Here is a 57,671-nt window from a genome sequence, read left to right as displayed (position 1 = left end):
ACCACGAGCGCACCGTGAACCGGCTGGAGGAGCTGGCCGACACCGCGACCGAGCTGACCGACGTGCGGCCCGGACCGTTGGGCACCCTCGACGTGTACGTCTTCGCCGACGGCACCACGCTCTGCATGACCCCCGGTCACCGGGAGACCGCCGAGCGCCTCGCCGACGCCCTGCGGGCGGGCAGGCAGCCGGTGCTGCTGGGGGGTTCGGGGGTCTCGGGCGCCTACGCGCTGACCTTCTCCTGCGGCGAGGACAACGTGTACATCCTCGCCGACCGCGTCATCGCCTCGTTCTGACCGCCGGGCGCGGGCCCCTCGCACGCATCACGCGAACGCCCGCGCCGCCGCTTCCCCGACGTGCCGCACGGCCTCGTCCAGCTCCTGGGACGGGGCCGTTTCCAGCGCCACGGCCAGGTCCCGCCCGGCGACGGCGAGTTGGTCGCCCACGGCGAACATCCCGGCGTCGGGCAGCTCCCGCGGCTCGGCGTCCGGGTTCTCCAGGCGCTGGGCCCGGGCGGCGAGTTCACGGGCGGCGGCGAGCGCCTCGGCGGCCGCACCGCGCTGGAGGCGGCTCTGCGGCGCCGAGCGCAGCCGGTCGGCGAATCGGTCCACGGCCAGGGTCAGGGGCGTCGTATCGAGCACCCGGCCGACCCTACGCGGCCCTCCCGCCCGGCCGCCAACACTCCAGGGGGCGGCCCCGGGGCACGGAACGCGGAACGGCCCGCAGGCGCGATGCCTGCGGGCCGTTCCGGTGCTACGGGTGTGACGCGTGCGGCGGGTGCCGCGCGGTCGGTCAGTCGTCGCCGCTGAGGATCGCGACCAGGCGCAGCATCTCGATGTAGATCCACACCAGGGTCACGGTGAGGCCGAAGGCCGCCAGCCAGGACTCCTCGCGCGGAGCGCCGTACGCGATGCCGTCCTCGACCTGCTTGAAGTTCAGGGCGAGGATGCACGCGCCGATGACGATGGCCACGATGCCGAAGATGATGCCGAGGGCACCGCTGCGGAAGCCGAGGCCGTCACCGCCGCCGAACACGGCGAACAGGAGGTTGACCATCATCAGCAGTGAGAAGCCGATGGCGGCCGCCATCACGAAGCCGTAGAAACGGCGCGTGACCCGGATCAGTCCGGTGCGGTAGGCGATCAGCACACCGGCGAAGACCGCCATGGTGCCGAGCACGGCCTGCATCGCGGCGCCGGGAGCCCAGTAGACACTGACGATGTTGCTGATGACGCCGAGGAAGACACCCTCGAACGCCGCGTACGTCAGGATCAGCGGCGGCGAGGGCCGACGCTTGAACGAGTTCACCAGCGACAGCACGAAGCCGATGATCGCGGCGACGACGGCGACGCCGATCGCCGTGCCGACGTTCGCCTGGTCGACCGGCAGCAGCCACCAGGCGGCGGTCGCGGCGACGATCACGGTGCCGAGCGTCATCGCCGTGCGCGTGACCACGTCGTCGATGGTCATCACGTCGGGACGGGCGGGCGCCTGCGGGGCGCCCTGGATGTCCGTCTGCGCGTAGGGGTTCGTGGCGTACGGGTTGGCGGCGGTGCCCTGCGCGTACGGGTTGCCCGTCGCGGGGGCCCCGGCCTGCGGCGTCGCGTTGAAGCCCGCGTGGCCGTTGTCGCGGCTGAACCCCCGTCGCGAGAAGACCGGGTTGCTGCTCCTCATCTCACTCCTCCATGGCCACACTGCGTGGCCTTGCCACAAGAGTAATGGGTAGGCAAAAGAATCACCCTAGTGCCAGGGGAGGATCTTTGCGGCGGCCTAAGGTGATGCCCGCCGGGGTACGGGGAGGACTGGCCCGCGAGGCGGAGATCACACATCCGGCGCCGTCACCGCCTGGGCCGTCCGGGTCACGCACAGTGTTGCGCGTAGTGCCCGGAGCCGGACTCGAACCGGCACGCCCCCGAGGGGCAGCGAGGTTTAAGCTCGCCGTGTCTACGTTCCACCATCCGGGCGTGCCGCGCGACTCCGCGTTTGGCTACCGACCCTAACCGGGGACATCCCTCGATCAGCGGAACGGTGGCGCGATGTTGTCTTATTTTATTGACCGCTTGAGGGTCCGTCAGGACATCAGGCCAAGCTGACCACACACCCGTGGCCGATCTTGGGCGGTCCGCGCACCGCACGGGAATGACGGAAAGTCGCCGCACTCGTACGGCCCAACGCGCCAGGTCCGCGCCATGCTTCGCCAGGGCGTCCGCCACCCTCGGGTCCGCCGCCGCCCCGGGCCCGCACCCGGCCTCGCTCCGGAGGGGCCGGCCCGCCCTCGGCGCCGCTCTCCACTCGCGCCCCCGGGCGCTCACGGTGGGTGATCACGACGCCCCGGGACACCACTGCGGTCAGGGTCGATGTCATACCCGAGGAGGACGGATCCACGCCGCTGATGCGACTCAAGACGGCCACGGGAACGGGCATCGGGAGTGACGACCGGAGCCGATCGGGACGTAACGATGGAGTAAGTCCCCGAGGCGTGGCCCGACGGCCCCCTCAGCACGGCCCCAGCATCCGCATCACCCGAACCAGGAGCGTCCCTGTGACCACCACCCCCACCGTTCACCGCGCCACCGCGGTGGCTGCCCGCGCCACGGAGCTGTCGAAGGTCTACGGCGAGGGCGAGACGCAGGTCGTCGCCCTGGACCGGGTGACCGTGGACTTCCCGCAGGGCGAGTTCACCGCGATCATGGGGCCCTCGGGCTCCGGCAAGTCGACGCTGATGCACTGCGTGGCCGGGCTCGACAGCTTCAGCAGCGGCTCGGTGCGCATCGGCGAGACCGAGCTCTCGACGCTGAAGGACAAGCAGCTCACGCAGTTGCGCCGGGACAAGATCGGTTTCATCTTCCAGGCGTTCAACCTGCTGCCGACCCTCACCGCGCTGGAGAACATCACGCTGCCGATGGACATCGCCGGCCGCAAGCCGGACGCCGCGTGGCTCCAGAAGGTGATCGACATGGTCGGTCTCTCGGAGCGGCTGAAGCACCGCCCGACCGAGCTCTCCGGCGGTCAGCAGCAGCGTGTCGCCGTGGCCCGCGCCCTCGCCTCGCAGCCCGAGATCATCTTCGGTGACGAGCCGACCGGAAACCTGGACTCCCGCTCCGGCGCCGAGGTCCTCGGCTTCCTGCGCAACTCGGTGCGCGAGCTCGGCCAGACCGTGGTGATGGTGACGCACGACCCGGTCGCCGCCTCCTACGCGGACCGGGTCGTCTTCCTCGCGGACGGCGCGGTCGTCGACCAGATGATGCACCCGACCGCCGACGGGGTCCTCGACCGGATGAAGGCGTTCGACGCGAAGGGCCGCACGAGCTGACGCCGCCGGCGGTCGCCCCGCACCGCCGCCGCACCGGCCGACGCGGGCGCCCGCCGGACCCCGGCCGCCGCCCCCGCGCGCCCCCGCCCCCCTTCCGGAACCCATCCCAGGACACACAGACATGTTCCGTACCGCCCTGCGCAATGTGCTCGCGCACAAGGCCAGGCTGCTGATGACCGTGCTCGCCGTCATGCTCGGCGTAGCGTTCGTCTCCGGCACCCTGATCTTCACCGACACCCTCGGCAACGCCTTCAGCAAGCAGTCCGCCAAGAGCTACGACAACGTCGCCGTCTCCATCGAGACGTTCGCCGGCGACGACGAGAAGACCGCCGGCATAGACGAGGCCACCCTGGAGAAGATCCGGGGTCTGGACGGCGTGGCCTCCGCCACCGGCCGGGTCAACGGCTTCGCCGGGGTCGCCGACCCGGACGGCAAGCTGATCGGCAACGGCTGGTCCAACACCGGCGCGAACTTCGCCCCCGGCAAGGACGGCGAGGACGCGAGCTACGTCTTCACCGACGGCTCGGGCCCGGCGAAGAACGGCACGATCGCGCTCGACAAGGACACCGCGAACAAGGGCGAGTACAAGGTCGGCGACCCGGTGCGGGTCGCGACCAACGGCCCGGTGAAGGAGTACACCCTCTCGGGGATCTTCACCACCGAGGACGGCGCGGTCAACGCGGGCGGCAGCCTCGTGCTGTTCGACACCCCGACCGCCCAGCAGCTCTACCTGAAGCCCGGCGTCTTCCAGAGCGCCACGGTCTCGGCCGCGGACGGCGTCTCCGACCGGAAGCTGCTGGCCGAGATCGAGCCGCTGCTGCCCAAGGACGCCGACGCGCAGACCGGCAAGGCGCTGGCGGACCAGCAGGCCAAGGACATCGAGTCCGGCCTGACCAGCCTCAACACCATGCTGCTGGCCTTCGCGGGCATCGCGCTGTTCGTCGGCATCTTCCTCATCGCCAACACCTTCACCATGCTGATCGCCCAGCGGACCCGTGAGCTGGCCCTGATGCGGGCCATCGGCGCGACCCGCCGCCAGATCAAGCGCTCGGTGCTGCTCGAAGCGGCCGTGGTCGGCACGCTCGCCTCCGTCATCGGCTTCGCCCTCGGTCTCGGCCTCGCCATCGGTCTGCGCTCCGCGATGGGCCTCCTGGGCGGCAAGATCCCCGCGGGTCCGCTGATCGTCTCGCCGACCGCCGTCCTCTCCGCGTTCGCCGTCGGCGTCCTGATCACCGTGCTGGCCGCCTGGCTGCCCGCCCGCCGCGCCGCGAAGATCGCCCCGGTGGCCGCGATGAGCAGCGTGCACGCCACCGCCTCCACCAAGTCCCTGATCGTACGGAACTCCATCGGCGGCGTGATCGCCCTGCTCGGCGCCGCGGGGATCGTCGGCGGCGCGGCGGCCGGCGGCACGTCCGGCAGGCAGCTGGTGGCGGGCGGCGCGTTCTTCGCCCTGATCGGCGTCATCATCCTGATCCCGCTGCTCTCGCGCCCGGTCATCGCCCTGGTCCGGCCGCTGCTGAAGAAGGTGTTCGGCGTCTCGGGGAAGCTGGCCTCGCAGAACGCGGTCCGCAACCCGCGGCGCACCGGAGCCACCGCTTCCGCGCTCGCCATCGGGCTGACCCTGGTCACCGGCATCTCGGTGCTCGGCGTCACGCTCGGCCAGGCCATCGACAAGATGACCACGGACAACATCAAGGCCGACTACCTGGTCTCGATGGCCAGCGGCGACTCGCTCGACGAGTCCGCGCTCACCGCCCTGTCGAAGGCGGACGGCATCGCCGCGCTCTCCCCGCAGCAGGCCGCCTGGTTCGAGGTCGACGGCGAGTACCACTCGGCCTCCGCCGTCACCCCGGGCGACGTGGAGAAGGTCTTCTCGCTGACGACCGTCTCCGGCTCGCTCGGCTCGCTGAAGGACGGCCAGGTCGCGGTCGGCTCCAAGACCGCCGAGTCGAACGGCTGGAAGACCGGCGACACGCTCCCGGTGAAGTTCGAGGACGACAAGAAGGGCGAGGTCACCGTAGGGGCGCTCTACAAGGAGAACGAGTTCCTCTCGCCCTTCGTGATCCCGAAGGAGCTGGCGGACCGGCACAGCTCCGCCACGCGTCCCGAGATCCGCGAGATCTGGATCAAGGCGGACGGCGGCGCGAGCAAGGCCAACGAGCAGTCCATCGTGGACGCGCTCGGCGACAACCCGGCGATGAGCGTCATGGACCGGCAGGACATCCGTGACATGTTCGGCGGCTTCATCAACACCGCCCTGAACATCATGTACGGGCTGCTCGCCATGGCCCTGCTGATCGCGGTCCTCGGGGTCGTCAACACCCTCGCGATGTCGGTGTTCGAGCGGCAGCAGGAGATCGGCATGCTCCGCGCGATCGGCCTCGACCGGGGCCGCGTCAAGCGGATGATCCGTCTGGAGGCCGTCGTCATCTCGCTGTTCGGCGCGGTGATCGGGGTCGGCCTCGGGGTCTTCCTCGGCTGGGCGATCGGCCGGACGCTGTCCGCCGACATCCCCGGCTACGCCCTGGTCATCCCGTGGGACCGGCTCGGCGTCTTCCTGCTCCTCGCCGCCCTGGTGGGCGTCCTCGCCTCGCTGTGGCCCGCCCGCAGCGCCGCGAAGCTCAACATGCTGACGGCGATCAAGACGGAGTAGTCCGGGCCCGGAGGAGTCCGGGACGTGGGGACGACGAGGGGCCGGTGCACCGCCGTGGAGCGGTGCACCGGCCCCTCGCCCGTGCCGTGCCCGTACGGGTCAGGCGCCCGGGCCCTCCGTCCAGGTGCGGGCGCGCAGCGGCAGCCCGGAGCCGCCGCCGTCCAGGGGGCGCACCGCGAGGATCTGGTTGACGCCGATCCTGTTGTGCTCGAAGGAGAGCGCCGAGGCGGCCATGTACAGCCGCCAGACCCTGGCGCGGCCCGGGGAGGTGGCGCGTACCGCCTGCTCCCAGTGCCGCTCCAGGTTGGCCACCCACCGGCGCAGGGTCAGCGCGTAGTGCTCGCGCAGCGTCTCGACGTCCCGGGCCTCGAAGCCGGCCTCCTCCAGGGTGGCCAGGGTGCGGGCGAGCGGGGCCAGTTCGCCGTCGGGGAAGACGTAGGCGTCGATGAAGGCGTCGATGCGGTAGGCGTCCTCGTCCCGTTCGGGGCGGCGGGCGATCTGGTGGTTCAGGAGGCGTCCGCCGGGCTTCAGGAGGGCGTAGAGGTCCTCGGCGTACTCGCGGTAGCGGACCGAGCCGACGTGCTCGGCCATGCCGATCGAGGAGATCGCGTCGTACGGGCCGTCGCCGACGTCCCGGTAGTCCTGGACGCGGATCTCGATCCGGTCGGTCAGGCCCTCCTCGGCGATGCGCTTACGGGCGTGGGCGGCCTGTTCCCGGGAGAGGGTGACGCCGGTGACCTGGGCCCCGTACTCCCGGGCGGCGTGGATGGCCATGGAGCCCCAGCCGCAGCCGACGTCCAGGAGGCGGTCGCCCTTCTTGAGGCCGAGCTTGCGGCAGACCAGGTCGAGCTTGTCGCGCTGGGCCTCCTCCAGGGTCCCTCCGTCCTGCCAGTAGGCGCAGGAGTAGACCATGGAGGGGCCGAGCACCAGGGCGTAGAAGTCGTTTCCGACGTCGTAGTGGTGGCTGATGGCCTTCTTGTCGCGGCGTCTGGTGTGCAGCGGGCCGGTGCGGCGGCGTACCTCCTCGGCGGGCGGGGCCGGGGGCGGCCAGGGGCCGGCGAGGTCGAGGAGGCCGCGGGCGAAGGCGCGGACCTCGGGGTCGCGGACCGGGTGGACGGAGTCCTTGGCGTCGGCGCCCCGGTCCCAGAGCAGCCCGGCCAGATGGCCGAGGGCTTCGTACAGGTCGCCCTCGATGTCGACCTCCCCCGCCACCCAGGCGCGGGCCAGGCCCAGTTCGCCCGGCTTCCACAGGAGCCGGCGCAGGGCCCGGCGGTGGCGGATCACGAGGACCGGGGCGCCGGGCGGCCCCGATTCGCTGCCGTCCCAGGCCCGGATCCGGACCGGCAGGGGTTCCGAGAGCAACTCCTCGGCGAGAGCGGTCAGCCGCGACGCGGCGTCTGCCATGGCACACCTCCGTGGTGTTTCCCCGACAAGCACGACAAGCACAACGAGCACCCCGCGCAGGGACATGCCCGTAGCCCCGCCGCGACACCCCGGTGGCAGGGCGAGGTACACCTGCGTCAACTGTCCCCGCACTCTCCGTCATCCCGCTACCGGGCAACGGAACGGCAAAATGCATGCACAGGCCATCCACATGGGCGGGGACAGGCCACGGCCCGCCGCCCGGGACCCGGTCCGGCCCCCGCCCGGATACGCCGAAGGGGCCGTCCGCACCACGGATGGCGGACGGCCCCTTCGGGCGTCGTACGGTGCGCTCCCCGCGGAGCGCGTCACCGGGGGGTCAGGAGGCCTTGGCCTTCTCGCCCTCGGGCTTGGCGGCGGCCGGAGCCGGGGCCGGCTTGGCGGCCTCGTAGAACTCCTCGCGCGGCGTCTCCATGGCGCCGAGCGAGACGACCTCGCGCTTGAGGAACATCGCCAGCGTCCAGTCGGCGAAGACCCGGATCTTGCGGTTCCAGGTCGGCATGGCCATGCCGTGGTAGCCGCGGTGCATGTACCAGGCGAGACGGCCCTTGAGCTTGATCTTCACCTTGCCCATGACGATCATCGCGACGCCCTTGTGCAGGCCGAGACCGGCGACCGCACCCTTGTTGGCGTGGCTGTACTCCTTCTGCGGGAAGCCCCGCATGCCGGAGATCACGTTGTCGCCGAGGACCTTCGCCTGCCGCAGCGCGTGCTGGGCGTTGGGCGGGCACCAGGCGTTCGGGTTGCCGGCGCGGCGGCCGATCATGTCCGGCACCTGGGCGTTGTCGCCCGCGGCCCAGATGTAGTCGGTGCCCTGCACCTGGAGCTTCTCGGAGGTGTCCACGTGGCCGCGGGGGCCGAGCGGCAGGCCGAAGCGGGCCAGCGCCGGGTTCGGCTTCACGCCTGCGGTCCACACGATGGTGCTGGAGTCGACCTCCAGGCCGTTCTTCAGCACCACGTGGCCGTCGACGCAGGAGTCCATCGAGGTGGAGAGGTAGATCTCCACGCCGCGGCTCTCCAGGTGCTCCTTGCCGTAGGCGCCCAGCTTCGGACCGACCTCGGGAAGGATCTTGTCGGCGGCGTCGACGAGGATGAAGCGCATGTCCTCGCGCTTCACGTTGGTGTAGTACTTCGCCGCGTCGCGGGCCATGTCCTCGACCTCGCCGATGGTCTCCGCGCCGGCGAATCCGCCGCCCACGAAGACGAACGTCAGCGCCTTGCGGCGGACGTCCTCGTCGGTCGTGGAGTCGGCCTTGTCCAGCTGCTCCAGGACGTGGTTGCGCAGGCCGATGGCCTCCTCGACGCCCTTCATGCCGATGCCCTGCTCGGCGAGGCCGGGGATCGGGAAGGTGCGGGAGACCGCGCCCATCGCGATGACCAGGTAGTCGAAGGGCAGCTCGTAGGCCTCGCCGACGAGCGGCGCGACCGTGGCGACCTTGCGGTCCTGGTCGATGGTCGTGACACGACCGGTGAGAACCTCAGCCTTGGGCAGCACGCGTCGCAGCGGGACGACGACATGCCGAGGCGAGATGCTGCCTGCGGCAGCTTCGGGGAGGAAGGGCTGGTACGTCATGTACGACCGCGGGTCGACGACCGTGACGGTCGCCTCCCCGTATCGCATCTTCTTCAGAATGCGACGAGCTGCGTACAGGCCTACGTACCCACCGCCTACAACGAGGATCCTGGGACGCTCCGTGGTGCTCATGCCATCGAGTATCCACCCCTCCCCAGGGGGGTGCTCGTGAGCCCCTTCACAAGGATTGACCGACCCTCTGCTACACTTCGCCGCCCACGTGACCCAGGTCATGGGCACGAAAGGGAACCACGAGACGGCGGGAAACGTTGTTCACCGCCTGTGAGCTGGACCTTGGCCCTTCGGGGCGGGTGAACCACCCCTCCCCTTCATACGGCCGCAACGCCCCCGGAACGCGCGCACGGCACTCGCGGACACCCTCCGAGGCGGCCGGTTCCGACCCGATGGACCCCTACGGCGACCAACAGGGCCCAATTCCTTGTGAAGAAGTTCACGAACTTTCCCGCGGCGCGTCCCCCAAGGGGCCCCCGGACGGCCCAGAAGGGCCTGACCGGGGCTCAACGGTGCAGGTGACGATGCGATGGAGCGGGCGGCCGGAGAGCCGCCCGCCCCGCTACGCGGCGCTCCAGGCGATCCCGTCGAGGATGTCGTGTTCACTGACGACGACCTCGTGGGCTCCCGTCCGCTCCATCACGGCGAGCAGGACGATCGCCCCCGCGCCGATCACGTCGACCCGGCCCGGGTGCATCACCGGGATCGCGGCGCGCTCCTCGTGGGTGGAGCGGAGCAGGTGCTCGGTGATCGCGCGGACCTGGCCGCGGGTGACCCGCGCGTGGTGGATGGCCCCGGAGTCGTACTCCGGCAGCTCCAGCGCGATTCCGGCGATCGTCGTGACGGTGCCCGCCAGCCCGACGAGGGTGCCGGCCCCCTGGAGCTGCACGGTCTGTTCGGCGAGGTCGAGTGCGGCGTCGACGTCCGCGCGGATCGCCGCGGCCTGCTCGTGGCCGGGCGGGTCCATGACGGCCCCGTCCACGACCAGATGACGCTCCGTCATCCGTACGCAGCCGATGTCCACGGACCGGGCCGCCTCCACCCGGTCGGAGCCGAGGACGAACTCCGTGGAGCCGCCGCCGATGTCCACCACCAGATAGGGCTTGGCCAGGTGGTCGGCGCCCGCGAGCTCCCTGGTGGCCCCGTCGAAGGAGAGCTGCGCCTCCTGGTCTCCGGTGATCACCTCGGGCTCGACGCCGAGGATCTCCCGGACCCCGGCCACGAAGTCGGCGCTGTTCTCCGCGTCGCGGGAGGCGGAGGTGGCGACGAAACGGATCCGTTCGGCGCCGAACTCCCCGATGACCGCCGCGTACTCGCGGCAGGCGGCGAACGTCCGCTCCAGCGCCTCGGGGGCGAGCCGGCCGGTGCGGTCCACGCCCTGGCCGAGGCGGACGATCGTCATGCGCCGGTCCAGCTCGGTGAAGGAGCCGGTGGCGGGGTCCACGTCGGCGACGAGGAGGCGGATGGAGTTGGTGCCGCAGTCGACGGCGGCGACCCGGGTCACGCGTCCCGCCCCTCGGCGGGGCCGTCCAGCGGGCGGAAGGCGAAGTGGCCCCCGTCGCCCTCGTCGACCGTCCAGCCCTCGTCCTCGCCCGTCGGCGCGCACGGGGTGACGCAGGGGCCCTTGGCCCACCACTCGGGCAGCATCGCGATGGCCTCGTCGCCCAGCGGGTTGACCCCGGGCCCGGCGGCCAGCGAGTGGCCGACCAGCACGTGCAGGCACTTCACCCGGTCCGGCATGCCGCCCGCGCTCGGGAAGCCCTCCAGGACCTCGATGGCGTCGCGGCGGGAGAGGTAGTCCTCGTGCGCGGCCCGGTAGGCGCCGGCCAGCCCGGGGTCGGTCTCCAGACGGGCCGTCATCTCCTTCATGACCCCGTTGGCCTCCAGCGTGCCGATCGCCGAGGCCGCCCGGGGGCAGGTCAGGTAGTACGTCGTCGGGAACGGCGTGCCGTCCTCCAGACGGGGCTGGGTCTCCACCACGTCCGGGTTGCCGCACGGGCAGCGGTGCGCGATGGCGCGCAGACCGCGCGGCGGGCGGCCGAGCTGCTGCTCGAACGCGGCGATGTCCGCGTCGGTGGGCTTGGTGGACTCGGTCTGCGGAGGGGGCGTTTCCATGCCTGCCTTGGTTCTGCTCGGAAGCTCGTAGAGGTGGATGTCTCGGAGCGGTGGATGTCTCGGAGCGGTGGATGTGCCGGTCGGTCAGTCGCGGTCGGCCCGGTCGGCGCTGTCCACGCCGTCCCAGAGGTTCGAGTGCCACGGCCGGTCGCTCGCGCCCGACTCGCCGCGGCGGTCCCGGGCCGCGTCGGGGTCGGCCACGGTGTAGCCCGTCTCCCCGGGGAGGACGTAGTGCAGGTGCTGGCGGGCCAGCCGCATGATGTACGCGTCGTCCTGGAGCCGCGCCTTCTCGTCCCGCAGCTCCTCGGTGCGCCGCTCCGCCTCCTGCGAGAGGCGTTCCTGCTCGGCGATGTCGTCGCGCTGGGAGACGTACTGCCGCATCGGGTAGGCGAGCGCCACCACCAGGGAGCAGACCACCAGCGCCAGGAACGCGGCCCGGCCGGTGAGCCGGGAGCGGCGGGCCTGCCGGCGGTTCTGGGACCGGTACACGCGAGCCGCGGTCTGCTCGCCGAGCAGGCGCAGCCTGGTCGCGGTGGAGAACCGGTCCTTGCCCGCCATGTCTCCCGCCTCCCCATCACACACGTCCGTCCCCGCACACGGTACGGGACCGGGTGCGGGGACGGGCGGAGGCTACCGTCCTGAGGCTACGGGTCAGCCCTTGAAGCGCGGGAAGGCGGAGCGGCCCGCGTACACCGCGGCGTCGTCGAGGATCTCCTCGATGCGCAGCAGCTGGTTGTACTTGGCGACGCGGTCCGAGCGGGCCGGGGCGCCGGTCTTGATCTGACCGCAGTTCACGGCGACGGCCAGGTCGGCGATGGTGACGTCCTCGGTCTCGCCGGAGCGGTGCGACATCATGCACTTGAAGCCGTTGCGCTGGGCCAGTTCGACGGCGTCCAGGGTCTCGGTCAGCGAACCGATCTGGTTGACCTTCACGAGCAGGGCGTTGGCGGAGCCCTCCTCGATGCCGCGGGCCAGGCGCTCGGGGTTGGTGACGAAGAGGTCGTCGCCGACGATCTGCACCTTGGCGCCGATGCGGTCGGTGATGACCTTCCAGCCGGCCCAGTCGTCCTCGTACAGCGGGTCCTCGATGGAGACCAGCGGGTATGCGGAGACGAGCTCCTCGTAGTACTCGGTCATCTCGGCGGCCGAGCGGGACTTGCCCTCGAACTCGTAGACGCCGTCCTTGTAGAACTCCGACGCGGCGACGTCGAGCGCGAGCGCGATGTCGCGGCCCGGGACGTAGCCGGCCTCCTTGATGGCCTCGACGATGAGGTCCAGGGCGGCGCGGTTGGACTCCAGGTTCGGGGCGAAGCCGCCCTCGTCGCCGAGTCCGGTGGACAGGCCCTTGGTCTTGAGGACCTTCTTCAGCGTGTGGTAGATCTCCGCGCCCCAGCGCAGGGCCTCGGAGAAGGACTCCGCGCCGATCGGCGCGATCATGAACTCCTGGATGTCCACGTTGGAGTCGGCGTGCGAGCCGCCGTTCAGGATGTTCATCATCGGAACGGGCAGCAGGTGCGCGTTCGGGCCGCCGAGGTAGCGGAAGAGCGGCAGGTCGGACGCCTCGGAGGCGGCGTGCGCGACGGCGAGCGAGACGCCGAGGATGGCGTTGGCGCCGAGCGAGGCCTTGTTCTCGGTGGCGTCCAGGTCGAACATCGCCTGGTCGATGAGGCGCTGCTCGGTGGCGTCGTACCCGACGAGCTCCGGGCCGATCTGCTCGATGACGGCGAGGACGGCCTTCTCGACGCCCTTGCCCTGGTAGCGGTTGGGGTCACCGTCGCGAAGCTCGATGGCCTCGAACGCACCGGTGGAGGCACCGGACGGAACAGCAGCACGGCCCGTGCTGCCGTCGTCGAGGCCGACCTCGACCTCGACCGTGGGGTTGCCCCGGGAGTCGAGGATTTCCCTGGCTACGACGACGTCGATGGACGGCACGAGGCATCTCCTTCTGGGATCTGACACTGGTTGTGCAGGGTCACTGTGGCCTTGCGACACGAGCCTATCGGGCCCGGCCGCGTCGGCCAGCCGACCGCCCGCCTCCTGGGACGAAAAAGGACCCAAGGACCTGCATAACGGGACAGAACTCTAGAAATCTACTGAGTGGTAACAACAAGAGGTGAACGCATGGGGGCGGCCGGCGGGCGCCGCTCACGAAGAACCCGGCCCGGCGCGCTGGGGGGATGAGCGCGCCGGGCCGGGAAGCCGTGCGAGGAGAAGTGCCGCCGGACGCTTCTCCCCGGGGGAGGAGAGACGGCGGTTACTTCAGGTGGAGCTGCTGACCCGGGAAGATCAGGTCCGCGTCCTTGACGATGTCGTCGTTGAGCTTGAAGATCTTGCTCCAGCCGCCCTTGACGCCCTCCGCCTCGGCGATGGTGCTCAGGGTGTCGCCGGCCTTGACCTTGTACTCGCCGTCGCCCTTCTGGACCTTCTGGCCGGTCGGGGTGGTGACGGTCTTCTCGCTCTCGGCCTTGGGGGCCTCGCGCTGCTCGGAGCGGGTGGTGGGCTGCTCGGCCTGACGCTCGGGCTGCGCCTGCTCGGGCTTGCTCTCGCCGGAGCCGGAGCCGGTGTTCACACCCGGGTCCACACCGTCGTTGGTGAGGCCGCCCGCGCCGGCGCAGGCCCAGGCGCCCGGGCCCTGCAGGTCGAGGAGCTTCTCGGCGGTGGCGATCTGCTGGTCCTTGGAGGCCAGGTCGGCCCGGGAGGCGTACTGCGTACCGCCGGCGGCGGCCCAGCTGGACTGCGAGAACTGCAGTCCGCCGTAGTAGCCGTTGCCGGTGTTGATGGACCAGTTGCCGCCGGACTCGCACTGGGCGACGGCGTCCCAGGTCTCGACGGAGGCGGCGGAAGCGCTGGTCGCGCCCATCAGCGGGACGGCGACGGCGGCACCGGTGACACCCGCGAGGGTGGCGATACGGACGGCCTTGGACGGGCGGCGGTGCTTGCCCTTGCTGTTCAGCAGCATGGAACGAATCTCCTCACCGACGCCTACGAGGTGAGCTGTCGGGTTCGGGCTGATGAGTTGCCCGGTCGCGCGGTACTGCTCGCGACTTGACCCCTAGCCGGTCCCGTGCGCCCCCGTCGGTTCGACGAGGCGTCCGGACCCGGCGGCTTACCTGGGTCCCCCGCTCCTGCCTACGGCGCTTACGCGTCTGTTCCCTTCGACCGACGGCAGGATTCGGCGTGACGGTCGACGGGGCCCGCGGTGCGAGCGGCTCCGACCGTAAACACAGGCAACCCCGACATTCAAAGATGGACATAGGGGGCAATAAACCCGAACTCGCCGCAGCCCGCGGGCCGTTTCCGCAGGTGAGGGGCGATACGCCCGGACCGGCCGGACGAGACGCGCCAGTTGAGGCAAAGAGACCCATGTCTCACTTACGCAAAAGTGGACATAGGTCTCTTAACTGCCTCGATTTTCGGGGTGTTTTCCCGCATTCGATCAGTTGGCGGCGGGCGCCCCCGCGGGCGTCTCGGCGCCTTCCCGCGCGGCCGGGTCCGCACTCCCGCCCGCGTCGCGGTCCAGGCCGAGGTCCAGGTTCTGGCCGGGCAGGATCAGGTCCGGGTCGGAGCCCAGGAGATCCTTGTTCGTCTCGTACAGACCGGTCCAGCCGCCGGGGACCTCCTGGGCGTCGGCGATCGCCCAGAGGTTGTCGCCGGGCCGCACGGTGTACCCGCCGTCGGCCGCCGCACCGCCGTCCCGCGCGCCGCTGTCGCCGCGCGAGGCATGCCGGCCGGACTCGCGGGGGCCGTCCTCCTGGCCCGCGTCGGCCTCCTCGGGCGCGGGGGCGCCACGGTGCTTGCCCCCCTTGCCGCTCTCGCCCGCCGAGGCGTCGGGGGCCGCGGAGGGGTCCGCGGCGTCGGGGGCGCCGGAGGCGGGCGGGGCGGAGGGCTTCACCGAGGAGTCGGGATCCCGGCTCCCCTTCTCCGCGCCACCCGTACCACCCTTGTCCACCTCATCACCCTTCGCACCCTTGCCGGATTCGCCGGATTCTCCGGTTGCGTCCGTTTCGCCGGTCGGGGCGGGCTCCGGGTCGGCCGAGGGGTCCGCCGACGGGTCGGCGGACGGCGAGGCGCCCGGGTCGACGCCGGGCAGACCGCCGTCCACCGCGAGGCCGGAGATCACCGCACAGCTGGGCCACGCCTTCGGACCCTGGTCGTCCAGGACCTTCTCGGCGACGGAGATCTGCTGCGAGCGGCTGGCGAGGTCGGCGCGGGGCGCGAACGCGGTGCCGCCGTACGCCGACCAGGTCTCCTGCGAGAACTGGAGCCCGCCGTAGTAGCCGTTGCCGAGGTCGGCGCTCCACATGCCGCCGCTCTCGCACTCGGCGACCCGGTCCCAGGTCGTGGCCTCGGCGGCCTGTGCGCCGCCGGCGCCGAGCAGCGGGATGGCGATGGCCGATCCCGTCACGCCCGCGGCGACGACGATGGCGGGTGCCTGACGAGGGCGGCGGTGTCTGCCGTTCGCGGAGCCCATGGGTATGCCTTCCGTGCGACTGACAAGCGAGTGACCTGAGCGCCGCGCAGCGGATTCCGTGCCTGCTGCGGCGCACAAGTGACGCGTGGGCCACGTGCGGCCGACGCGTCGAACCGTGAACCTAGCGGGACTCGAACGCGTGTCACAAGTCGATGCAGCGCAGATCACGTGAAAGTCACAGAGTTGACGCTGTGTCACTTTTCCTGGTTCTGCTGCCCGGTTCGAACGCGACCGGAAGGGTGCGCAGTCCTCGCATGATGAGCCCGCCCCGCCAGCGCAGATCGCCCGGTTCTCCCGCGAGTCGCAGGTCAGGAAGGCGTCTCAACAGCGTGGTCAGCGCGGTCTGCCCCTCCAGCCGGGCCAGCGGCGCCCCCAGGCAGTAGTGGATGCCGTGCCCGTATCCGAGGTGCTGGTTGTCACGCCGCGCAAGGTCCAGGGTGTCCGGATCGGTGAACCGCGCCGGGTCGCGGTCGGCCGCCGCCAGCACCACGAGAACGGGGTCCCCGGCGGCGATCTCCTCACCGCCCAGGGTCAGCGCCTCGGTGGCGTACCGCCAGGTCGCCATCTCGACCGGCCCGTCGAACCGGAGCAGCTCCTCCAGACCGGTCGCCAGCAGGGCGCTCTCCCCCGCCGCCAGCGAGGCCTCCAGCCGGGCGCGCTGCCCGGGGTGGCGCAGGAGCGCGTAGGTCCCGTTGCCGATGAGGTTGACCGTCGTCTCGAACCCGGCGAACAGCAGGATGAACGCCATGGCGGCCGCCTCGTTCTCCGTGAGGTGCTCGCCGTGGTCGCTGGCCCGGATCAGCCCGGAGATCAGGTCGTCGCCCGGGTTCTCCCGCTTGCGGTGGATGAGTTCGGCGAGGTAGCCGCGCATCTTCTTCACCGACCGGGCGACCCCGCCGCGGGGCCCGCCGCCGTGCCGGATCATCATGCCCGCCCAGTCCCGGAAGTCGTCCTGGTCCTCCTCGGGGACGCCGAGCAGGTCGCAGATGGCGTAGATGGGGAGGGGGAAGGCGAAGTCGTGGATGAGGTCGGCGCTCCCTTTCTCCACGAAGTCGTCGATGAGCCGGTCCGTCAGCTCCTGCACGCGGGGCGCGAACTCCGCGACCCGGCGCGGGGTGAACGCCTTGGACACGAGCCGGCGCAGCCGGGTGTGGTCCGGCGGGTCGATGTTGAGCAGATGTGTCATCAGCTCCGCCTTGCGCTCCCCCGGGATCCCCGTCTTCCCCTTGGCGTGCGGCGACTCGGCGTGGTTGGCGGGGTTCTTGGAGAGCCGCGCGTCGGCGAGGGCCTCCCTGGCGTCCCCGTACCGGGTCACGAGCCAGGCCTCCACCCCGCTGGGCAGCGCGGTGCGGTGCACCGGGCGGTGCTCGCGGAGCCAGGCGTAGGCCGGGTAGGGGTCGGTGGCGAACTCCCAGGTGAAGAGTTCGGGGGCGCCATGGGGCCCGGCCGGGGAGTGGGGGCAGGCGGAGGGCTCGGACGGGCGGGGGGCGGGGCTGTCGTTCACTCCCCGACGGTACCGGGCGGGGGTCCGGCGGCTCCGCGCAGTGCGGGGAGCGCCCGCTGGGCGGGGCGGTACCCCTTCTCGGCCGCCCGGGACATCCAGTGCCGCGCCCGGTCGGCCAGCACCACGCCCAGCAGGTACTGCGCCTTGACCAGGCCGGCCTCCGCGGCCGTCTCCAGATACCCGGTCGCCTCGGCGGGACTGCGCGCGATCAGCAGCTCCCCCAGCATCGCCGCCGATTCGATGTGGCCCGCGTCCGCCGCCCTGCGGAGCCAGAACTCCGCGGCTCCCGGCTCTCCGGTCAGTCCGTTGACCGAGGCGAGGACGTAAGCCGCCTCCGGTTCGTTCTCGGCCCGGTCCGCCAGGTGCGCGTGGGCGTTGGCGCGCATCGTCGCGCGCACGTCCTTCGACGTCGTCTCCGTGATGGCGATCGACCACAGGGAGAGCGGGACCGGCGGGTGGTCCGACCGGTCGACCGCGTCGGCGGGCAGGGCGCCGAAGACGTCCCACGTGTCCTCCCCCTCGCCCGGCGCCAGAAGCCCGCTCACCCCGTGCCGGGGCGCGGCGGCCCAGGCGAGCCCCTCGTCGAACGTCTCCGTCCGGGCCGCCGCCGCGAGCTCCGCCGAGTACAGGCACTCGACCCCGCGGAGCAGGGTGCCGGTGATGCCGCCGACGGGCACTCCGCACAGGGTCAGATCGACCGCGGCGCGCACCAGGAGGTGGCCGCGCGGGTGGCGGCCCAGCCGGCCGGCCCGCCGCCACTCCTCGACCAGGCCCGGGCCCACGGCCAGGTACTCGGGCACGGTGTGCACGCCGCGGCGGAGGGCGGCGCTCCGCAGGCGGGCGTCCCCGTCCGGGGCGTCGAGGCACCGCGTCTCGCGGTCGCTCCACACCCGGTTCAGCTCGACGGGCTCGATCCCGTCGAGCACCCGGGCGCGGTCCGACGTGCCGAAGCGGCGGGCGTCGTAGGCCTCGTCGTCCATCGTGGCGAGGACGGGCACGCGCAGCCGGACGAGGTCGGCGAGGACGGCCGGGGTCAGTCCGTGTTCGCCGAGATGGCCCTCCAAGCGGTCCAGCCACAGGACGGGGCTCTCCCCCCTCCGGCCGCGCACGAGCGCCGGGAGCCCCCGCAGGTCCGTGCCGTGCTCCGGGGCGAAGATCTGTCTCGTACCCGGCAGGTTGGTGGTCAGGGCGGCCCACAGGGTCCTGGTCTTGCCCGAGAGCGGCGCACCCGTGACCACCACCAGGCCGCCCGATGCGGCCGCCTCACGGACCCGTTCGCCCAGCTCGTGGTCGCAGTGGCGTGCAGCGTAGGGCGGCAGCAACGATTCGCCGGGCAGCCGCCGGGGCCTCCACACGCCGAGGTCGATCGGGTCGGCCGCGTCCAGCCGGAGCCACTCGGAGACCGGCGGCGCGGCGGAGTGCGGGGGGTGCGTGTAGTAGGTGTGCACGCCACCGGCGACCGTGCCCGCCTGGACGACGGGGCCGTGCAGGACGCCCCCGGAGACGGCGTTGTGCGCGGTGTGTGACGCGGCCTCCGCCGCGGGGGCGGCGACCGCCGTGGGGGTGTGCTCCCGCGCGGCCTGGAAGGCGTTCTGCCGCGCGACCGGGGAGGGTCGCTTCCGGGTGGTTGCGGAGGTGGGCGGCCGTGTGAAGTCGGCGGCCTCCTCCTTCAGCCGCGCGAACCCGGCGGGGTTGACCCGTCTCACGTCGCCGAGGACGGCCAGCAGCAGACCGCGGGCGCCGTCCGCGCCTCCCGGGATCCCGCCGTGGTACATGGCGTGCATCCGGTCCAGGCGTGCCGCCTGGAAGCGGACGGGGCGCGGGTGCAGGCACGCCTTGACCGCCTCGAACGGATGCGGCTCGGCGCTCATGATCAGCGGAGTCAACCGATCCGCCAGCGCTTCCAGTTCGCTGTCCACGCCCGTCCCCCGTCGCTCGTCGGGCCCCTGTCGTCACCGTACTAACCCGTCCCGCGCTCCGCCGCCAGGATCGCGTCGCGGTAGGCGCGGGCGGCGGCGCGCAGGGCGGCCTCCGGGTCGGTGCCGTTCGCCTCGGCGGAGACGGCGAGGGCGAGCAGCTCGTAGCCGATGGGGTCGCCGGCCGGGTCTCCCGCCGGGAGGGGGACGTCGAGGCCCGCCGTACGGACGCGGCTCGCGAGTTTCGCGGCGAGGGCCAGGCCGGGCTGGCCGAGGGGGACGCCTTCGGTGACCGAGGTGCGGCGCTTCTCGATCGCCTTGGTGCGCAGCCAGTGCGCGTGGACGTCCTCGGGGGTCTCTGCGGTCTCGTCGCCGAAGACGTGCGGATGGCGGTGGATCAGCTTCTCGACGAGGCCGCCCGCGACGTCGTCGACGGCAAAGGGTTCGTCGGGGTCCTCCTCGGCGATGCGGGCGTGGAAGACGACCTGGAGCAGGACGTCGCCGAGCTCCTCGCGCAGTTCGTCCCGGTCGCCGTCCTCGATCGCCTCGACCAGTTCGTACGCCTCCTCGATGGCGTACTTGGCGAGGCCCCGGTGCGTCTTTCGCGAGGTCCAGGGGCACTCGCGGCGGATCCGGTCCATGACCTGGACCAGGTCCAGCAGGCGGGCGCCGGGCAGGTCGTAGGAGCCGGGGAGCAGTTCCAGGTCCGGCATGGCGACCCGGCCCGAGCCGCCGAGCCGGGCCAGGCCGTCGGTCAGGCGGCTGTCGCCCTCGCCGCCGACCAGGACGACGACGGTCCTGCCGCCCGCGCAGTCGGCGACCAGTTCGTCGGCGGAGGGCGTGGCGTGTTCGACGGGTACGCCCGCCTCGTGGAGGTAGGGGAGCTGCGGGTGGTCCGGGCCGGCGACGAGGACCCGGTCGGCGGCGTGCAGTGTCCGCCAGGCCGGCCAGGACAGCAGGCCGGGCGCGACCCGGTGGCTGGCGGTGAGCAGGACGATGCGGCCGGGGTCGGCGGGGGTCTCGACGGGGGTGTCGGGGGCTTCGGCGTTCACCCTGTGAACCTACCTCCGGGCCCGGGCCCCCGGCCCGCCGCTGCGAGCGCCCGTCCGACGGGGCGCCCGTCGGCTCGGGCGCCCCGTCGGACGGGCGGGCGTCGGCTCAGGCGCCGGCCGGGGAGTCCTTGGGCGTGAACTCGGTGACCTGGGTGATCCAGGGCGCGCTGTAGGTGCCGAGCTGCATCTTCTGGTCGTCCCAGGTGCCGAAGCGCGGGTTGACGTCGATGTCGAGGGCCTTCGACGCCTTGGTGAGGGCCTCGCCGACGACCTGCTGGCCGGCCGGTGTGCCGAGGTCCGCGCCGAGCGCCTCGGCCAGCTTCGGGAGCTGGACCTCCTGGCGCATGTCGGCGTCGATCTGGTCGGGGGCGACCCAGCGCTGCTGGAGCATCATCGCCTCGAACCGCTCCTCGCCGCCCTGCTGGGCGCCGCTGGCCTTCCGCATCTCCTGGATCTCCTTGCGGGTGACCGTGACCCCCGCGTCCGCGGCGGCGCGGTCGAGGATCCGGCCGAAGATCAGCCCGTGCAGTTTGGCGCGGTTGAGCTGGCCCGACTTGTTCACCAGCTGGGCGGCCTCCGGAGAGTTCTCCTGGGCGCTGCGGACGTCCGCGGCCCGGTCCTGGACCGTCGACACCTCGATCCGCTCGCCGCCCACGACGGCCGCGGCGCCGGGGTGGGACTGGTTGCCGCAGGCCGAAAGGAGCGGTGCGGCGACGAGTGTCGCGGCGAGGACGGCGAGCGCGGTGCGACGACGGCGGTGCAAAGGAGCCTCCCGGGGAGAGTTTGTGCATCAGTGCACAAAGCCTTGCGGTGATCGATGTTAGGCAGTGGAGGTGGCCGGTGCCACTGATTCGACCAACGATTCGGGAGGAGTTGGGGATGTGGGCGGGTATGCGGCCCGGCGCGGGGGCGTGCCGGGGCCGTACGGGCACGTACCGGGGTCGTGCCGGGTGCCGTGCCCGGTGCTGTCAGCCGCCGCGGACGTCCCGTTGGTGGCTGAGGAGGCGGCGCAGGTCGATCGGGAGCGGGTGGTGCGGCCCGTAGGTGCGCTCGGCGTCGTACAGCAGGGCCTGGAGCTGGGCCCGGCCCGCGGTGTGGTCGCCGACCGCCAGGAGCAGTTGTCCGATGCGGTGCCGGATGTCGAGGGCGCGGCCGGGGTCGGAGGAGATCGGCCCGTAGGCGTTCTCGTAGTACGGGAGGATCGCGCGGTACTCGACCAGCGCGGCCCCCGCTTCGCCCAGCTGTTCGAGGCACTGGGCGGCGTCGTAGCGGAACTGGAGGGCCTGGGCGTCGGCCGGGCCCGCTTCGGCGGCCCGGTCCTCGGCGAGCCGGCGCAGTTCGGGCAGGGCGCGGCGGTACTGCCCGTCGTCCATCAGCGTCGCGGCGTACTGCTTGCGCAGGATGCGGACGACCGGTGAGTGCTCGCCGTGCTCGGCGGCGGCGGCCGGGAGGGTGGCGCCGAGGACGTCCACGGCCTGGGTGATCCGGCCCTCGCCGAGCAGCTTCTTCACCTCGTCCACGGCCCGTGCGACGTCCGGACGGGCGGGCGGCGGGGTACCCGCCGGCAGGTGGGCGGGGCGCGCGGGTATCGGGGCGCTCGCCGGGGGCGGGGTGAAGGACGGCGGGGCGCCGAGGGAGGGGGGCGGCGCGGCGAAGGCGGCGGGCGCGGGCACGGGGGCCGGGGTGGCGGCCCGGTCCGGCCAGGGGGCGTGCGGGCGCAGGAACGGACGCGTCGGGTCGAGCGGTTCGGCGGGGGTCCCGTGCTTCGGCAGCAGCGGGGCGAGGTCCTCGTACACCTCCTGGGCGGAGGCGGGCCTGCCCTGGGGGTCCTTGGCGAGGAGCCGCAGCACGAGGGCCTCCAGCGCGACGGGGACCTCGGGGCGGGTCTCGCGGACCGGGCGCGGTGGCTCGTAGAGGTGGCGGTGCAGGACGCCGAGCGCGGTGGAACCGGCGAACGGCACGTCTCCGCTGAGGAGTTCGTGCAGGAGCACCCCGAGGGCGTACAGGTCGGTGTACGGGCCGACCGCGCCGCCCATCGCCTGCTCGGGTGCCATGTAGGCCGGGGAGCCGATGGGCGAACCGGTGTGGGTGAGGCGGGTGGTGTCCGTGTCGAGGACGGAGGCGACGCCGAGGTCGAGGACGGTGACGGTGCCGTCGGGCCGGATCATCACGTTGCGGGGCTTGAGGTCGCGGTGGACGATCGGCACCGCGTGCACGGCGCAGAGGACCGCGCAGAGCTGGGCGGCGACCGCGACGGCCCACGGCCAGGGGTAGGGGCTCCGCTCGGCGAGATGGTCGGCGAGGTCGGCGCCCTCGACGTACTGCATGACGAGGTAGAGGTCGTCGTCGTCGCTGCCCGCGTCGTGGACGGTGACCAGGCCCGGGTGGTCGACCTGCGCGGTGACCCGGCACTCGCGGACGAAGCGGCGGCGCAGTTCGTCGGCGGCGTCGCTGCCGGTGGGCCCGGCGACCCGGTCGGGGCGGAGCAGCTTCACGGCGACGCGGCGGTCGAGGCGCCGGTCGTAGGCCGTCCACACCTGGCCCATGCCGCCCTGGCCGAGGATGGTCGCCAGTTCGTACCGGTCGGCGATGATCCGCCCGCTCACCGGCCCTCGCCCTCCCGGTTCCCGTTGTTCTCCTTGCGGAGGTAGTCGCTCAGCTCGTCCAGCTCGGCCCGGACCTGGTCGAGGCGCCGGGGCGCGGGAGCGGGCGTGGGCGGCGGGGTCGGCGCGGTGTACGGGTTGGGCTGCGGGCCCTGGTGCCGGCTCTGCTGCGGGCCCGGGCCCGGGTGCTGGTGGTGTACCGGGGGCTGCTGGTACGGGAGCGGCGCGGGGTGCCCGGGAGCGGGGTACGGGGCCGGGGAGCCGAGGGAGCTGTAGTGGCGGATCTCCGTGTACAGGTAATAGGTGATCACCCCGGCCAGCAGGCCGATGATCCAGACCATCATGAGCAGCGCCGCCGCGTCCGACATGTCGTCGGGGTCGTCGGGGGTGCCCATGATGAAGGCGAACAGTGCGGCGTTGAGGACGATCACGACCGCGAGCAGCACCCAGTCGCGCGGCTTGCGGGTGACGAACGCCAGCCGCAGCATCGCCACCCATCCCAGCAGGCCGCAGCTCAGCACGGTCACCGTCACGAGGATCACGCGCACCGTCGTGAGCGTGCCCGAGGACGGCCGGGATGTCGTCTGCTGCTGCGGCGTCGGGCCGTAGCCGTGCATGTGCTGCTCCTGGGACGCGTATGTCGGACGTGTGGGGTGAGCGTATACACCTCCACCGACCGGCCGGCCCCGGGTTGTGCCCGACCGCCGTGGTTCACCTCACGTGGGCGCGACCGTGCCGTCCGCCAGTCCGTCGTACATCCCCTGGATCAGCAGCCCGCCGATCCGTTCCGCCGAGCGCAGCGCTTCCTCGAAGGCGGCCAGTTCGCGGAACCGCTCCCCGAACCGCCGCTGTTCGGCCAGCGGCATCCGGGGCAGGTGCAGGCGCCTGGCGTCCAGCCGGGCTGCGGTGGAGGCGTAGCTGCTGGCCTGCCGGTTGTTGGAGGTGCCGCGCAGGAACCCGGCGAGGAACCACGGATCGAGGGCGGCCGGATCGGGCCGCAGGAGCTGGAGGTTGCGGCCGAGCGCGGCGCCCGCGTCCCGCTCCCCGACGACCCGGACGACGGTCCCGCCGCCGAGCACGGGCACCACGACGTCGCCGGGTTGGAGCAGGACCGGTTCGTCCTGGGCGGTGCCGGGCGCCTCGGGACCGGTGGGCGTGGCCGCGGTCGGGCCCGCCCCGGTGAGGACGTCGTGCTCGGTGAGAACGGGTGCGGGGCCGCCCGGGGCCGCGGTGCCGGCGTGCAGCGAGAGCGCCCCGCCGCGGGCGAGTTCGCCGACGGTGGTCCGGGGACGGTGCGCGGGGGCGGCGGGGGCGACGGGGGGCGGGGTGAGGCGGGCGGTCAGCCGGAGGGTCTCGGCGAGCCGCTCCCGCACCTCGCCGAGTCCGGCGGCGCCTCCGCCGGGCGCGGGGCGGTGGAGGTAGCGGGCCGGGGCCAGGTCCACGTCGTCGTCGAGGAGTTCGACCACGGGGACGACGCGGCTGACGCCGGGGAGGTCGGTCCGGTCGCGCCAGGCGTCGAGCACGGCGGCGCGCACGACGGGCCAGTCGATCCGGTCGCGTCCCCCGCCGGCCGCTTTGCCGCCCGGCTCCGCGGCGGGCGCCGCGAGTGCGGCGGTGTCGGCCAGCAGGAGGTCCGGTCCGGGGCGGACCCCGGGCGTCGGCCTGCGCAGGACCCAGAGGTGGAGCGGGATGCCGTACGGGGGTGCGGCGCCGGCCGGGAGGGCGATGACGGCCCGGAGGGCGCCCCGGCGCAGGAGGTCGGCCCGGATCCGGCGGCCGGAGCGGCGGGACGCGGCGGCCGGAGGCATCAGGAGGACGGCGGTGCCGCCGTCGCGCAGTCGGGCCAGGGCGTGCTGGACCCAGGCCAGTTCGGACTCGACGCGGGCGGGGAAGCCGTACTCCCAGCGCGGGTCGTAGGCCAGTTCGTCGTGGCCCCAGTTGCGGTCGTTGAAGGGCGGGTGGCAGAGCACGGTGTCGGTCGCCAGCCGGGGGAAGGCGTCGGCCCGCAGGGTGTCCCCGGTCCGCACGGCCGGGGACGCGGGGGCGTCGCGGGTCGCGTCGGCGCACAGGGCGAGGCGCAGCGCGGTGAGGGCGGCGAGCCCGGCGTCGGCCTCCTGCGCGTAGAGCGCCGCCGGGCCGGTGACGGCACGGAGCAGGGAGCCGGTCCCGGCGGCCGGGTCGAGGACGCTGCGGAGCGGCCGGGCGGAGGCCGGGCGGCCCTCGTCCGCCGGCGGTTCGGCGAGGTCCGCCATCAGCTCGGCGAGGTGCGGCGGGGTCAGCGTGTACTGGCGGGGGTTGGCGTCCAGGTGCCGGCCGAGCAGGAACTCGAAGGCCTGTCCGGCCCCGATCCCGGCGGCGAGTTCCGCGGCGGCTCGCAGCAGCGGCACGGAGGGCAGCAGATCCCGCGCCGTGGGCGTGTGAACGGCTCGCGCCCTGTGAACCCCCGAGGCCTCGGGCGGGTTGGCGTGGTGAAGTGCCCCGGAGGCGTCGGGCGCGGACCCGGGCGCGGGCGCGGATGCGGACGGGGGTGCGGATGCCGACGGGGGCGCGGATGCCGACGGGGGCGCGGATGCGGACGGGATCGCGGACGGCACCGTCGATCCGGGTACGGGGGCGTCGGGCCCGACCGCGGCGTGCCCGGAGGCGTCGGGCGCGGAAGGAGCGTCGGGCCCGGAGGCGTCGGCGGTTCGCGGCGTGCCGACGGTTCCGGGGGGTGCGGCCGGGCCGGGGGCGGAGGGAGCGTCGGGACCGAGCCGGGCGGTGAGCACGTGGTCCACGGCGTACGGCAGCGCCTGCGCCATCCGTTCGTCGGACGTGCCGGTCAACTCCAGCCAGGCGGTGGGCCGGTCACGGACGAGCAGCAGGGCACAGCCGGTGTGGACCAGGGCCTGGGCGGCCCCTGCGGGGTGGCCGGCCACCTCCTGCCAGACCCGCTCGCGCAGCGGCACCTCGGCGAGCTTCCCCTGGTCCCGCAGCCAGCGCTCCACGTCGGACAGCGCGAAGGAGGGGCTGGTCGCGCTGCCGCCGACGGGCCGGGGGAAGTCGGCGTGCCGACGGCGCCAGTTGCTGACGGCGGCACGGCCCACTCCCGCCAGCCGCGCGATCCCGGCCGCGGTGACCTCCGTCGCGTTCTCCGGCACTGGCTCTCCCTCGGTCGGTGCGCGCTGCCTGACCGCGAGCATAGCCAATCACCCACACCACACCGGAAAGCCCTGTCGTCAAACCCGTCACGGATCTTTCGTGTTGACTCGGTTCACAAGCTCTGCTCTGATAGGTCCGCCCCGCCAGCCAGGGCCGTTTGCCTCTCTGCCGACCGGCGCCGCGCGCCTTTCCTTCCGGAGCCCGACCCATGCGTCTCATCACCCGTATATCCGTCAACACCCTCTGCGCGATGACCCTGCTCGGTCTCGCCGCCTGCGGAACGGACTCCCCGAAGGAGACCGGGCCGTTCGCCGGGGTCTCCGGTCCGGAGGTCGTGAACAAGGCCATCAAGCGGACGAACGGGGTGGAGTCCCTGCGGATCGGACTCGACATGACCACCTCCGACGGCCCGGTCAAGGCCGACTTCGCCACGAGCCTGGGAGGTGACTGCACCGGAACGATGACCATGGGCGGCACGGGCACGATGGAGGTCCGCAAGACCGGCGACACGGTGTACACGAAGCTCGACGAGGCCTTGCTGCGCGAGCAGTCCGAGGGCGAGCCGAAGGCGGACGTGGACGCGGCGGTCAAGCTGATCGCGGGCCGCTGGATGGAGTCGAAGGCCTCCGAACCGGAAACCAAGGACACCATCGAGTTCTGCGACCTCAAGGGACTGCTGGCGGAGTTCGAGGAGGGCGACAGCGCCGCCCGCAAGAAGGGCCCGACGACGGTCGCGGGCAAGCCCGCCCTGCGCCTCACGGAGAAGGAGGGCAAGGAGACGTTCACCATCGACGTCGCCGCCGAGGGCGACCCCTACATCCTGCGCGTGGCGTCCCGGGGCGGCGAGGAGCCGATGACGATGAACCTGTCCGAGTTCGACGAGCCCGTCGTGGTGGAGAAGCCCGCCGCGAAGGACATCGTCGACCTGGAGCAGTAGGACTCAGCGCGCCCGCGCGCTCCCGTCGCCGGGACTCCGCCCCCCGAAGTCCACCTCGGCCGCCGGCAGCACGCGCACCCGGCGGCCCGGGTAACGGAGGTTGCGGTAGATCTCGTTGTGGTGCGCGACGGACGCCTCCGGCGCGGCGTACGGGCCGGGGCCTGGCCGGACGGACGTGGTGTGGCCGTCCGCGACGAGCACCACGTCGTACCCCCGGCTCAGCGCCTGCCGGGCCGTGGACTCGACGCAGATCTCGGTGGCGAACCCGGTGACGACGAGCTCGGTGACTCCCCGGGCGCTCAGGGCCGCGTCGAGTTCCGTGTCGAGGAAGCTGTCCGGGGCCGCCTTGGGCACCACCGTCTCACCGGGGGCGGGGGCCAGTTCGGGCACGATCCGCCAGCCCTCGGTCCCGGGCTCCAGCTCGTCGTCCCGCTGCTGCGCGAAGACCACCGGCGCACCGGCGGCCCTGGCCCGCTCCTGGAGACCGGCGATGGCCGCCACGGTCGCGGACGCCCGGTAGGCCATCGCGACCAGGGTGTTCTGCATGTCGATGACGAGGAGGGCGGGGCCCGGGGCGGGGGGCGCCGCGTTCGGGGTCGCGCGCATCACAGCCGGTGCCGCACCCAGACGTTGGGCTCGACGTAGACCGCGTAGCCGTGATCGAGCGCGCAGTGCACCGGGACGAGCGCGCCCGGCACCTCCACCGGACCGTCCGTGTCGAACGGCAGCCCGGTCCACTCGCGCCACTGCGCGAGGGATCCGCTCACCGTCATCGACACCGTGGCGACCGAGTCCACCGTGCCGCCCGCCCGGACGTGGACCCGCAGCCAGGGGTCCTCGGGCAGCCCGTCCTCGGGGCGGGTCAGCCGGGCGTACTCCTCCATCGGCAGGCCGGACCGCAGGTGCTTGCCGTTCGGACGCACCGGGGCGACGACTTCCCGGAGGCCGAGCCGTCGCGCGTTGTCGCGCATCGCGGCGAGCATCCGGCCCGATATGCCCTTGCCCTGGTGGCCGGTGGCCACCGTGATCTCGATCGCTCCGACCGTGTCGGGCGTCCGTCCGCGCCGCAGGTCCGCGAACGCCCACAGCAGCATCCGGTCCCAGCCGCCGACGGGCAGTTCACCGCGCCCGGGGGCGTCCAGCACGAAGGGCACGCTGTAGGCGCGGGCGACCACGGCGCCCTCGGGGTCGGTGGCGACCAGCACGTACGAGGGGAACTCGACGGCGATCCGGGCGAAGTTGGCCCAGCCGACGATGTCCTCCAGGACGAACTCCGGCCAGGTGTCGGGCATCCGGTCCAGGGCGTCGGCCAGCTCCGGGCGCTCGGCGAGAGTGGTGATGTTCAGCTCCATGCGCGCGACCCTAGACAGTCGAACCACCTCTGACCAGCGAATATCGCCCTGATCCACCGCACGGCCCGAGGCCGCTCGCCCGGGGCGCCGCCCCCGGCTACCGTCACCCCGCATGACGACGACGCCTCCGCCCGCCCCCATCGGACCCGTACTGATCCGGCCCGCCCGCGCGGCGGACCTCGAACCCCTGGAGCGGCACCTGCCCTCGCCCGGCCGGACCCGGCGGCACGCGGCCCGGTTCGACCGGCAGGAGCGGGGCCTGAGCACCTTCCTCACCGCCTGGGCCGACGGTGTACCGGTCGGGACGGCGCAGATCCTCTGGCAGGGCTGCGCGGCCCCGGAGGTCCAGGCCCGTTTCCCCGGCTGCCCCGAGTTGAACGGGCTCGGGATCTGGCCACCGGAGCTGCGTTCCCGGGGCATCGGTACGGCGCTGATCCGGGCGGCGGAGGAGCGGGTCCATGCCGCCGGTCACGCCCTGATCGGTCTGGGGGTGGACGACGACAACCACCGGGCGACCGCGCTCTACCTGCGGATCGGCTATCGGGAGACCGGCTGCCGCTACCTCGACCGGTACGCGTTCCTCGACGCCGACGGGGTCCGGCAGGAGGTCGCGGATCCGGCCCGCTTCCTGGTCAGGGAGCTCGGCCCGGGCACGGGAGGGGCGACGTGATCCCGCCGGAACCATGAGGGGCCCATGACGCGTCCCCGCCCGTGACGTCGCACCTGATCATCCGGGTCTCCCGGGTCTTCGGCTCCGGCGACGACAGGAGAAGCGGCGGCATCCCGACCAACGCGGCTGCGGCGGCCAGGTCTCTGATCGGGCGCCTCCGGGGTCCCGCTCAGCCGCCGCACTGGGTGAGCATGGCGCTCTTGTCGGCCGTCGTGACCGGCAGTTCGTACTTCAGCGAGACCTGGGCGAACCGCACCGCGTACGAGCAGCGGATCGGCTTGTACGGCGGCAGCCAGGAGGCGGGCCCGGAGTCCCGCTTGGCGTTGTTGGCCGGGCCGTCCACCGGGATGAGGTTGAGCGGGTCGTTGGCGATCCGCTCGCGCTTGGCCTCGTTCCAGCGGGCGGCGCCCATCTGCCAGTTGTAGGAGAGCGGCATGACGTGGTCGATCTGGACCTCGGTGGCCCGCTGCTTGCGCCAGTCGATGCTCTCGCCGGTGTAGGGGTCCTGGAGTGTCATCGCCATGACGACGCAGTCGGACCCCGCCTTGCGCTCGATGTCCTTGCCGTCCCGGGCGAGCAGGTCGTTGCGGGTGTCGCAGCCGTTGCGGGCGAGCGGGATGCCGTCGATCCCGTCCTTCCAGGCGTAGCCGAACTTCTTCCGCTCGTAGCCGGTCTTCGGGCCGCGCCCCTTGGTGGCCACCTTCTCGATGATCTTCCGGGCGGCGGCCCGGTCCGCGTCGGAGGTGAGGGGGGCCAGGCCCGGCTTCGTACCGTCGGGGTTGTCCAGCGGACTGGCGCCGAAGCCCTCGGCGGACCGCCCGCCGCCGTTGGTCCCGCCGCTCGCGCCGGTTCCGCCGTCGCCCGCGAGGTCGTCGGGGCCGCAGCCGCCCACCAGGGCGATCGCGACGAGAGCGCCGATGGCGGGCAGAGCCGCGCGGTGTGTACGGGGAGCTATCACGTGAAGCCGTCCTGACGGGGAGAGAGCCGGGCGCCGAGAATCCTATGGGCGTCTTCCCCGCCGGAGGGGTTTCCATGACCGTGCTTCAGCCCACCGCGCTCCCCCGCCCGGTCACACCTTGCCGATGCCGAGGGTGTTCTCGGCGGGCAGCAGCCCCGAGCCGATGACCTCCAGCCAGGGCTGCCCCAGCAGTTCCACCAGTCGCTCGCGCCCGGGCTCCCCCAGCGCCCGCCACGGCGCGGCGGCCGCCTCGTCGGTCCGCAGCTCCACCCGCGCGCGCAGCTCGCGCCCCGCGTCCGTGGCCGTGCCGTCGGCGGTCAGGAGCCCGCGCTCGCGAAGCCGCCGCCGGGCCGCGTCCCACGCCCGCGCGCCCCACTCCCGGCTCGCGAACACCTCGGTGGGCGCCGCGCCGACCGCCGCGAAGGAGACGAGCGACTCGACCGGGTCGAGGCCGGCCCCCGCGAGGGCGGCGATGTGCCCGTCGCCCCGGTGCTCGCGCAGGACGGTAGCCGCCTGCCAGAGCACCAGGTGCGGGGCGTCGGGCCAGGGCAGCGCGGAGTTGGCGGCCCCGAGGCCGCCGGGAGCCCCCGGGCCCGCCGCCTGCGCCGCGCGGCGGGCCAGTGCGGCGGCCTCCGCGAACTCCGGCCGCTCCACCCGGTCCCCGAACAGGGCCCGGTAGGACCGGTCGACCGCCCGCAGCCGGGCCGCGAGCACGGCCTCGGGGCCGGCGGTCGCCCAGACGCCCGGAACGTAGCGCTCCACCATCGCCGGGGCGAAGCTGTGGAAGGTCCGCACCGCATCCCGGACGCCCGCCGCCCCCAGCGGAGCCGCCCGCCAGGCGAAGTAGCCCGGCCAGCGCTCCTGGGTGTCGTACCCCAGCGCGGCGGCCTCCTCGAAGGCCTCGGGGGCGTAGTACAGAACGGCGTGCAGGGGCTCCAGGAGGTGCCACATCTGCCGCACACCGGCCGGTTCTCCGGTCATGATCTCCGCCTTCCGGAACACGCTCCGCGAATCTTGCCAGTGACTAGATCGGATTCCCAGCATGCGCGCGCCGCCTGAACTTGTCAATGACTAGATGCCGGGTAGGGTGCTGTCATGACCAGCGAGCGCGAGCGCGCCTACCACCACGGCGACCTGCGGCGCGTGATCCTGGACGCCGCCCTCGACGTCATCGCGACGAACGGCCCCGGCGCCCTGAGCCTGCGCGACCTGGCCCGCCGGGCCGGCGTCTCGCACGCCGCGCCGGCGCACCACTTCAAGGACCGCACGGGCCTGCTGACCGCCGTGGCCGCCGAGGGGTACGCCCTGTTCGCCGACGCCCTGGCCGGGGCGCCGGACCTCCGGGAGCGGGGCGTGGCCTACGTACGGTTCGCGGCGACGCACCCCGCGCACTTCCGGGTCATGTTCCAGCCGGACCTGCACCGCACCGACGACCCGGACCTCCTGGCCGCCCGCGCCCGGGCGACCGAGGCCCTGCGCGAGGGCGTCGCGGACCTCCCCCCGGCCGGCCGGGGCGAGGACGACCGCCTCGCGGGCGTGGCCGCCTGGTCCCTGGCCCACGGCTTCGCGACGCTGCTGCTCAGCGGCGCCCTGACGGACGCGATGGAGGGCCGGGACCCGGAGGAGGCGTTCCGGTCGCTGGCCGGCCTGATCTTCACGGCGGAGGGACGGGGAGGCGGCTGACCCTGCCGCAACGAGCCGGGCCTACGACCCCAGGATCGTCGTCAGGAACTCCCCCGTCCACGCCAGCAGTTCGCGGCCGATGACCGGCTTGCCGCCGATCTTGCCGGTCGTCGGGCGCGGGACCAGGATCTGGTGGGCGGCCGGCTTGATGACCGTCTTGGGGTGCAGGCGCTTCAGGCGCAGCTCCTGGGACTCGCGCAGCTCCACCGGCGCGAAGCGGATGTTGGAGCCCTGGAGGACGATCTCGCCGACTCCGCAGGCGCGGGCCAGCATGCGCAGGCCCGCGACCAGGAGGAGGTTCTCGACCGGTTCGGGCAGCGGGCCGTAGCGGTCGGTGAGCTCCTCGCGGACCGCGCGGATGTCGTCCTCCGAGGAGGCCGAGGCGATCGCGCGGTACGCCTGGAGGCGCAGCCGCTCGCCGGGGGCGTAGTCGTGCGGGACGTGCGCGTCGACCGGGAGCTCGATCTTGACCTCCAGCGGGGGCTCCTCCTCGACGCCGCCCTCCATCTGGGCCCGGTAGTCGGCCACGGCCTCGCCGACCATGCGGACGTACAGGTCGAAGCCGACGCCCGCGATGTGGCCGGACTGCTCGCCGCCGAGCAGGTTGCCCGCGCCGCGGATCTCCAGGTCCTTCATCGCCACGTACATGCCCGCGCCCATCTCCGTGTGCTGGGCGATGGTGGCCAGGCGTTCGTGGGCCGTCTCGGTCAGGGGCTTCTCGGGCGGGTAGAGGAAGTAGGCGTACCCCCGGTCGCGGCCCCGGCCCACCCGGCCGCGCAGCTGGTGGAGTTGGGAGAGGCCGAAGTTGTCCCCGCGCTCCACGATCAGGGTGTTCGCGTTGGAGATGTCGATGCCGGACTCGACGATCGTCGTGGAGACCAGGACGTCGAACTTCTTCTCCCAGAAGTCCACCACCACCTGCTCCAGGGCGGCCTCCGACATCTGGCCGTGGGCCGTGGCGATCCTGGCCTCCGGGACGATCTCGCGGAGGCGGGCGGCGGCCCGGTCGATGGACTCGACCCGGTTGTGGATGTAGAAGACCTGGCCCTCGCGCAGGAGTTCGCGGCGGACCGCCGCGCCGATCTGCTTCTCCTCGTACGGGCCGACGAAGGTGAGGACCGGGTGGCGCTCCTCCGGCGGGGTGGTGATCGTGGACATCTCGCGGATGCCGGTGACCGCCATTTCGAGCGTACGGGGGATGGGGGTCGCGGACATCGTGAGCACGTCCACGTTGGCGCGGAGCTTCTTCAGCTGCTCCTTGTGCTCGACGCCGAACCGCTGCTCCTCGTCCACGATGACCAGGCCGAGGTCCTTGAACTTCGTCTCGGAGGAGAAGAGGCGGTGGGTGCCGATGACCAGGTCGACGGCACCGTCCCTGAGGCCTTCGAGGGTCGCTCTGGATTCCGTCTCCGACTGGAAGCGGCTCAGCGCCCTCACGTTGACCGGGAACTGGGAGTAGCGCTCGGTGAAGGTGCCGTAGTGCTGCTGGACCAGCAGGGTCGTCGGGACCAGGACCGCCACCTGCTTGCCGTCCTGGACCGCCTTGAACGCGGCCCGGACCGCGATCTCCGTCTTGCCGTAGCCGACGTCGCCGCAGATCAGCCGGTCCATCGGGACCGTCTTCTCCATGTCCTCCTTGACCTCGGCGATCGTGGACAGCTGGTCGGGCGTCTCCGCGTACGGGAAGGCGTCCTCCAGCTCCCGCTGCCAGGGGGTGTCCGCGCCGAAGGCGTGGCCGGGGGCCGCCATCCGGGCGGAGTAGAGCTTGATCAGGTCGGCGGCGATCTCCTTGACCGCCTTCTTCGCCCGCTGCTTCGTCTTCGTCCAGTCCGCGCCGCCGAGCCGGTGCAGCGTCGGGGCCTCGCCGCCGACGTACTTGGTGACCTGCTCCAGCTGGTCGGTCGGGATGTAGAGGCGGTCGCCCGGCTGGCCGCGCTTGGCGGGGGCGTACTCGACGAGGAGGTATTCGCGGGTCGCGCCCTGGACCGTGCGCTGCACCATCTCCACGTACCGGCCCACACCGTGCTGCTCGTGGACGATGTAGTCGCCGACCTCCAGCGTCAGCGGGTCGATCGTCTTCCTGCGGCGGGCCGGCATCCGGCCCAGGTCCTTGGTGGCGGTGCGCTGGCCGGTCAGGTCCGTCTCGGTGAGCACGGCGAGCTTCAGCGCCGGGTCGACGAAGCCCTGCTCGATGGCCCCGCAGGAGACGTGCACCAGGGAGGGGGTGACCTCGGTGAGGTCCGGGGTGAGCCGGGCCGCGATGCCCTCGCCGCTCAGCACCTCGACCGTACGGTTGGCGAGGCCCTGGCCCTCCGTCACGTACACCGTGCGCCAGCCGTCGGCCAGCCAGCCCTTGGTGTCGGCGAGCGCCCGCGCGGTGTCGCCCCGGTACGCCTCGGGGGCGTGCATGGAGAGCTGGAGGGTGTCCTCGTCGTGGTCGGCGGCGTCGGCCGCGAACGGCGAGATCGACCACCACATCATGTCCAGCTCGCGGGCCCGGTCCCGGACGTCCGCGATGCCCCACAGCGAGGCCGCGCCCACGTCGATGGGGGCCTCGCCGCCGCCCGCGCTCGCCGCCCACGACGCCTGGAGGAACTCCTGGCTCGTGGCGACCAGGTCGGCCGCCCGCGTCCGCACCCGCTCCGGGTCGCAGACGATCGCCATCGCGTCCTCGGGCAGCACGTCGAGCAGCAGCTCCATCTCGTCGACCAGGACCGGGGCCAGGGACTCCATGCCCTCGACCGCGATGCCCTCGGCGATCTTGCCGAGCAGCTCGCCCAGCTCCGGGTGGGCCTCGGCGAGGGCCGCCGCCCGCTCCCGCACCTCGTCGGTCAGCAGCAGCTCGCGGCAGGGCGGCGCCCAGAGCCCGTGCGCGGCGACCTCCAGGGACCGCTGGTCGGCGATCTTGAAGTAGCGGATCTCCTCGACCTCGTCGCCCCAGAACTCCACCCGCAGGGGGTGCTCCTCGGTCGGCGGGAAGACGTCGAGGATCCCGCCGCGCACGGCGAACTCGCCGCGCTTCTCGACCAGTTCGACCCGGGAGTACGCGGCGGCCGCCAGTGCGTCCACCACCTCCCCCAGATCCGCGCTCTGCCCGCCGGCCAGGGCCACCGGCTCCAGCTCGCCGAGCCCCTTGACCTGTGGCTGGAGCACGGAGCGGATCGGCGCGACGACGACGGAGACCGGGCCGGTCTCCGGGTCGTCCGCGCGCGGGTGGGCGAGCCGCCGCAGCACCGCGAGGCGGCGGCCCACGGTGTCCGAGCGGGGCGAGAGCCGTTCGTGCGGCAGGGTCTCCCAGGACGGGTACTCCGCGATCGTGTCCGGCGGCAGCAGCGTGCGCAGCGCGGCGGCCAGGTCCTCGGCCTCCCGGCCCGTCGCGGTGACGGCCAGCACGGTGCGGCCGGTCTGCCGGGCCAGCGCCGCCACGGCGAACGGCCGCGCACCGGGCGGGCCCACCAGGTCGACGTGGGCCCGGTGCCCGTCCCCGGCGGCCTTCACCGCCTCGGCGAGCGCCGGGTCCGTAACGACGACATCCAGCAGACCGTGCAGGCTCATGAAGTTTCCGTCCGGGATCAGATCGGTTGGTGCTGAGGGTTCACCGGCAGCCGGCTGCTACCGGGGCAACGCGAAGGGCCCGACACGTCGGGGGGCCCTGATCCGCCGGGCGCCCCCGGGGGCCGGGGTGGCTTCCAGGGTACGACCCGGGGGTGACAGCCGCGTCCGCGACGGGCGAGGGGCCGGGGCCGACGGCCGGAACCCCACCGTCCGGGAACCGGGCCCGGGCCCGGACGGGGCCCGGACGGGGTGCCGCCCCGGCGCGCCCGTCCCCGCCCCGGCGCCCGGGCCCCGCCCGTACGCCCGGCCTCCGGGCCCGGGACGTCGCCCGTATGCCCGTGCCCGGCGCCCGCTTCGCGCCCGCCCCGCCGCCCGTCGTGCCGACACCGCCGCTCGTCGACGGTCGCGCACCGTTCATCTCCGTCTCGCACACAGTTGTGCCGGGGATCCTCACAGGAGTGATCCCAGCGTCTAGTCTTTGCCCGACCATTGCACGGACACGCGGACGAGTACGTCGGCGGTCGCGTCACACCTGCGGTACGGGGCACAGTCAACGGCACGGGCGGAGCGAGCGGCGGCCGGGGCGGGCGGCGTGGGGCGATCCCCCTCGGCGTACGCCCCCCACGGCATCAGGCATTCGGGGGCGTACGTGGGCGAGAACGAGATGTCTGTCTTCGGGGTCCCGGAGGCCGAGGAAGAGATCTACCGGCACTTCCTGCGCAACCCCGGCACCCGCGCCGACGACCTCGATCTCCTGCTGCACTCCCGGCCCCGGGACGCGCACGGCCGGATCGCCCGGCTCCAGGAGCTCGGACTGCTGCGGGCCGAGGACGCCGAGGGGCGGATCTTCCCGGCGGACCCGGAGGTGGCCCTGACCCGGCTGGTGGACGTCCGGCTGCACGCGCTCCACCAGGAGCTGCAGCGCGTCACCCGGTCGCGGCACGTCATTGATGGTCTACGCGCGGAGCAGGGGGCCCGTACGCCGCCTCCGCAGGGCATCGAACAGCTGGAGGGACTCGCCCAGATCCGCAACCGGATCGACGACCTCGCGTTCTTCGCCCGGGACGAGATCCTGTCCGTGGAGCCGTACACCCGGTTGTCGGCGGAGAACATCGCCCGCTCCCGTCCGCTGGACCTGCGCTGCCTGCGGCGCGGGGTGCGGATCCGCAACGTCGTCTCCAGCGTGGCGCTCCAGGACCCGCCGACCGCCGCCTATCTGCGGGAGCTGGCCGAGAACGGGGCGGCGATCCGGGTGACGGCGGACACCACCGAGCGGCTCCTCGTCTACGACCGCCGGGCGGCGCTCGTCCCGCTGGACCCGCGCGACACCTCCCGGGGCGCGCTCCTCGCCCACCGCACCGGCCTGGTCTCCAACATCATCTCCTTGTTCGAGAGGATCTGGGACCAGGCCGAGGAACTGTCCCGGGCGGACGACGGCACGGAGATCGGCGGGGACACCGCCGTCGCCCGGCCCTCCGGCATCGAGCGGCGGGTGCTGGTGTCGATGTGCACGGTGGGCAAGGACGAGGCGGGCGCACGGGAGCTGGGGGTGTCGGTGCGGACCTACCGGCGGCACGTGGCCGACCTGATGCAGACGCTCGGCGCGGCCAGCCGGGCGCAGGCCGCGCTGCTGGCCCGGGAACGCGGCTGGATCTGACCCCCGGGGCGTATCGGCGTGTGCCGGCACAGCCGCTTCCGAGCGGGCCGAGCGGGGCCCGGCGGAGGCGCACCGGGTGTGCACGGCGCGTGCGCGGCGGAAGGGGGGCGGACGGCGGTGCGCGGCGCGCGTTCAGCGGGTGGTGCGGGCCTCCTCGGTCCAGCCGCGCAGGGCCGTGTCCGCCAGGACGCGGGACACCGCCCGCCGCACCGCGGGCGGGTCCGTCGCCCCGGCCAGCTCGACCCGCAGGACCACCCGGTCCTGGTCCACCTCGGCGTGGCAGGCCCAGTGCGCGGGCAGCAGCCCCAGCAGCCGTACGACGGTGGTCCACCCGGTCGGGGCCGCCCGGTCGCGGCGTACGACGACGACGTCGGCCGTCCCGGTCCGGCCGGCCGTCATGAGGTCGCCTCCCGGTCCCCGGCGGGCCCCGGGTCCAGCACCCGCCGGGCCGCCGCCGCCAGGGCTCTGATGCCGACGGGCAGGGCGGCCCTGACGTCGGGGGCGAAACCGGGGGCGTGGTTGGGCGGTACGGGCGCGCCCCCGGCGCGGGCGGTCCGCCAGGGGCCCGCCCCGGCGGTGCCGAGCATCCAGTACGCGGCCGGGACCCCGCCCGACGCGTAGTGCGGGAAGTCCTCGGTGGCCGCCGATCCGCCGAGGTCCAGCACCCGGCCGGGCCCGAGGAGCGCCTCGTGCGCCCGGCGCACCCGGGCGGTCAGCGCCGGGTCGGGGCGCAGGACGGGCGAGCGGGCGGTGACGGTGAACTCGGGCGCGCGCGGGGCCCCGGACGCGGCGGCCTCGGCCCGCACGACGCGTTCGGCGGCGGCGGCCAGCCGGTCGAGCGCCGGTTCGGTGAACGCCCGGATGGTGAGGGAGAGTTCGGCGTGGTCCGGGGTGATGTTGCCGCGCTCGCCCGCCCGCACGGAGCCCACGGTGAGCACGGCCTGTTCGGCGGGCGCGGTCGCCTCGGCCACCACGGTGCGCAGCCGCAGCACGGTGGCGGCGGCCATCAGGACCGGGTCGAGGTTGAGGTGCGGGGTGGCCGCGTGGCCGCCCCGGCCGTGCAGGACCGCCTCGACGGCGACGCTGCCCGCCATCAGGGGCGGCCCGCCGGCCGGCGCGTGGGCGAGGGTCCCGGCGGGCAGCGGGGCGGCGTGCTGGGCGAGGACCGCGTCGGGGACGCCGAAGCGCTCGTACAGGCGGCCGTCCTCCAGCAGGGACCGGGCCCCGCTCAGCGTCTCCTCCTCCGGCTGGCCGACGACCAGGACCGTGCCCCGCCACGTGGTGCGGGAGGCGGCGAGGAGCTCCACCGCCCCGGCGACCGCCGCGATGTGCAGATCGTGGCCGCAGGCGTGCATGACGCCGGGCACGGTGCTGGCGTACGGGAGTCCGGTGGCCTCGGTGACGGGCAGCGCGTCCAGCTCGGTGCGCAGCAGCACGGTGGGGCCCGGGCCGTTGTCCAGCACGCCGACGAGTCCGTGGCCGCCGCCCACGGAACGGGTGACCGCGCAGCCGTGCCCGGCGAGCCGGGCGGCGAGGCGGGCGGCGGTGCGGTGCTCGTGGCCGGAGAGCTCGGGGTGGGCGTGCAGGTCGAGGTAGAGCTCGACGGCGGAGCGGAGCAGGGGGCGTGGCAGGGGGGCGTCCGCCGCCGTTCCGCCGCGCCGTGGCTCCGGTGTCCCGTTGTCGTCGTCCGCGTTCTTCGTCGTTCCGGCCGCTGTGACCACCGCGCACCTCATCTCTGCTCGACGAGCCTGCTCCGTACGGCTGTCAGGTGCCCTGCCGACGCCCTGCCACCGGGTGCCAGCGATGTGACAGCGAAATCGCGGCCGATCTGACAGCGGCCACCCCTGCAATGGGTCCAGCACCCGGGCACCGGACGGAGCAGCCGGCCGGACCCCCACGAGACCAGGGAGATCACCATGGCCCCCAAAACCGAACTCGCCACCCTCGCCGACGAGATCCTGGAGCTGGAGTCGGAGACCTTCGAGATCTCGGACTACTCCGACGCCTCGGAGGTCGTCCTCGCCGGTTCCACGTCGTGCTCCTCGACGTCGACCTGTTCCAGCACCACCAGCACCACCTCCTGCAGCGCCTGATCCCGCTGCCCGGCGCTCCGTGCGCCCGCGGCCCCCTCCGTCGGTCGGAGGGGGCCGTCGCGCGTGCGGCGCGGGCCCGGTCACGGGAACGGATGCGGAACGGCCTTGATCTCCGCCTCCGGCAGGTCGTCGGCCCGACGCCCCGCCGCCCGCAGCGCGGTCCGCAGGCGGGGCATGGTCAGCGCCCGCTGTCTGCTCCAGCCGAAGTCCAGCGGCAGCAGCCCGGGGACGATGGCGGACACGGTGTGCAGGCCCATCCGGTGCTGTTCCGGCGTCGTCTGGTCGACGGCGATGACGTCGTGCCCCGCGGCCGTCAGCCGGTCCCGCAGCAGCCGCAGATCGTCCAGCAGGTCGCCGGTGCGGGGGCGCAGCGGCTGCCAGTCGGCGAAGGTCTCCTCCAGCGGGAGGACGCCGACCGGCTCCAGGTAGGTGGCGGCGTGCCGGGCCATGGACGGCAGCCCGTAGAGCTGGGCGTGGTCCTTGAGGTGCAGGACCTTGCCGAAGTCCCTCTCCATCGCCTCCAGTTCGGGCAGCCTCTCGGTGACCTGGTAGGGCAGGTGCGGGATGTAGGTGAGGACTTCGGACAGGGCCGCCTCCACCGTGTCCGCCGGGTCGAAGCCGGCCGCGGCGCTGAACGACAGGGTGCCGGGGCCGCCGTCCCGGCGGACCGCGAGGGCGGTGACGACGGGGACCGCCAGGTCCATCCGCGTGTCGAAGGCGTGCACGTCGTAGCCGTGCAGGGCGGCCCGGTCGAGCATCGAGCGGACGGCGGGGGTGGTCGCGGTGGTGAGGTCGATCGCGGTGAGGGGCGCACGGCCGTACCAGGCGAGGAGGAAGGCGTCCCGTTCGACGAGTTCGAGGAGTGCGAAGAGGATCGCCTCCTCCGGACTGCCGCCCGTGGCACAGCCGTTGGAGCACTCGAAGACGAAGTTGTCGGCGTCGACGCCCGCGCTGTAGTGGGCGAGCCGGGACGGGACCAGGATCGGGGCGTCGTCGCGCAGGGAGTGGCCCCAGACCCAGGGGATCGCCCGGTCCGGGTCGAAGGGGCTGACCAGGGGGTCGGCGGCGTAGGTCGCCGGGGTGTAGAAGCCGCAGTCGGCGGGGTTCAGCGCCTGGCCGGCGAGGTTGGCGTAGGAGTCGACGACCGGGGTGGTGCCGCGTCGGCGGTGGGTGCCCGCGTACCGTTCCAGCCCTTCCAGGTGGGCGAGGGTGCGGCTGGTGGAGTACCGGTTGGCCTGTCCGCTCCAGGTGACGTCGTTCAGGCCCGCGTAGCCCCGGACGAAGTGGGTCCCGGCGACGGGGGCGGTGGTGGTGGAGGCGGGGTTGATCCAGGTGTCGGAGCCGAGCGCGCCGCAGACGGGGTTGGCGAGGGCGGCCGTCGGCAGCGGGTAGGAGTCCAGGGTGCGGAGCCGGTAGCCGTCGGGGTCCGGTTTGGGGGTGGGCGTCAGCCGCATCCGGGCGGCCTCCGCCGTGTCCGGGACCTCGTGGACGCAGGCGGGGCAGAGCGGTTCGGGCAGCAGCGGGAAGGTGGCCGTCGCGAGGGTGACCAGGTCGACCCGGGTGACCTGGGGCAGCGCCCGGTCGGCGGGGGTGGCGTCGGTGTGCGCGGGGGCGATGCCCGGGCTCGCGGGCGCGGACTCCGTGGGCGGGGGCGCGGCCCCGGTGTGTCCGGGCGCGGCGTTCCGGTCGGCGGGGGCCGCTTCCGGGCGGGTGCGGCGGTCGGTCAGGACCGCGCGGTACGCGGCCCAGACGGCGTCCACCGCGTAGTCGGTGAGCACCGGCCAGTGCACCGCCCCGTGCGGCTCGTACCCCAGCTCCAGGGCCTCGCGCTCGGACCGGCTGCGCAGCCGCTGCCAGCGCATCGCGAGGCACTGGCCGCAGGCGGCGGCGTCGGGCCCGCCGCCCCAGGGGCCGATGAGGACGGCCCGCGAGGTCAGCTGCACGTTGGCGGCCGGCCGGGTGCCGGCGTACGGGTCCGGGCGGCCGAAGCCGAGCACGTCGGCGGCCCCGAGCGGCACGGCGTGGGGCGCGGGCAGCCCCTCGGGGGAACGGGCGTGCCGGGTGGCCAGCGCGGACTGGAGCCGGTCGCGCCCCGCCTCCAGGGGGGTCGGGGCGGTGGCCTCCGCCGCCGGGCCGGGCGTCTTCGTCGCCGGGTCGGGGGCCGTCGTCGTCATGACTTGTCGCTCCAGCGGAAGGTCTTCAGCGCGACCGCGCCGAGGATGAGGGCGAATCCGGCGAGGACCGCGCAGGCCACGCCGATGTCGGTCAGGGAGCCGTCGCCGGTCAGCGCGCCGGAGATCCCGTCGTTGAGGTAGCGCAGCGGCAGGACCCGGGAGAGGTTCTGCATCCAGCCGGGCATGGCGTCCAGCGGGAAGAACGAGCCGGACAGGAACGCCATGGGGATCATCAGGCAGTTGGCGACGGCGGCGACCGCCTCGGGGGTCTTCGCGTAGCTGCCGACGATGACGCCGAGCGCGAGGAAGGCCGTGATGCCGAGGACCAGCACCGGCAGGGCGAGCGGCCAGCGGCCGTCCAGCTGGAGCCCGAAGGACGGGAGCAGCGCCACCGCCACGAAGAGGACCGCTTGTACGGCTCCGATGCCGAGGGCCAGGACGTAGCGGGAGGCGAGGACGGTGGAGACGGGCGTGGGCGTCATCCGGATCAGCCGGAGGATGTCGTCGCGCCGCCACTGCATGAGGACGAACCCGACGCCGAAGACGGCGGCGTTGCCGACGCCCCAGGAGAGCACGCCGGGAGCGATGTAGTTGATGTAGGGCTTGCCGCTCTCCTCGACCGTCTGGCCGTGGAAGATCAGCCCGAAGACCACCAGGAAGATCAGGGGGAAGGCGAAGGTGAAGAAGAGGGTGGTGCGGTCGCGGGTGTAGGCCCGGTATCCGGCCTGGCTCAGCGCGGTGTAGGCGCTCATGCGGGGTCTCCGTATCGCTGGTTCTGCTGCACGTTCGGGGCGGGGGCGGCCGGCCGGGGCTACGGTCGCGGGGCGTCGGCCGCCCCGGCGCCGGTCAGGTCCAGGTACACGTCCTCCAGGCTCGCCGTCCTGGTCTGTACGCCCTGGAGCCCCGCGATGGCGTCGACGGCGGCCAGGACCCGGCCCGCCGCGAGGGTCTCCAGGACGAGCGAGCCGCCTTCCTCGGTCACCCGGTCCACGCCCTCCATGGCGCGGGCCTGTTCGGGTGTGAGGCGGTCGGCGGGGACCAGCAGCCGGGTGGTCGGGCCGGCGGCGGCGATCAGCCGGCCGGGGCTGTCCAGGGCGGCGACCCGGCCCGCGACCATGATGGCGACCCGGTCGCAGAGCGCCTCGGCCTCGTCCAGGTGGTGGGTGGTGTAGACGATGGTGCGGCCCCGGCCCTTGAGGTCGCGCAGGACCTGCCACAGGGAGCGGCGGGCCTGCGGGTCGAGGGAGGCGGTCGGCTCGTCCAGGAAGATCAGTTCGGGGTCGTGGACCAGGGCGGAGGCGATGGCGAGCCGCTGCCGCTGGCCGCCGGAGAGGTCGTCGACCCGGGTGCCGCCCTGTTCGGTGAGGCCGACGGAGGCCAGCGCCCGTTCGGCGGCGGCCGAGTCGCACCGGTAGAGGGCGGCCATGGTGGCCAGGTGCTCGCGGGCGGTGAGCCGGACGAAGAACGAGGAGGCCTGGGTCTGCACGCCGAGCCGGGGCAGCAGGGCGGTGTTGCGCGGCCAGGGGCTCTCCCCCAGGACGGCCACCGTGCCGGAGTCGGCCCGCCGCTGGCCCTCCATGATCTCGACGAGCGTCGTCTTGCCCGCCCCGTTGGGCCCGAGCAGCCCGAAGAACTCCCCGCGTTCGACGGTCAGCGAGACCCCGTCGACGGCCCGGGTGGCGCCGTACGCCTTGTGGACGTCGCTCAGGGCGACGGCGGGCCCGGCGGACGGTCCCGCCGGGGGGTCGTGGGGGGTGCGGGGGGCGGTGGACGTCATGGAACTCTCCTTGGGGTGGAACACATCAGGCCGTCAGCAGATGATGGGTGGCCGCGACGGCCGCCGCCACGGTCCCGGCGAGAACGAGCACCGTGACCGCCGCGTAGGCGGGATAGGCGATCCGGGCCCGGCGCGGGTAGGCGGCGGCCTCCGGGGAGCGGCGCAGGGCGAGCCGGAGGTAGGCGCCGGCCGAGGCGGCGAGTCCGGTGGCCCCGGCGAGCTGGCCCGCGATCCGGTAGCCGTCCAGGGGCGGCAGCGGCACGAGCATCGCGAACGCCTGGACGCTGCCGAGGAGCAGCAGCGCGGCGAACGCGTCGTGCGTCGCGTCGTCGAGCGGGGCGAACAGCCAGAGCGCGCAGAACGGGAGCAGGAACACCAGGTTCATCACCGCTCCGGCGAGGGCGGTGGCGATGCGGTGCCGCCGGGTGCCGAAGTAGAGGTAGTCGTCGACCGTGCAGTACATGATCACGGCGGGCAGTCGCCACCGCAGCCCGATCTCGGCGACCCGGCCGCCGTAGTGCCGGGCCGTCACGCCGTGCGCCAGTTCGTGGAGCGCGGTGCTCACCCAGAGCAGGACCGCCGTGCCGGTCAGCAGGACAGGGTTGGCGAGCAACCCCTTGGCCGCGAGGAGGAGTTCGCCGGAGCGGGCGGCCACGACCGCCTCCATGGCGAGGACCAGCGCCAGCAGGGGCACCAGCAGCGGGGGTGCGAGCAGGAAGCCGAAGGCCCGGTGGAGGCGGGCGGTGGTGGCGTCGGCGTCGGCGACGAGGGGGAGGGAGCCGCGCAGCAGGGTGCGCGGCTCCGGTACGGGGGCGGGCGCCGCGGGGGCGGGAGCGCCCGGGGCGGGTCCGGTGGCGGGGCTCCGTGCGGGAGCGCCCGCCAGCAGCCCCTTCGCCCCCAGCAGGGACAGGAGTTGCCGCCAGTGGGCGTCCCCCAGCCGCCGGCCGTAGGCACCGGCGTACTCCTCGCCGATCTCCCCGAGGCTCCGCTCCCCGTCCATGCGCACGATGAGGAAGTGCTCCTTGGGCCCGACCTTGAAGGAGTTGCCGGTCTCGGCGTCCTTGATCAGGTGGACGGTGGCGGCTCCGTCCAGCAGCGGGTCGCTGAGCAGGACCCGGGGCCGCAGCGCGGGCCGGTAGGAGGTGAGCGCACCGGGGGCCGCGCTCACGCGGACTCCTTGAGGACCCGGCCCAGGACGTGGCTGAGATAGGCCTCGTCGCGGATGGTGACGTGCAGCCGGTTGTTCGTCATGTGCATGTACGGGGAGAGCAGCAGCGGCAGTGCCACGGCGGGGTCGGTGACCCGTTCGTCCCGCTCGCCGTCCCAGGACCGGAAGACCAGGTCTCCGTCCACGGCCAGCCCCCGGGCCCGGTCGCGCAGTTCGGCGCAGTGCTCGGCCCAGCCGGCCAGGGACCCGGGGAGCGAGCGGGCGCTCCCGGGCGGGGCGGTGGCGGCCCGGACCCGGGCGAACCGGTCCCGCAGCCCGTCCGCCGTCCGGGCGTAGTTGGTGTCGTACTCGTCGGTGCCGATGAATCCGGTGCCGGGGAACGCCCGGTGCCAGAAAGCGTAGTAGTCGTCGAGGTATCCGGTCAGCTCCGCCCGGTCCGGCAGGAAGGTGGAGGCCATCACCATCATGAACTGGGCGGCCGTGCCCAGCAGGACGGTGCGCAGGTGGAGGTTCTTGGTGGCGAGCGCGTCGATCACCAGATCGCTGGAGTGCCGGAAGTGCCACTCGGCCAGCTCGATCCCGGCGGGACCGCCGTACTTCCCGAACTCCGGTTCGTAGGGCTCGCGGTGGCGGGAGTTGTTGGGGCGCAGGTTCATCCGGCCCTGTTCGTCGGTGTAGTGGCCGCGCTCGCCGCCGGGGAACTCGATCTCGAAGAGGGCGTTGTAGAAGTCGTTGAGGAACCCGGAGTCGACCTCGTACAGGGCGGGCCGCTCGGCGAGGAACGCGTCCACGGCCTCCTCGGTGCGGCGGGCCACCTCCGGCTCGGCGGCGGGTGAGGACGGCTTGAGGCGCAGCCGTACGTGGGGGCCCTCCAGCCAGTAGTTGATGAAGAAGTACCCGGCGAGCAGCCCGTCGGCCTCCAGCTCCGCGACCAGCGGGCGGACGCAGTTCAGGAGGAAGGGGCGGGGGTTGGCGGCGTAGAAGACGTGGGTGGCCTGCCACGTGCCGGCGGCGGTCGCGGCCGGTGCGGGTGAGGGGGTCATCAGGTGGTCCTCCTGCGGACGGGTACGGCCGTCTCCACGGCCAGTTCGGCGACATGGCGGCCGTGACCGCTGACGGTGGGCAGCGTGTCCTCGTCGGGCAGCATCTCCCGGAACACCACGCGGGCGTCGGCGGACTTGACCAGCGCCTCGAAGGCGGACAGGGACAGCGGGCTGTCGAAGTCGAGGTACTGCGGTTTGGCCCCGGTCGCGCCCCGGGCCCCGGTGTCCGACACGGTCGCGAAGACCCGGTCGGGCAGACCGTGGGTGCGCCGGAAGGCGTGCCAGTCCAGGAACCAGCCGTCCTCCGGGGCGCCCGGCCGGTGCAGCGGCAGGACGGCCGCCGGGGCGCTCCAGCTGCGCCGGCTCAGGACGAGGGAGCCGTGCCGCACCCGGGGCCGCCCGGTGACCCCGCCGCGCGGCTCGCCCTCGGGGACGCCCGCCCACACGTTGAGGGGGGCCATCGAGGTCGGGGAGAGGAGGAGCAGGGTGCGGGGCAGTTCGGGCAGGGCGAGGGGGACGAGGTAGCCGAGGTAGACGGGGATCACCTCGCGGTCCAGGCGGACCGAGCGCAGGGCCAGCCGGTCGGCCTCCGGGTCGTGCACGAGGTACAGGTCGTCCAGTGCGATCCGGAACTCCTCGTCCAGGGTGCCGCGTTCGCCGGGGCAGACGATCTCGTACGGGGTGAGCCTGGCGTGCAGGTTGAGGTTGCTGGTGACGGGACCGCCGGTGACCTCGGCCAGGACGGCGCCCTCGGGCACCAGGGCGTCGGTGTCGGCGAGGAGCCGTTCGCCGAGGCCGTCGAAAAGCTGGGTGAACCGGGTGAACGAAAACGACACCCCGCCGTAGGAGCGGTTGAGGACGACGAGCGGGTCGCCGGGCCGGTCGGCGATCTGCACGTGATGGCTCATCGGCGTGAATTCGCCATCCACGGCGGGGAGTTCTTCGGCGACCGCGTCGAGGAACGCGTCGTCGAGACGTATCTCGGCCGCCCCGGGTCCCGCCGCTTCGGCCGCCTCCCACAGCGCGGTCATCCGGGCGGTGAAGGTGCGCCGGGCGGTGTCGAGGGCGCGCAGCCGCTCCAGGCCCAGCCAGTTGACCTCGGGGACGTAGGCGCCGTCGGCGTCGTACGGGGTGCGGGAGGCGGTGAACGTCATGTACTGGTCGAAGAAGTCCTCGTGGAAGTCGTGGACCAGCTTCAGCAGGTCGTCGCAGCGCCCGCCGCGGCCGTACCGGGCGAGGAAGAAGCCCTGGAAGGTGATCCGCTGCGGAAGGGTGAGGTCGAAGGCGGGCAGGACCCGCTCCACGGCCGCCAGCGGGCCGGCGGCCAGCTCCTCCCAGGCCTCGGGGTCCAGCGCGACGCCGGTGCCGGTCGCCCGGCGGGGCGCCGCCGCCGCGTCCTCGTACAGCACGGTCTGCGGCACCTTCGCGCGCCCGGCCCCCAGCTCCTCCTCCTGGACGGCCCGCAGCCCGGCCCGCACGGCCTCCAGCAGGGCGCGCCGCTCGTCCGGGGCCGCTTCGGCGAAGCGGGCGGCCCGGGCCGCGGGTTCGTCCAGCCGGTCCGCGAGCCGGTCGGCCCAGGGCCGGTCCAGGCCGCGCAGCGCGTCCTGGAAGGCGCGGAGCGGGTCGGTGTCGTGGACCTCGGTCCGCAGGCACGGCACCTGGACCATGCCGACGTCCAGGAGCGCCCCGAGGTACTGCTCGCACTCCTCGCGCGCCGCGCCCCGGTCCTGCTCCAGCCAGGCCGCCAGCTCGCCGTAGCGGATCGTGCCGCGCTCCTCGAACAGGCCGAGCAGCCGTTCCAGGGTGCCGCTGCGGCGCAGGAAGAACAGCCGGTCCTTCACCGCGTCGAAGGTGACGGCGGTGTCGTCGTCCCCGGCGGTGACCCAGCGCCGCACGTAGCGGACCCGGTCGTCGTCGCGTCCCCAGCCGGAGGCGAGGGCGAGGGGCAGATCGGCCCGGCGGACCGGGTCGGCGATCACCGCGTCGGCGAGCCGGCCGAGCGCCACGACGTTGAGCCGGACCTGCGTCCGCCACTCCTCGCCGACCCGGACCCGCAGGCCGTCCGAGCCGCCGAACACGCCGGGGGCGACGGCGGTGAAGGTGGAGAAGGGGCTGGTCTTGCAGGCGGTGCGGTAGACGTAGGAGAGCAGCGAACGTTCGATCTTGCGCTGTTTGCGGTCGGGCCGGGCCCCGGCCCGGGACGCCTGGCGCCGGTAGGCGTCGAGCTGTGCGTCCAGGGTCGGCGAGGCGAGCAACAGCCCCTTGCGCAGGCGCTCGTGGCCGGCGATCCGGGCCAGTTCGGCGCGGCTGCGGCCGGTCTCGGCGGCGAGCGGCCCGGCCCCCGCCTCGCGCTTCGCGGCGAGGGCGCGGCGGCCGGTCAGCCAGTCGGCGAGGGCCCGGGCGGCGGCCGGGTCGAGGGCGCCCACCCGGGCGAGGGCGTCCTTCGCGGCCACCGGGTCCGGCAGCCGGTTGTTGAAGACGTCCCGGCGCAGCTTCAGCAGGGCGCGGCGCAGCGGTTCGTCGTCGCTGCCGCCGATCAGCCCGTGCAGCTGGTCCCCGGCCTTGCCGGCCAGCAGCGCCAGTTGCTCGGTGGTGTCGAGGACGTCGTCGGCCCAGCGGCGGCTGTCGGGGCAGCGCAGGGCCCGGACGTCGTCGACGGGGAGCCCGGCGACGCGCAGCATGAACGCGGGGCGGGGGGAGCCGGTGCCGCTGCGAGCGGCGTCGACTGCGTCGGCGGTCCCGGTGGTCCCCGTGGTTTCGGCGGTACCGGCGGGCCCGGTGGTTTCGGTCATCGTCGGCTCCCGTTTCAGGCGATCTCGTAGCGGAAGTCGGCGGGGGCGGGGCGTTCGTTGCCGATCATCATGATCAGCAGGGGCGCCTCGCCCGTCCCTTCGAGACCCAGCTCCTCGATGTAGGAGATGTTGTCGAAGCCGAGGGCGACGCCGCAGCCCAGGTCCATGGCCGCGGCGGCGGTGTAGACGGACTGGGCGACGGCCCCGATGGTGGCGTTGACCAGCCGGTATCCCCGGTCCCCGACCGCGTCGAGGACGGCGGTGGTGCGGACGGTCGGCACCAGGACCGCTCCGGCCTGCTCCAGGTTGTAGTTGGAGAGGAAGTAGTTCCGCTGGAGGAACTCCCCCGGCCGCCCCTCCTTCACCCGCCGCAGACCGCGCCGCTCGGGGTCGTAGGCGTACGAGCCGGGCTCGACGCCCTCGACGTGGTTCACGAACGCGTAGAGCCGGGTCAGCCGGACGTCCCCGGTGTCGCCGCCGATCCGCGATCCGGCCGAGGCGGCGGCCAGGCAGGCGGCCAACTGGTCGGCGGTGACCGGTCGCTGGGCGTCGAACCGGCCGAAGCTGCTGCGGCGCGCGCGCAGGGCGGTGCGTACGTCCGCGTCCAGCGCCCGCGCGGGCGGCAGCGCGACCTCCGCGAGCGCCCGGTCGACGGGGTGCGCGGCGGCCGGGGCCAGCGCCCCCGGGCCGGGCCGGGCCGCGGCATCGGCCGATGTGGCCGCCTGCATGCGGACCAGCGCGTCGAAGGTGAGGACGGTCCGGGAGCGCTCGACGTCCCCGCGGCGCACGGCGACGGGCCCCTCAGCGGCGGGCCGCCCCGAAGGCGGCTGCGGACCGGCCCACTTGAGCGGGACCACCGCGAAGATCCCCTCCGCCTCGGGGTCCACCCCGAGGAGTTCCGCGAGGCGTTCCTCGTCGAACCAGAGGGCCGGCTCGACGGCCAGCCCCCGGGCGGCGGCCCACATCCGCCAGGTCTGGACGCAGGCCCCGAGGTCCATGGAGACGGCGTGGAAGGAGAAGCTGTTGTACTTGAAGGAGTTCTGCCAGTACTTGATGGAGAGCACCAGGTACTGATCGGTCTCCGGCCCCGGGGCGTCCTCCCCCAGCGCCGCGCGGACCCGGTCGGAGACATCGCCGGTGAGCAGCCGCTGCATGGAGTGGTGCCGGGTGGAGTAGTAGTGCACCCCGGGCGGCACGGGGCCGCTCGGCCCGGACACCCAGTGGATGCCGACCGGGTACAGCCCGCCGCCGGAGGCGGAGCCGCGCGACCAGTTGGCCAGCGGGTAGAAGGGCAGGGCGTCCAGGTCGGTGTTGGCCTGGACGCCGAGGCGGCGGCCGGTGAGACCGTACGAGTCGCGGAGCATGCCGGAGAGCGCGACGAGGTCGAACTCCCCCTCGGCCGGGCCCCCTTCGGGGAACAGGCCCCGGTCGAGCGTCGCCCCGGCCGGGTAGGACGCGTCCGGCAGCGGGAAGCCGTCCGCGCCCGGGTGGTACTTGGCCTTGCGGGGGCCGTCCTGCCAGTTCGGTACGTAGTCCGCGGGGTCCATCGGGACCCGGCCGCGATGCATGATCGCGTCGGCGTATTCATGGGCGTATCCCATGGCGAGCTCCTTGGTCGCGGCAGGAGGGTGGAGGGGAGAGGCGGTCATGGGAACGGGTGCGGGGCCGGGTTGAGGTCGGCGTCGGTGAGGTCCGCCGTCCGCAGGCCCGCCTCGCGCAGGGCGGTGCGCAACCGGGGCATCCGCAGGGCGCGCTGGCGGGTCCAGCCGAAGTCGATCGGGAGCAGTCCGGGCACGATCACGCTCACCGTCCGCAGCCCCAGGTCACGCTGTTCCGGCATGGTCTGGTCGACGACGACCACGTCGAACCCGGCGGCGGCGACGGTGTCCACGCACCGCAGCAGGTCCTCGCGCAGATCGTCGGAGACCGGGAGCACCGGCCGCGCGTCGGGCCCGTCCCCGTACAGGTCGTCGAAGGAGCGCAGCGGCGGTCGGGGGCTGCCCGGCGCGCCGAGCAGGAACTCCGCGTGGTCGCCCATCTCCGGGATCCCGTACGCCAGCGGGTGGTCGTGCAGCGCCTCGACCTTCGCGAAGTCGGTCGCCATGGCCCGCAGCCGCTCCTCGTCCCGCTCGGTGCGGCCCTGGAGGTTGACGGCGTCGGTGGCGATCTCGCAGAGCGCCCCGGCGAGGGCCGCCTCCGGGTCGAGTCCGGCGCCCGCCCCGAAGCACATCCGGCCCCGTCCGCCGTCGGGGCGGACGGCGACGCCGGTGACGACGGGGATCGGGAAGGAGATCCGGGTGTCGAAGAACCGCGCCTCGTACCCGTACATCTCCAGCCGGTCCACCATCTCCCGGGTGGCGCGGCGGCGGCTGGTGCGCGGGTCGATCTCGGGCAGCGCGGCCCGCCCGTACCAGGAGAGCAGGAACGCGTCCCGTTCGACGATCTCCATCAGCCCGAAGTAGGCGGCCTCCTCCAGCGCTCCCCCGGAGGCGCAGCCGTTGGAGCTCTCCTGCACGAACCGGTTCTCCAGGCCCGGCGCGTGGTAGTAGGTGAGCACTTCGGGGACCAGGACGGTGCGGGAGTCGCGGAGCGACCAGCCGCGCACCCAGGGGATCTCCCGGTCGGGGGTGAAGGGCCGGACGCGGGGGTTGGCCCGGTGGAAGGCGTCGGAGTACAGGCCGCTGACGCGGGGGTCCACGACGGCCCGGCCCTCGGCGCGCAGCGCGTGCAGACTGGCGTGCACCTGGGCGCGTTTGGCGCGGGACCGCATGCCCGCGTACCGCTCCAGTCCCTCCAGCACCCCGATGCGGACGCTCTCGGCGAACGTGTCGGCGTGCCCGCCCCAGAACGTCTCGCGCAGATACGGTCCCGAGCGCATGGAGAAGCAGCCGATGGTGGCGGAGGTGGACGTGGAGGAGACGTCCTGGACGACGGAGGGGCCGAGGGAGCCGCACACGGGGTTGGCGTACGGCTCGACGGGCAGCTCGTACTCCTCGATGTCCCGCACCCGGAAGCCACCGGGCCGCAGCTTGGGCGCGGGCCGCAGGGTGAGGGCAGCCGCCTCGTCGCTGTCCGGCTCGGGCTGCCCGCAGGCGGGGCACTCCGGGTCGGGGACGAGCGGGTAGTGGCGTACGGCCAGGGTGTCGAGGTCGACGAGGTGGACGGCCGGGAACGCGCCGGTGACCGGTCCGCCGCCGTCCAGCCGGGCGGCGACGACTCCGGCGAGGGCCTCGGCCGCGAAGGGCGTGAGGTAGGGGGACGGGCCCGCCGCCCGGGTCCCGGAACCGAGCTCCAGCGCCTCGCGCAGGGCGACGGACCGCACGCCCTGCCACCGGCGCTCCAGGCAGCGGGCGCAGGGGCGTCGGGGGGCGCCGTCGGGGACCGGGAGGGGACCGACGACGGCGTGCCGCCCGTAGTAGCGCACGGGGACGGCCCGGCCCCCGGGTCCCTCCACCGGCCCGTCCGCGGGCCACCCCACCGCTCCGTCCACCGCCCCGTCCGGCGGCCACTCCACCGCTCCGTCCGGCGGCCCTTCCGTCGCGAACGCGTCGCGGACGCCCAGGGGCCGGACGTCCAGCGGGGTGGTGGCCGCCGCACGGCCGTGACGGGCGAGGGCCTCCCCCAGCAGCCGTGCGAGCAGCCGGGTGGACTCCCCGAGCACCGGCGCGCCCGGCGCGGTACCGGCAGCCACCGGGGCGTACGACGTGCCCGCGGCGTCCGGCGTGGGGGCCGTGTCCGGCGCGGGGGCCGCCGTGTCCGGCGCGGTCTCAACGGGCATCGGTGCCGACCTCGCCGTCCACCGTGAGCAGCACCCGGGCCGTGGCGATGGAGCCGGAGCGCAGGTCCGCCGGGGTCGTCGGCACGTACAGGGCGTCGCGGCCGGCGGACCTCAGGGCCTCCAGCACCGCGTCGAACGTGGTCTCCGCCGCGTCCGCCGCGACGGACCCGCCGCCCACCGCGATCGCCCCGGGGGCCAGGTCGACCACCAGCGGGTCCCCGGTGTCGACCGCCTCCCCCGGGTCCTCGGCCGCGAGCTGCGCCTGACCGAGCAGGTCGCGCAGGGCGGACGCCGCCGCCGCCCGCCCGGACAGCCCGGCCCCGACCGCCCAACGGGGCGCGGCGGAGGGCCCGTTCGCCTCCCGGGCGAGCACCACGTGCGCGGTGGTGCGGTCCGCCTCGCCCAGGTCGAGGAGGTCCACGGCGATGTCCAGGTTGGCGGCGGACTTCAGCAGGAACACCAGCTCCGGATCGTCGCCGCCCACCGCCAGCGGGCCGACCCGGGTGGCGCCCCGCACCGCGCGGAGCAGGGCGTCGTGGGCGAGGGCGGACAGCAGCCCCCGGCCCGCCGCCTCCGCCGCGCTGCCGCCCGCTCCGGAGCCGGCGGTGGTCGCCAGGTGCGCCCGGTCGTGGTTGTGCGGCCCGAACGGGCGCAGTGCGGCGGCCGGGACACGGACCGGGTCCTTGCCGATCAGCGAGGTGGCGACCGCCCAGGCTGCGGGGACGGTCCCGGTGCCACCGCCGGTCGTCAGGGCGTCGGGCCCGAGCGTCCGCGCACCGCCGTCCGGCCCGCCGCTCTCCACCCCCGTCAGGGGGACCACGTGCTCGACGTACGCCTCGGCCGCCGCGTACAGCGCCCGCGTCCGCGCCCCGGCCAGGTGGTGCACGTCGAACGCGGCGATGCGGCGGCTCCTCCCGCCGCCGAGCGCCACCTCGACCCGGCTGAGCTTCAACGGGGTCTGGGTCAGCTCCTCGTCGTCGTACCGGCGGAAGATCCCCGTGTACGGGCGGACCAGCGCGGTGCTGATCCGGTTCAGCTCCTCGACCAGCTCCTCCGCGTCGCGGGCGGTCTCCACGGTCGCGGTGACGGGCAGCGCGAGCGGGCCGGGCAGCGCGGCGGGTTCGGCGGCGGACTCTCCCGCGGGTTCGCCGGCGGCGAGCAGGGTGCAGCGGGCGCACCGGGGGTGGGGCTGGACCGGTTCGGCCATCACGTCCAGCGATTCCAGGTCCTGGACGAGGAGCCGGCCGGCCGTCTCGGCGGGCAGCGCGCCGGTGGCCAGGCGGAAGACCTCGTAGCCGACGAGGTTGCCGACCATCGCGGCGACCGGACCGGACAGGGCCGCCCCGGCGGCGGGTACGGCCCCGGCCGCCTCGCTCCACAGCTCGGCGGCCGTGCCGGGGTCGACGTTGCCGCCCAGCCGCAGCAGGGCGCAGGACCAGCAGCCGGTGGAGCGGGCCGTGGCGAGCGGGCCGACGACCAGGCGGCGGCCGAACGGCCAGGCGGGGATCAGGGTCACGCCCTCGGGCACCCCGGCGGCCAGCAGCCGGTGGGTGCGCGCCCCGGCGTCCGCGCCGGTGACCACGACGACGTCGTAGCCGTCCAGGTCGGCCCAGCCCGCGTCCGTCCCGGCGGTGATCGTCCCGATGCGCGTCCCGTGGGCGGCGGCCTCGGCGGCGACGTCCGGCGCGGCGGCGCCGTCCTGCGGGGGCTCGTCGTCCCGCGGGGCGGCCGTGCCCTCCGCCGCCGTGACGGTGCCGATGTCCGCGCAGCCGTTGCGCACCAGGCTCAGCGCGCACCAGCGGGCCGTCTCGTCGTCGCCGAGGACGGCGACGCGGGTGGCCCGGTAGCGGGCGAAGCGGGCGGGGGCGTCGTCGGCGTAGTGGTCGACGTAGGCGATCTGCGCCGCGAACCGCTCCGCGGTCTCCTCGTCGAGGGTGTCTCCGGCGGGATCGGCCTCGGGGATGTCGCGGGCGAAGCCGCGCGCGTACAGCGTCTTGACCAGTTCGGCGGCCATCGCCCGCTGCGCGGGCCCGAATCCGGCGCAGAGTTCGGCCAGCCGGTGGCGCCCGGTGAGGTGCGGGACGACGAGGGAGGCGAAGCGGTAGGCGGTGCGGCCGGTGAGGTGGAAACCGCCGTCGGCGTTGTGGAACAGCACTCCGCCGGGGGTCTCGGTGAACAGCACGTCGCGCCGGACGCGCGGCCGGGTCCCGGCGAGCGCGTCGAACGCGGGGGACGCGGGGGACGACCCGGGTGCGGTCGTCGAGGGGGGCGTGGCGGGTGCGGTGGGTGCGGCGCTCTCGGCCATGGGGTCACACCTTCTCTGTGCGGCAGTCGCGGATCCGGGCGGTTCTTCGTACGTGGGCGCGGAGCAGGTCGTGCATGCGGTACGGGCCCGGCGGGCCGTCCTCCAGCAGTCCGGCGTCCGCGAGGCGCTCCCGCACGGCTTCGGGAACGCCGCCTTCGTCCTCGGGACCCCGGTCCCGGTCGGCGAGCAGTTCCGGCGGGCCCTGGGCGAGGCGCTCGAAGGCCTCCGACAGCCGGGGGTCGAGCCGGCCGAGCGCCCGGTCGAAGAGACCGGTGACCGAGAGCTCCGGGGAGTCGGTCAGGGTGAGCCGGGCGAGCGGGTCGTCGCCCAGCCAGTCGGCGGCGTCGGTGAGCCGCAGCCCCGGCCGGGTCAGCAGCCGGGCGGTGAGGATCCGCAGGGCGGCGGGGAAGTGGCCGCACAGGGCGGCCAGTCGGCGGGCGGCGCGCGGTTCGGCCTCGACCCGCTCGGCTCCCAGGGCGGCCAGCAGCAGGGCGTACGACTCGGCCTCGGTGAACTCGGTCAGGCGCTGCACCCAGCCGCCGTGCGTCGCGATGAGCCCGCCGAGCCCCATCCGGCTGGTGACCACGACGGCGAGGTCCGGCCCGGCGGCGAAGCCCCCCGCGCTCGCGGCCGGCGGCCCCGCGATCCCCACGCCCGGCGTGAGCAGGGGGCGCACCTGATCGGCGTCGACCACGTCGTCCAGGATCAGCAGGGCGCGGCCCTCGCCCGGCTCCCCCAGTGCGGCGGCCACTTCGGCGGCGACCTCGTCGACCGTGCGGGGTTCGCCGTCCGCCCGGGTCATCCGGACGAGCAACCGCCCGGCGGGGAAGGCGTCCCGGACGAGCCGGGCGACGTGCTGGGCGAGGGCGGACTTGCCGATGCCGGGGGCTCCGGAGACCAGGACGGTGAGGGGCCGGTGGTCCTCGGGGCCGGGGGCCGGGGGCGCGGTGAGGCGGGCGGCCATGGCGGCGGCCTCGGCGGCACGCCCGGTGAAGTGCGGCACGGCGGGGACGGGCCCGGTGCCGGGGGCGGCGGCCGGGGCGAAGGCCGCCGCGGCGGCCGGCGGCGCGGCCGGGGTGACGGCGGCCGGGGCCGTGGGCGCGGTCACCCCGGCCGGGGCCGCGGGCGGCGGGGCGGCCGGGAGGACGGTCTCGCCCCGGATCACGCGAGGGGACGCCGGCGCGGCGGCGCCCAGGTCCTCGCCGCGCAGGATGGACAGTTCGAGGCGGCGCAGGGAGGGCGAGGGGTCCACGCCCAGCTCCTCCAGCAGGAAGCCCTTGACCCTGCGGTACTCGGCGAGGGCCTGGGACTGGCGTCCGCTGCGGTAGAGGGCCTCGATGAGCTGCTCGTGGAAGCGCTCGTGTCCCGGATATACGCGCGTAGCGGTCCACAGGTCGACGAGCGCCTCACCGCAGCGGCCGAGTCCCAGCAGCAGGTCGCAGACCCGCTCGACCGCGCGCAGCCGTTCCTCCGCGAGCCGGGGCACCTCGTCGCGGTGCAGGACGACGGACCGTACGTTGGCGAGCAGCGAGCCCTGCCAGAGCGAGAGGGCGTCCCGGAGCGCGCAGAGTTCCGCCTCCGGGTCCCGGTCCAGGCCGGCGGCCCGGCGCACCTGCTCGCGGAAGCCGAGGAGGTCCAGGGTGTGCGGGGCGGCGGTGATCCGGTAACCGCCGGGCACCGCCTCGATGGAGGCGCCGGTGACCCCGTGCTTGGCGAACAGCCGGCGGAGCCGCAGGACACAGGTCTGGAGGGCGGCCCGGGCGGTGGCGGGCTGCTCCTCGCCCCACACCGCGCGCTGAAGGTACTCGGCGGACACCGTGGAGTTGGCGTGCAGGAGCAGCGCGGCGAGCAGGTTCGCGGGTTTGGAGGGCTGGAGGACGACGGTGTCGGGTCCGTCCGCGAGGGCCAGCGGACCCAGGAGCCGGAACCGCATCGCGCCCGACGCACCCGGGGGGCGTTCGGCCTCTCCCACGGAGTCCACCGACCCGGGCGAAGTCGTCGGCTCCGTCGGTACGGTCGGCGCCGTCGATCCGGCCGCTCCGGCCGATCCTGTCGATCCGGCCGTTCCGGTTGATCCGGCCGGCCCGTCCGTTCCCGTCGGCCGTGCCGCCCCTGCGCGGGTCGACATGTCTAGTCCCAGCCGTTGACCAGCTTGCACACCTGGACGGGTGCGGATTCCGGGGGCAGTTGGCCGATGAGGTCCGCCAACTCCGTACAGATCACCCGGGTGACGTGGTCGGCGGCGGGCGGCGGCCCCGCGGGGGTGGTGGCCGACGCGGCGCCGGTGGAGAACGCGAGGGCGGCGAGGGCGATTCCGGTGACGAGGGCGGCGGCTCTGGCCGGGCGGCGCTGCTTCTGGGCAAGCGGTGACCTGGACACGTTCTCCCCTTCGACGGGTGGCGTCGGAGCCGGGTTTCGTCCCGGCTCGAACGACCATGCCAGCGCGGAACGCACCGCAAGAGGGGCCGCCGTGTCAGCTTGCTGCACGAGCGCCCGCCGCCCTGTGCAGCAAGCTGACACGTTCCGCCGTGCCCGACGGGCCGGGACGGGGAACGGGGGGCGGGGAACAGGGGAACAGGGGAACAGGGGAACAGGGGAACAGGGGAACGGCGGGCGGGGAACGGGTTCGGCCCCGGGACGTTTGGAGGAACGTCCCGGGGCCTGCTGGTCATCCTACGGTGACGCCCGGAGGGTCACCGCTCTCGGGAGGCCGCCGGGCTCATCCGTCCGTCGCGATGGCGTTCAGGACGTTCATCCGGCCCGCCCGGAAGGCGGGGACGAGCGCGGCGAACAGTCCCACGAGAGCGGAGCAGGCGAAGACCGTGAGGATCGTCGGCCACGGGATCTCCAGGACCTCAAGCCCCTCCAGCGCCAGCAGCTTCTGGGCGGCGGTGCCCCAGCCCATCCCGAGTCCGAGTCCGAGGAGCGCCCCGAAGAGGGCGATGACCACGGACTCCAGCCGGATCATGCGGCGCAGCTGGCGGCGGGAGAGCCCGATGGCGCGCATCAGGCCGATCTCACGGGTCCGTTCGACCACGGACAGGGCGAGGGTGTTCACCACACCGAGCACCGCGACGATGATCGCCAGGGCGAGCAGGCCGTACACGATGTTCAGCAACTGGCCGATCTGGTCCTTCAGGTCTTCCTTGAAGTCGGCCTGGTTCTGCACCTTGTAGACCGGATACTCGGCCATCGCGCTCTTGAGTGCCGCGTACGCCTCCTTCTCCTTGCCCTCCTCCGCCTTGCCGAACATGGCCACGTTCTGCGGCATCCGGTCGGCCGGGACGTACGTCGCCGCCGTGGTGAGGTTGGTGTACATCGCACCGCGGTCGATGTTGGTGTCGTCGGAGGTGATGGCGGCGACCTTCAGCTTCGCCGTCTTCCCCGCCGCGAACGCGACGGTGAGGGTGTCGCCGACCTCGACCCCGTGCTTCTCGGCGTAGTCCTCGCCGACGGACATGGCGTCCTTGCCGTAGGCCTTCGCGAGGTCGCCGGAGAGCGCGGAGCGCCGTACGTCCTGCTGGTACGTCGGATCGGCGGCGGTGATCCCGTCGTCCTCCGTCTTTCCGTCGGGGGAGGTGATCTTCGCCTTGACGAAGGTGTAGTCCGTCAGGTGCTCCAGACCCGGGACATCCTTCAGTGCCTCGGCGGCCTGGGGCACGATCGGCCGCCCGGTGCCGCTGTCCTGGACGATGAAGTCCGCTCCGACCGACTTGTCGAGCTCCTCGGTGGCCGAGGCCACCATCGAGGACCCGACGACGGACAGGCAGGCCACCAGGGCGAGCCCGATCATCAGGGCGACTCCGGTCGCTCCCGTACGCCGGGGGTTGCGCAGGGCGTTGCGTTCGGCCAGCCGGCCGACCGGGCCGAAGAGGCGCAGGACGACGACGCTCAGGGCCCGCACCACCACACCGGCCAGGAGCGGGCCGATCACGATGAAGCCGATCAGGGTCA

Annotated in this window: 44 protein-coding genes, 1 tRNA gene and 1 riboswitch (1 of these 46 running past the window's edge); of the genes, 8 read left to right on the top strand and 37 right to left on the bottom strand. The window is 73.8% G+C overall.

Translation table 11 applies throughout. The features are described from left to right. A protein-coding gene (locus DTB53_RS02765) for a hypothetical protein (protein WP_370454203.1) crosses the window boundary here: on the top strand, positions 1-296 show its final stretch. 601 nt of this gene lie to the left of the window's left edge; only the last 296 of its 897 coding nucleotides appear in the window; its start codon lies off the left edge, out of view; the stop codon is at positions 294-296. A gap of 27 nt (positions 297-323) precedes the next feature. On the opposite strand, the gene DTB53_RS02760 is transcribed toward DTB53_RS02765, so the two are convergent. From DTB53_RS02760 to DTB53_RS02750, 3 genes are all read right to left on the bottom strand, one after another. After that, complete coding sequence (locus DTB53_RS02760; protein ID WP_012380614.1) at positions 324-641, bottom strand: hypothetical protein; 318 nt, start codon at positions 639-641, stop codon at positions 324-326. Between the two features lie 151 nt (positions 642-792). Continuing rightward, positions 793-1,674 (bottom strand): Bax inhibitor-1/YccA family protein, encoded by an 882-nt coding sequence (locus DTB53_RS02755; protein WP_003968673.1) that lies wholly within the window; start codon positions 1,672-1,674, stop codon positions 793-795. Between the two features lie 207 nt (positions 1,675-1,881). Further along, a tRNA-Leu gene (locus tag DTB53_RS02750) sits at positions 1,882-1,964 on the bottom strand. A 578-nt stretch (positions 1,965-2,542) separates the two neighbouring features. On the opposite strand from DTB53_RS02750, the gene DTB53_RS02745 reads away from it, so the two are divergent. Next, complete coding sequence (locus DTB53_RS02745; RefSeq protein ID WP_003968672.1) at positions 2,543-3,313, top strand: ABC transporter ATP-binding protein; 771 nt, start codon at positions 2,543-2,545, stop codon at positions 3,311-3,313. Positions 3,314-3,434: 121 nt separating this feature from the next. After that, a complete protein-coding gene (locus tag DTB53_RS02740; protein WP_012380613.1) occupies positions 3,435-5,966 on the top strand; it encodes an ABC transporter permease in 2,532 nt (843 codons plus the stop codon). A 99-nt stretch (positions 5,967-6,065) separates the two neighbouring features. On the opposite strand, the gene DTB53_RS02735 is transcribed toward DTB53_RS02740, so the two are convergent. From DTB53_RS02735 to DTB53_RS02665, 15 genes are all read right to left on the bottom strand, one after another. Further along, positions 6,066-7,370, bottom strand: coding sequence for a class I SAM-dependent methyltransferase (locus DTB53_RS02735; RefSeq protein WP_012380612.1), 1,305 nt, complete (start codon positions 7,368-7,370; stop codon positions 6,066-6,068). A 337-nt stretch (positions 7,371-7,707) separates the two neighbouring features. Beyond that, on the bottom strand, positions 7,708-9,093 hold the full coding sequence (locus DTB53_RS02730) for an NAD(P)/FAD-dependent oxidoreductase (protein WP_003968669.1): 1,386 nt from the start codon (positions 9,091-9,093) through the stop codon (positions 7,708-7,710). Between the two features lie 442 nt (positions 9,094-9,535). Beyond that, positions 9,536-10,477, bottom strand: a complete 942-nt coding sequence (locus DTB53_RS02725; protein ID WP_012380611.1) for a Ppx/GppA phosphatase family protein — start codon at positions 10,475-10,477, stop codon at positions 9,536-9,538. Further along, positions 10,474-11,088, bottom strand: coding sequence for a DUF501 domain-containing protein (locus DTB53_RS02720; protein WP_012380610.1), 615 nt, complete (start codon positions 11,086-11,088; stop codon positions 10,474-10,476). Before DTB53_RS02720 ends, DTB53_RS02725 begins: the two co-directional genes overlap by 4 nt. Positions 11,089-11,172: 84 nt before the next feature. After that, a complete protein-coding gene (locus DTB53_RS02715; protein WP_003968664.1) occupies positions 11,173-11,646 on the bottom strand; it encodes an FtsB family cell division protein in 474 nt (157 codons plus the stop codon). Between the two features lie 93 nt (positions 11,647-11,739). Then, positions 11,740-13,020, bottom strand: a complete 1,281-nt coding sequence (gene eno, locus DTB53_RS02710) for a phosphopyruvate hydratase (protein WP_003968663.1) — start codon at positions 13,018-13,020, stop codon at positions 11,740-11,742. Positions 13,021-13,342: 322 nt separating this feature from the next. Further along, positions 13,343-14,047: a transglycosylase family protein gene (locus tag DTB53_RS02705; RefSeq protein WP_012380608.1), complete on the bottom strand. Its 705-nt coding sequence runs from the start codon at positions 14,045-14,047 to the stop codon at positions 13,343-13,345. Between the two features lie 5 nt (positions 14,048-14,052). Further along, positions 14,053-14,235: riboswitch (cyclic di-AMP (ydaO/yuaA leader) on the bottom strand. A 289-nt stretch (positions 14,236-14,524) separates the two neighbouring features. Next, positions 14,525-15,559: a transglycosylase family protein gene (locus DTB53_RS02700; protein WP_012380607.1), complete on the bottom strand. Its 1,035-nt coding sequence runs from the start codon at positions 15,557-15,559 to the stop codon at positions 14,525-14,527. 175 nt (positions 15,560-15,734) lie between these two features. Continuing rightward, positions 15,735-17,063 (bottom strand): cytochrome P450 family protein, encoded by a 1,329-nt coding sequence (locus tag DTB53_RS02695; RefSeq protein ID WP_012380606.1) that lies wholly within the window; start codon positions 17,061-17,063, stop codon positions 15,735-15,737. Further along, the gene (locus DTB53_RS02690) at positions 17,060-18,982 is read right to left on the bottom strand and encodes an SEL1-like repeat protein (protein WP_012380605.1); all 1,923 of its coding nucleotides are present in this window, start codon (positions 18,980-18,982) and stop codon (positions 17,060-17,062) included. Before DTB53_RS02690 ends, DTB53_RS02695 begins: the two co-directional genes overlap by 4 nt. 41 nt (positions 18,983-19,023) lie before the next feature. After that, positions 19,024-20,031 carry a nucleoside triphosphate pyrophosphohydrolase gene (locus DTB53_RS02685; RefSeq protein ID WP_012380604.1) on the bottom strand — a complete coding sequence of 336 codons (1,008 nt, stop codon included), beginning with the start codon at positions 20,029-20,031 and terminating at the stop codon, positions 19,024-19,026. Between the two features lie 106 nt (positions 20,032-20,137). Then, on the bottom strand, positions 20,138-20,794 hold the full coding sequence (locus tag DTB53_RS02680; RefSeq protein WP_012380603.1) for a SurA N-terminal domain-containing protein: 657 nt from the start codon (positions 20,792-20,794) through the stop codon (positions 20,138-20,140). A 205-nt stretch (positions 20,795-20,999) separates the two neighbouring features. Then, entirely contained in the window at positions 21,000-22,637 is a 1,638-nt protein-coding gene (locus DTB53_RS02675) for a serine/threonine-protein kinase (RefSeq protein WP_012380602.1), read from the bottom strand. Then, a complete protein-coding gene (locus tag DTB53_RS02670; protein WP_012380601.1) occupies positions 22,634-23,251 on the bottom strand; it encodes a membrane protein in 618 nt (205 codons plus the stop codon). The genes DTB53_RS02675 and DTB53_RS02670 overlap by 4 nt, the downstream gene beginning before the upstream one ends. A gap of 99 nt (positions 23,252-23,350) precedes the next feature. Beyond that, entirely contained in the window at positions 23,351-25,774 is a 2,424-nt protein-coding gene (locus DTB53_RS02665) for an N-6 DNA methylase (RefSeq protein ID WP_042496999.1), read from the bottom strand. 209 nt (positions 25,775-25,983) lie between these two features. Between DTB53_RS02665 and DTB53_RS02660 the strand changes: the two genes are divergently transcribed. Further along, positions 25,984-26,712 (top strand): hypothetical protein, encoded by a 729-nt coding sequence (locus tag DTB53_RS02660; RefSeq protein WP_012380599.1) that lies wholly within the window; start codon positions 25,984-25,986, stop codon positions 26,710-26,712. 3 nt (positions 26,713-26,715) lie between these two features. Here DTB53_RS02660 and DTB53_RS02655 read toward each other — a convergent pair whose 3' ends face one another. Then, positions 26,716-27,318: a cysteine hydrolase family protein gene (locus DTB53_RS02655; protein WP_042496996.1), complete on the bottom strand. Its 603-nt coding sequence runs from the start codon at positions 27,316-27,318 to the stop codon at positions 26,716-26,718. Further along, positions 27,318-28,064: a GNAT family N-acetyltransferase gene (locus tag DTB53_RS02650; RefSeq protein ID WP_003968649.1), complete on the bottom strand. Its 747-nt coding sequence runs from the start codon at positions 28,062-28,064 to the stop codon at positions 27,318-27,320. The genes DTB53_RS02655 and DTB53_RS02650 overlap by 1 nt, the downstream gene beginning before the upstream one ends. A 112-nt stretch (positions 28,065-28,176) precedes the next feature. Between DTB53_RS02650 and DTB53_RS02645 the strand changes: the two genes are divergently transcribed. Continuing rightward, entirely contained in the window at positions 28,177-28,734 is a 558-nt protein-coding gene (locus tag DTB53_RS02645) for a GNAT family N-acetyltransferase (protein WP_012380597.1), read from the top strand. 169 nt (positions 28,735-28,903) lie between these two features. Here the strand turns inward: DTB53_RS02645 and DTB53_RS02640 are convergent, their stop codons facing one another. Further along, positions 28,904-29,692 carry an HNH endonuclease family protein gene (locus tag DTB53_RS02640; protein WP_012380596.1) on the bottom strand — a complete coding sequence of 263 codons (789 nt, stop codon included), beginning with the start codon at positions 29,690-29,692 and terminating at the stop codon, positions 28,904-28,906. Between the two features lie 111 nt (positions 29,693-29,803). Then, a complete protein-coding gene (locus DTB53_RS02635; RefSeq protein ID WP_012380595.1) occupies positions 29,804-30,673 on the bottom strand; it encodes an SCO6745 family protein in 870 nt (289 codons plus the stop codon). Positions 30,674-30,787: 114 nt separating this feature from the next. On the opposite strand from DTB53_RS02635, the gene DTB53_RS02630 reads away from it, so the two are divergent. After that, the gene (locus DTB53_RS02630; RefSeq protein ID WP_012380594.1) at positions 30,788-31,375 is read left to right on the top strand and encodes a TetR/AcrR family transcriptional regulator; all 588 of its coding nucleotides are present in this window, start codon (positions 30,788-30,790) and stop codon (positions 31,373-31,375) included. A 21-nt stretch (positions 31,376-31,396) separates the two neighbouring features. Here the strand turns inward: DTB53_RS02630 and mfd are convergent, their stop codons facing one another. Further along, positions 31,397-34,930 (bottom strand): transcription-repair coupling factor, encoded by a 3,534-nt coding sequence (gene mfd / locus DTB53_RS02625; RefSeq protein ID WP_012380593.1) that lies wholly within the window; start codon positions 34,928-34,930, stop codon positions 31,397-31,399. A 649-nt stretch (positions 34,931-35,579) separates the two neighbouring features. Between mfd and DTB53_RS02620 the strand changes: the two genes are divergently transcribed. Continuing rightward, complete coding sequence (locus DTB53_RS02620) at positions 35,580-36,587, top strand: helix-turn-helix domain-containing protein (protein WP_030705474.1); 1,008 nt, start codon at positions 35,580-35,582, stop codon at positions 36,585-36,587. 132 nt (positions 36,588-36,719) lie between these two features. Here the strand turns inward: DTB53_RS02620 and DTB53_RS02615 are convergent, their stop codons facing one another. Together DTB53_RS02615 and DTB53_RS02610 are read right to left on the bottom strand one after the other, a co-directional pair. Then, complete coding sequence (locus DTB53_RS02615; protein ID WP_003968637.1) at positions 36,720-36,986, bottom strand: hypothetical protein; 267 nt, start codon at positions 36,984-36,986, stop codon at positions 36,720-36,722. Beyond that, complete coding sequence (locus DTB53_RS02610; protein WP_012380591.1) at positions 36,983-38,320, bottom strand: amidohydrolase; 1,338 nt, start codon at positions 38,318-38,320, stop codon at positions 36,983-36,985. The genes DTB53_RS02615 and DTB53_RS02610 overlap by 4 nt, the downstream gene beginning before the upstream one ends. A gap of 183 nt (positions 38,321-38,503) precedes the next feature. Here DTB53_RS02610 and DTB53_RS02605 point away from each other — a divergent pair, with 183 nt between their 5' ends. Further along, positions 38,504-38,680 carry a thiazolylpeptide-type bacteriocin gene (locus DTB53_RS02605; protein WP_003968635.1) on the top strand — a complete coding sequence of 59 codons (177 nt, stop codon included), beginning with the start codon at positions 38,504-38,506 and terminating at the stop codon, positions 38,678-38,680. A gap of 80 nt (positions 38,681-38,760) precedes the next feature. Here DTB53_RS02605 and DTB53_RS02600 read toward each other — a convergent pair whose 3' ends face one another. From DTB53_RS02600 to DTB53_RS02545, 12 genes are all read right to left on the bottom strand, one after another. Then, positions 38,761-40,854 (bottom strand): TOMM precursor leader peptide-binding protein, encoded by a 2,094-nt coding sequence (locus DTB53_RS02600; protein WP_012380590.1) that lies wholly within the window; start codon positions 40,852-40,854, stop codon positions 38,761-38,763. Continuing rightward, on the bottom strand, positions 40,851-41,606 hold the full coding sequence (locus DTB53_RS02595; RefSeq protein WP_012380589.1) for an ABC transporter permease: 756 nt from the start codon (positions 41,604-41,606) through the stop codon (positions 40,851-40,853). The genes DTB53_RS02600 and DTB53_RS02595 overlap by 4 nt, the downstream gene beginning before the upstream one ends. A 59-nt stretch (positions 41,607-41,665) precedes the next feature. After that, entirely contained in the window at positions 41,666-42,631 is a 966-nt protein-coding gene (locus DTB53_RS02590; RefSeq protein WP_042496992.1) for an ABC transporter ATP-binding protein, read from the bottom strand. 25 nt (positions 42,632-42,656) lie between these two features. Beyond that, a complete protein-coding gene (locus tag DTB53_RS02585) occupies positions 42,657-43,799 on the bottom strand; it encodes a metalloprotease (protein ID WP_003968630.1) in 1,143 nt (380 codons plus the stop codon). Further along, complete coding sequence (locus DTB53_RS02580; RefSeq protein ID WP_012380587.1) at positions 43,796-44,842, bottom strand: lantibiotic dehydratase C-terminal domain-containing protein; 1,047 nt, start codon at positions 44,840-44,842, stop codon at positions 43,796-43,798. The genes DTB53_RS02585 and DTB53_RS02580 overlap by 4 nt, the downstream gene beginning before the upstream one ends. Then, entirely contained in the window at positions 44,842-47,634 is a 2,793-nt protein-coding gene (locus DTB53_RS02575) for a lantibiotic dehydratase (RefSeq protein ID WP_012380586.1), read from the bottom strand. The genes DTB53_RS02580 and DTB53_RS02575 overlap by 1 nt, the downstream gene beginning before the upstream one ends. Positions 47,635-47,648: 14 nt before the next feature. Next, positions 47,649-49,235, bottom strand: a complete 1,587-nt coding sequence (locus tag DTB53_RS02570; RefSeq protein WP_042496989.1) for a nitroreductase family protein — start codon at positions 49,233-49,235, stop codon at positions 47,649-47,651. A gap of 44 nt (positions 49,236-49,279) precedes the next feature. After that, the gene (locus DTB53_RS02565; protein WP_012380584.1) at positions 49,280-51,412 is read right to left on the bottom strand and encodes a TOMM precursor leader peptide-binding protein; all 2,133 of its coding nucleotides are present in this window, start codon (positions 51,410-51,412) and stop codon (positions 49,280-49,282) included. Continuing rightward, positions 51,402-53,717 (bottom strand): TOMM precursor leader peptide-binding protein, encoded by a 2,316-nt coding sequence (locus DTB53_RS02560; protein WP_012380583.1) that lies wholly within the window; start codon positions 53,715-53,717, stop codon positions 51,402-51,404. Before DTB53_RS02560 ends, DTB53_RS02565 begins: the two co-directional genes overlap by 11 nt. Positions 53,718-53,721: 4 nt before the next feature. Continuing rightward, entirely contained in the window at positions 53,722-55,650 is a 1,929-nt protein-coding gene (locus tag DTB53_RS02555) for an AfsR/SARP family transcriptional regulator (RefSeq protein WP_042498671.1), read from the bottom strand. 197 nt (positions 55,651-55,847) lie between these two features. After that, positions 55,848-56,096 carry a hypothetical protein gene (locus DTB53_RS02550; RefSeq protein WP_003968619.1) on the bottom strand — a complete coding sequence of 83 codons (249 nt, stop codon included), beginning with the start codon at positions 56,094-56,096 and terminating at the stop codon, positions 55,848-55,850. A 340-nt stretch (positions 56,097-56,436) separates the two neighbouring features. Further along, positions 56,437-57,671 (bottom strand): FtsX-like permease family protein (locus DTB53_RS02545; protein ID WP_146777712.1); only part of this gene is annotated, 1,235 nt, incomplete at its 5' end.

The organism is Streptomyces griseus (genome assembly GCF_900460065.1).
In the GTDB taxonomy this organism is placed as follows: Bacteria; Actinomycetota; Actinomycetes; order Streptomycetales; family Streptomycetaceae; genus Streptomyces; species Streptomyces griseus.
Note: the sequence above shows the minus strand (reverse complement) of the source record. Positions and strands in the feature narration are given on the sequence as shown.

What these genes read in the sequence shown, in the direction of transcription:
- DTB53_RS02755 (WP_003968673.1), bottom strand. Translation starts at nt 1,674, where the DNA reads ATGAGGAGCAGCAACCCGGTCTTCTCGCGACGGGGGTTCAGCCGCGAC.
- DTB53_RS02705 (WP_012380608.1), bottom strand. Translation starts at nt 14,047, where the DNA reads ATGCTGCTGAACAGCAAGGGCAAGCACCGCCGCCCGTCCAAGGCCGTC.
- DTB53_RS02555 (WP_042498671.1), bottom strand. Translation starts at nt 55,650, where the DNA reads ATGCGGTTCCGGCTCCTGGGTCCGCTGGCCCTCGCGGACGGACCCGAC.
- DTB53_RS02575 (WP_012380586.1), bottom strand. Translation starts at nt 47,634, where the DNA reads ATGACCGAAACCACCGGGCCCGCCGGTACCGCCGAAACCACGGGGACC.
- DTB53_RS02630 (WP_012380594.1), top strand. Translation starts at nt 30,788, where the DNA reads ATGACCAGCGAGCGCGAGCGCGCCTACCACCACGGCGACCTGCGGCGC.
- DTB53_RS02560 (WP_012380583.1), bottom strand. Translation starts at nt 53,717, where the DNA reads ATGGCCGAGAGCGCCGCACCCACCGCACCCGCCACGCCCCCCTCGACG.
- DTB53_RS02655 (WP_042496996.1), bottom strand. Translation starts at nt 27,318, where the DNA reads ATGCGCGCGACCCCGAACGCGGCGCCCCCCGCCCCGGGCCCCGCCCTC.
- DTB53_RS02570 (WP_042496989.1), bottom strand. Translation starts at nt 49,235, where the DNA reads ATGGGATACGCCCATGAATACGCCGACGCGATCATGCATCGCGGCCGG.
- DTB53_RS02650 (WP_003968649.1), bottom strand. Translation starts at nt 28,064, where the DNA reads ATGGAGCTGAACATCACCACTCTCGCCGAGCGCCCGGAGCTGGCCGAC.
- DTB53_RS02610 (WP_012380591.1), bottom strand. Translation starts at nt 38,320, where the DNA reads ATGAGGTGCGCGGTGGTCACAGCGGCCGGAACGACGAAGAACGCGGAC.
- DTB53_RS02565 (WP_012380584.1), bottom strand. Translation starts at nt 51,412, where the DNA reads ATGCCCGTTGAGACCGCGCCGGACACGGCGGCCCCCGCGCCGGACACG.
- DTB53_RS02740 (WP_012380613.1), top strand. Translation starts at nt 3,435, where the DNA reads ATGTTCCGTACCGCCCTGCGCAATGTGCTCGCGCACAAGGCCAGGCTG.
- DTB53_RS02720 (WP_012380610.1), bottom strand. Translation starts at nt 11,088, where the DNA reads ATGGAAACGCCCCCTCCGCAGACCGAGTCCACCAAGCCCACCGACGCG.
- DTB53_RS02600 (WP_012380590.1), bottom strand. Translation starts at nt 40,854, where the DNA reads ATGACGACGACGGCCCCCGACCCGGCGACGAAGACGCCCGGCCCGGCG.
- DTB53_RS02580 (WP_012380587.1), bottom strand. Translation starts at nt 44,842, where the DNA reads ATGACCCCCTCACCCGCACCGGCCGCGACCGCCGCCGGCACGTGGCAG.
- DTB53_RS02660 (WP_012380599.1), top strand. Translation starts at nt 25,984, where the DNA reads ATGCGTCTCATCACCCGTATATCCGTCAACACCCTCTGCGCGATGACC.
- DTB53_RS02730 (WP_003968669.1), bottom strand. Translation starts at nt 9,093, where the DNA reads ATGAGCACCACGGAGCGTCCCAGGATCCTCGTTGTAGGCGGTGGGTAC.
- DTB53_RS02670 (WP_012380601.1), bottom strand. Translation starts at nt 23,251, where the DNA reads ATGCACGGCTACGGCCCGACGCCGCAGCAGCAGACGACATCCCGGCCG.
- DTB53_RS02595 (WP_012380589.1), bottom strand. Translation starts at nt 41,606, where the DNA reads ATGAGCGCCTACACCGCGCTGAGCCAGGCCGGATACCGGGCCTACACC.
- DTB53_RS02635 (WP_012380595.1), bottom strand. Translation starts at nt 30,673, where the DNA reads ATGACCGGAGAACCGGCCGGTGTGCGGCAGATGTGGCACCTCCTGGAG.
- DTB53_RS02615 (WP_003968637.1), bottom strand. Translation starts at nt 36,986, where the DNA reads ATGACGGCCGGCCGGACCGGGACGGCCGACGTCGTCGTCGTACGCCGC.
- DTB53_RS02700 (WP_012380607.1), bottom strand. Translation starts at nt 15,559, where the DNA reads ATGGGCTCCGCGAACGGCAGACACCGCCGCCCTCGTCAGGCACCCGCC.
- DTB53_RS02605 (WP_003968635.1), top strand. Translation starts at nt 38,504, where the DNA reads ATGGCCCCCAAAACCGAACTCGCCACCCTCGCCGACGAGATCCTGGAG.
- DTB53_RS02715 (WP_003968664.1), bottom strand. Translation starts at nt 11,646, where the DNA reads ATGGCGGGCAAGGACCGGTTCTCCACCGCGACCAGGCTGCGCCTGCTC.
- DTB53_RS02590 (WP_042496992.1), bottom strand. Translation starts at nt 42,631, where the DNA reads ATGACGTCCACCGCCCCCCGCACCCCCCACGACCCCCCGGCGGGACCG.
- DTB53_RS02645 (WP_012380597.1), top strand. Translation starts at nt 28,177, where the DNA reads ATGACGACGACGCCTCCGCCCGCCCCCATCGGACCCGTACTGATCCGG.
- DTB53_RS02735 (WP_012380612.1), bottom strand. Translation starts at nt 7,370, where the DNA reads ATGGCAGACGCCGCGTCGCGGCTGACCGCTCTCGCCGAGGAGTTGCTC.
- mfd (WP_012380593.1), bottom strand. Translation starts at nt 34,930, where the DNA reads ATGAGCCTGCACGGTCTGCTGGATGTCGTCGTTACGGACCCGGCGCTC.